This window comes from Micromonospora sp. ATLC16 (assembly GCF_057196645.1).
On the sequence record NZ_JBXUOW010000027.1, the window covers coordinates 1 to 57,671 of the forward strand.

The 57,671-nt window shown below is 70.8% G+C and carries 40 protein-coding genes and 2 pseudogenes; 18 read left to right on the plus strand and 24 right to left on the minus strand.

The window, feature by feature from the left end; genetic code table 11:
• The first annotated feature begins 289 nt into the window (after positions 1–289).
• Together AC2CHE_RS13770 and AC2CHE_RS13775 are read left to right on the plus strand one after the other, a co-directional pair.
• A complete protein-coding gene (locus AC2CHE_RS13770) occupies positions 290–1,306 on the plus strand; it encodes an ATP-binding cassette domain-containing protein (RefSeq protein WP_484505286.1) in 1,017 nt (338 codons plus the stop codon).
• Entirely contained in the window at positions 1,303–2,160 is an 858-nt protein-coding gene (locus AC2CHE_RS13775; RefSeq protein WP_484505287.1) for an ABC transporter permease, read from the plus strand. The genes AC2CHE_RS13770 and AC2CHE_RS13775 overlap by 4 nt, the downstream gene beginning before the upstream one ends.
• Before the next feature lie 126 nt (positions 2,161–2,286).
• On the opposite strand, the gene AC2CHE_RS13780 is transcribed toward AC2CHE_RS13775, so the two are convergent.
• The 3 genes from AC2CHE_RS13780 to AC2CHE_RS13790 all read right to left on the minus strand — a co-directional run bounded on the left by AC2CHE_RS13780 (position 2,287) and on the right by AC2CHE_RS13790 (position 9,108).
• Complete coding sequence (locus AC2CHE_RS13780) at positions 2,287–5,841, minus strand: ATP-binding protein (protein ID WP_484505288.1); 3,555 nt, start codon at positions 5,839–5,841, stop codon at positions 2,287–2,289.
• A gap of 114 nt (positions 5,842–5,955) precedes the next feature.
• Complete coding sequence (locus tag AC2CHE_RS13785) at positions 5,956–7,299, minus strand: AAA domain-containing protein (RefSeq protein ID WP_484505289.1); 1,344 nt, start codon at positions 7,297–7,299, stop codon at positions 5,956–5,958.
• A gap of 198 nt (positions 7,300–7,497) precedes the next feature.
• Positions 7,498–9,108: a DHA2 family efflux MFS transporter permease subunit gene (locus AC2CHE_RS13790; protein ID WP_484505290.1), complete on the minus strand. Its 1,611-nt coding sequence runs from the start codon at positions 9,106–9,108 to the stop codon at positions 7,498–7,500.
• A 306-nt stretch (positions 9,109–9,414) separates the two neighbouring features.
• Here AC2CHE_RS13790 and AC2CHE_RS13795 point away from each other — a divergent pair, with 306 nt between their 5' ends.
• Both AC2CHE_RS13795 and AC2CHE_RS13800 read left to right on the plus strand, forming a co-directional pair.
• Positions 9,415–9,693 carry a GYD domain-containing protein gene (locus tag AC2CHE_RS13795; RefSeq protein ID WP_484505339.1) on the plus strand — a complete coding sequence of 93 codons (279 nt, stop codon included), beginning with the start codon at positions 9,415–9,417 and terminating at the stop codon, positions 9,691–9,693.
• Between the two features lie 59 nt (positions 9,694–9,752).
• Positions 9,753–10,676 carry a cellulose binding domain-containing protein gene (locus AC2CHE_RS13800; protein WP_484505291.1) on the plus strand — a complete coding sequence of 308 codons (924 nt, stop codon included), beginning with the start codon at positions 9,753–9,755 and terminating at the stop codon, positions 10,674–10,676.
• Positions 10,677–10,682: 6 nt separating this feature from the next.
• On the opposite strand, the gene AC2CHE_RS13805 is transcribed toward AC2CHE_RS13800, so the two are convergent.
• From AC2CHE_RS13805 to AC2CHE_RS13815, 3 genes and pseudogenes are all read right to left on the minus strand, one after another.
• The gene (locus AC2CHE_RS13805; RefSeq protein ID WP_484505292.1) at positions 10,683–10,949 is read right to left on the minus strand and encodes a Wadjet anti-phage system protein JetD domain-containing protein; all 267 of its coding nucleotides are present in this window, start codon (positions 10,947–10,949) and stop codon (positions 10,683–10,685) included.
• 146 nt (positions 10,950–11,095) lie between these two features.
• A pseudogene (locus AC2CHE_RS13810) lies at positions 11,096–11,233 on the minus strand (hypothetical protein); the annotation flags it as partial.
• A 300-nt stretch (positions 11,234–11,533) separates the two neighbouring features.
• Positions 11,534–11,980: a nitroreductase family deazaflavin-dependent oxidoreductase gene (locus AC2CHE_RS13815; RefSeq protein ID WP_484505293.1), complete on the minus strand. Its 447-nt coding sequence runs from the start codon at positions 11,978–11,980 to the stop codon at positions 11,534–11,536.
• Positions 11,981–12,362: 382 nt separating this feature from the next.
• On the opposite strand from AC2CHE_RS13815, the gene AC2CHE_RS13820 reads away from it, so the two are divergent.
• Both AC2CHE_RS13820 and AC2CHE_RS13825 read left to right on the plus strand, forming a co-directional pair.
• Positions 12,363–15,020, plus strand: coding sequence for an ATP-binding protein (locus AC2CHE_RS13820; protein WP_484505294.1), 2,658 nt, complete (start codon positions 12,363–12,365; stop codon positions 15,018–15,020).
• Positions 15,021–15,584: 564 nt separating this feature from the next.
• Positions 15,585–17,801, plus strand: coding sequence for a choice-of-anchor J domain-containing protein (locus tag AC2CHE_RS13825; protein WP_484505295.1), 2,217 nt, complete (start codon positions 15,585–15,587; stop codon positions 17,799–17,801).
• A 335-nt stretch (positions 17,802–18,136) separates the two neighbouring features.
• Here AC2CHE_RS13825 and AC2CHE_RS13830 read toward each other — a convergent pair whose 3' ends face one another.
• Positions 18,137–19,369, minus strand: a complete 1,233-nt coding sequence (locus tag AC2CHE_RS13830) for a multidrug effflux MFS transporter (RefSeq protein ID WP_484505296.1) — start codon at positions 19,367–19,369, stop codon at positions 18,137–18,139.
• A gap of 106 nt (positions 19,370–19,475) precedes the next feature.
• Between AC2CHE_RS13830 and AC2CHE_RS13835 the strand changes: the two genes are divergently transcribed.
• On the plus strand, positions 19,476–19,919 hold the full coding sequence (locus AC2CHE_RS13835; protein ID WP_484505297.1) for a MarR family winged helix-turn-helix transcriptional regulator: 444 nt from the start codon (positions 19,476–19,478) through the stop codon (positions 19,917–19,919).
• A gap of 46 nt (positions 19,920–19,965) precedes the next feature.
• On the opposite strand, the gene AC2CHE_RS13840 is transcribed toward AC2CHE_RS13835, so the two are convergent.
• Positions 19,966–20,304 carry an imine reductase family protein gene (locus AC2CHE_RS13840; protein ID WP_484505298.1) on the minus strand — a complete coding sequence of 113 codons (339 nt, stop codon included), beginning with the start codon at positions 20,302–20,304 and terminating at the stop codon, positions 19,966–19,968.
• A 150-nt stretch (positions 20,305–20,454) separates the two neighbouring features.
• The gene (locus tag AC2CHE_RS13845) at positions 20,455–21,582 is read right to left on the minus strand and encodes a hypothetical protein (protein ID WP_484505299.1); all 1,128 of its coding nucleotides are present in this window, start codon (positions 21,580–21,582) and stop codon (positions 20,455–20,457) included.
• Positions 21,583–21,910: 328 nt separating this feature from the next.
• On the opposite strand from AC2CHE_RS13845, the gene AC2CHE_RS13850 reads away from it, so the two are divergent.
• Both AC2CHE_RS13850 and AC2CHE_RS13855 read left to right on the plus strand, forming a co-directional pair.
• The gene (locus AC2CHE_RS13850; protein ID WP_484505300.1) at positions 21,911–22,561 is read left to right on the plus strand and encodes an RNA polymerase sigma factor; all 651 of its coding nucleotides are present in this window, start codon (positions 21,911–21,913) and stop codon (positions 22,559–22,561) included.
• Positions 22,562–22,620: 59 nt separating this feature from the next.
• Positions 22,621–23,391 (plus strand): hypothetical protein, encoded by a 771-nt coding sequence (locus AC2CHE_RS13855; RefSeq protein ID WP_484505301.1) that lies wholly within the window; start codon positions 22,621–22,623, stop codon positions 23,389–23,391.
• A gap of 60 nt (positions 23,392–23,451) precedes the next feature.
• Here the strand turns inward: AC2CHE_RS13855 and AC2CHE_RS13860 are convergent, their stop codons facing one another.
• The 8 genes from AC2CHE_RS13860 to AC2CHE_RS13895 form a co-directional block, all read right to left on the minus strand.
• On the minus strand, positions 23,452–23,736 hold the full coding sequence (locus AC2CHE_RS13860; protein ID WP_484505303.1) for a putative quinol monooxygenase: 285 nt from the start codon (positions 23,734–23,736) through the stop codon (positions 23,452–23,454).
• Positions 23,737–23,807: 71 nt separating this feature from the next.
• Complete coding sequence (locus AC2CHE_RS13865; RefSeq protein ID WP_484505304.1) at positions 23,808–24,566, minus strand: MerR family transcriptional regulator; 759 nt, start codon at positions 24,564–24,566, stop codon at positions 23,808–23,810.
• A 36-nt stretch (positions 24,567–24,602) separates the two neighbouring features.
• Positions 24,603–26,930: a putative bifunctional diguanylate cyclase/phosphodiesterase gene (locus AC2CHE_RS13870; protein ID WP_484505305.1), complete on the minus strand. Its 2,328-nt coding sequence runs from the start codon at positions 26,928–26,930 to the stop codon at positions 24,603–24,605.
• 143 nt (positions 26,931–27,073) lie between these two features.
• The gene (locus AC2CHE_RS13875; RefSeq protein ID WP_484505306.1) at positions 27,074–28,561 is read right to left on the minus strand and encodes a hypothetical protein; all 1,488 of its coding nucleotides are present in this window, start codon (positions 28,559–28,561) and stop codon (positions 27,074–27,076) included.
• 64 nt (positions 28,562–28,625) lie between these two features.
• Positions 28,626–29,768 carry a hypothetical protein gene (locus AC2CHE_RS13880; RefSeq protein ID WP_484505307.1) on the minus strand — a complete coding sequence of 381 codons (1,143 nt, stop codon included), beginning with the start codon at positions 29,766–29,768 and terminating at the stop codon, positions 28,626–28,628.
• A 38-nt stretch (positions 29,769–29,806) separates the two neighbouring features.
• Positions 29,807–30,112 carry a zinc-ribbon domain-containing protein gene (locus AC2CHE_RS13885; RefSeq protein ID WP_484505308.1) on the minus strand — a complete coding sequence of 102 codons (306 nt, stop codon included), beginning with the start codon at positions 30,110–30,112 and terminating at the stop codon, positions 29,807–29,809.
• Positions 30,113–30,251: 139 nt separating this feature from the next.
• Entirely contained in the window at positions 30,252–31,592 is a 1,341-nt protein-coding gene (locus AC2CHE_RS13890) for a class I SAM-dependent methyltransferase (protein WP_484505309.1), read from the minus strand.
• Positions 31,593–31,614: 22 nt separating this feature from the next.
• A complete protein-coding gene (locus AC2CHE_RS13895) occupies positions 31,615–32,994 on the minus strand; it encodes an FAD-binding oxidoreductase (protein ID WP_484505310.1) in 1,380 nt (459 codons plus the stop codon).
• 124 nt (positions 32,995–33,118) lie between these two features.
• Here AC2CHE_RS13895 and AC2CHE_RS13900 point away from each other — a divergent pair, with 124 nt between their 5' ends.
• Positions 33,119–33,817 carry an RICIN domain-containing protein gene (locus AC2CHE_RS13900; RefSeq protein ID WP_484505311.1) on the plus strand — a complete coding sequence of 233 codons (699 nt, stop codon included), beginning with the start codon at positions 33,119–33,121 and terminating at the stop codon, positions 33,815–33,817.
• Positions 33,818–33,959: 142 nt separating this feature from the next.
• Here AC2CHE_RS13900 and AC2CHE_RS13905 read toward each other — a convergent pair whose 3' ends face one another.
• Positions 33,960–35,912: a vWA domain-containing protein gene (locus AC2CHE_RS13905; protein WP_484505312.1), complete on the minus strand. Its 1,953-nt coding sequence runs from the start codon at positions 35,910–35,912 to the stop codon at positions 33,960–33,962.
• 1 nt (position 35,913) lies between these two features.
• The gene (locus AC2CHE_RS13910; protein WP_484505313.1) at positions 35,914–37,359 is read right to left on the minus strand and encodes a magnesium chelatase; all 1,446 of its coding nucleotides are present in this window, start codon (positions 37,357–37,359) and stop codon (positions 35,914–35,916) included.
• 56 nt (positions 37,360–37,415) lie between these two features.
• Between AC2CHE_RS13910 and AC2CHE_RS13915 the strand changes: the two genes are divergently transcribed.
• From AC2CHE_RS13915 to fxsT, 3 genes are all read left to right on the plus strand, one after another.
• Entirely contained in the window at positions 37,416–37,904 is a 489-nt protein-coding gene (locus AC2CHE_RS13915) for a GNAT family N-acetyltransferase (protein ID WP_484505314.1), read from the plus strand.
• A 461-nt stretch (positions 37,905–38,365) separates the two neighbouring features.
• Positions 38,366–39,655, plus strand: coding sequence for a TIR-like protein FxsC (locus AC2CHE_RS13920; RefSeq protein WP_484505315.1), 1,290 nt, complete (start codon positions 38,366–38,368; stop codon positions 39,653–39,655).
• Positions 39,642–43,694: an FxSxx-COOH system tetratricopeptide repeat protein gene (gene fxsT, locus AC2CHE_RS13925; protein WP_484505316.1), complete on the plus strand. Its 4,053-nt coding sequence runs from the start codon at positions 39,642–39,644 to the stop codon at positions 43,692–43,694. The genes AC2CHE_RS13920 and fxsT overlap by 14 nt, the downstream gene beginning before the upstream one ends.
• On the opposite strand, the gene AC2CHE_RS13930 is transcribed toward fxsT, so the two are convergent.
• The 4 genes from AC2CHE_RS13930 to AC2CHE_RS13945 form a co-directional block, all read right to left on the minus strand.
• Entirely contained in the window at positions 43,663–45,579 is a 1,917-nt protein-coding gene (locus AC2CHE_RS13930) for an HEXXH motif domain-containing protein (RefSeq protein WP_484505317.1), read from the minus strand. The two genes, fxsT and AC2CHE_RS13930, sit on opposite strands and share 32 nt — an antisense overlap.
• Positions 45,576–46,772, minus strand: coding sequence for an FxsB family cyclophane-forming radical SAM/SPASM peptide maturase (locus AC2CHE_RS13935; protein ID WP_484505318.1), 1,197 nt, complete (start codon positions 46,770–46,772; stop codon positions 45,576–45,578). The genes AC2CHE_RS13930 and AC2CHE_RS13935 overlap by 4 nt, the downstream gene beginning before the upstream one ends.
• The gene (gene fxsA / locus AC2CHE_RS13940) at positions 46,754–46,924 is read right to left on the minus strand and encodes an FxSxx-COOH cyclophane-containing RiPP peptide (protein ID WP_484505319.1); all 171 of its coding nucleotides are present in this window, start codon (positions 46,922–46,924) and stop codon (positions 46,754–46,756) included. The genes AC2CHE_RS13935 and fxsA overlap by 19 nt, the downstream gene beginning before the upstream one ends.
• 197 nt (positions 46,925–47,121) lie before the next feature.
• On the minus strand, positions 47,122–48,090 hold the full coding sequence (locus AC2CHE_RS13945; RefSeq protein WP_484505320.1) for an aldo/keto reductase: 969 nt from the start codon (positions 48,088–48,090) through the stop codon (positions 47,122–47,124).
• 208 nt (positions 48,091–48,298) lie between these two features.
• Here AC2CHE_RS13945 and AC2CHE_RS13950 point away from each other — a divergent pair, with 208 nt between their 5' ends.
• The 4 genes from AC2CHE_RS13950 (at position 48,299) to AC2CHE_RS13965 (ending at position 55,498) form a co-directional block, all read left to right on the plus strand.
• The gene (locus AC2CHE_RS13950; RefSeq protein ID WP_484505321.1) at positions 48,299–49,300 is read left to right on the plus strand and encodes a 2-hydroxyacid dehydrogenase; all 1,002 of its coding nucleotides are present in this window, start codon (positions 48,299–48,301) and stop codon (positions 49,298–49,300) included.
• Between the two features lie 184 nt (positions 49,301–49,484).
• Positions 49,485–50,525 (plus strand): trypsin-like serine peptidase, encoded by a 1,041-nt coding sequence (locus AC2CHE_RS13955; protein ID WP_484505322.1) that lies wholly within the window; start codon positions 49,485–49,487, stop codon positions 50,523–50,525.
• Positions 50,526–50,636: 111 nt separating this feature from the next.
• Entirely contained in the window at positions 50,637–51,035 is a 399-nt protein-coding gene (locus AC2CHE_RS13960) for a carboxypeptidase-like regulatory domain-containing protein (protein ID WP_484505323.1), read from the plus strand.
• Between the two features lie 530 nt (positions 51,036–51,565).
• Complete coding sequence (locus AC2CHE_RS13965; protein ID WP_484505324.1) at positions 51,566–55,498, plus strand: ThuA domain-containing protein; 3,933 nt, start codon at positions 51,566–51,568, stop codon at positions 55,496–55,498.
• Positions 55,499–55,770: 272 nt separating this feature from the next.
• Here the strand turns inward: AC2CHE_RS13965 and AC2CHE_RS13970 are convergent, their stop codons facing one another.
• Positions 55,771–56,229 carry a hypothetical protein gene (locus AC2CHE_RS13970; RefSeq protein ID WP_484505325.1) on the minus strand — a complete coding sequence of 153 codons (459 nt, stop codon included), beginning with the start codon at positions 56,227–56,229 and terminating at the stop codon, positions 55,771–55,773.
• Between the two features lie 536 nt (positions 56,230–56,765).
• On the opposite strand from AC2CHE_RS13970, the pseudogene AC2CHE_RS13975 reads away from it, so the two are divergent.
• Positions 56,766–57,194 (plus strand): annotated as a pseudogene (locus AC2CHE_RS13975) (LuxR C-terminal-related transcriptional regulator); the annotation flags it as partial.
• Between the last annotated feature and the right edge of the window lie 477 nt (positions 57,195–57,671).

Sequence of the window (57,671 nt, forward strand, 5' to 3'; positions counted from 1 at the left end):
AGAGCCCAAAAACAACACCCACACCGAGAGCCCGGCGCCCGCCCCCCGCCCCCCCCCCCCCGCTTCCGACAGGTGGTGTCGGGACGGCCGCCGCTAGATCTGATCTAGCGGCGGCCGTCCGCCGTCTCGCGCCTGTGAGGTGAGCCGACCACTCCCGGCGGCCAGCGTCGTTGTAGCTGGCGGGCGGCCACGGAACGGAGCGTGCTGTCGTACCCGTGGGGTGTGGTGGGTCGTCGGGCCGCGGTGGCCCGGCTCACACGCGTGACGAACGGAAGGAAACGTCGCAATCATGAGTAGACGCAGCACCGGCCTCGCCATCGAGGCCGAGGGGCTGACCCGATCCTTCGGTGAGACCCGCGCGCTCGCGGGCATCGACCTCCAGGTTCCGGCCGGTGCCGTGTACGGACTGCTCGGTCCGAACGGGGCCGGCAAGACGACAGCGGTACGCGTGCTGGCCACCCTGTTGCGCCCGGACGGCGGGCAGGCCCGGGTGTTCGGTCACGACGTGGTCGCCGAGGCCGACGCGGTACGCGCCCGGGTCAGCCTGACCGGCCAGTACGCCTCGGTGGACGAGGACCTGACCGGCACGGAGAATCTCATCCTGCTGGGCCGGCTGCTCGGCCTGTCCAAGTCCGCCGCCCGGCAACGGGCGGAGCAGCTACTGACCGCGTTCGGGTTGACCGAGGCGGCCGGACGGCAGGTGAAGAAGTACTCGGGCGGCATGCGGCGACGCATCGACATCGCGGCGAGCATCCTCAACACCCCCGACCTGCTGTTCCTCGACGAGCCGACGACCGGGTTGGATCCGCGCAGCCGCAACCAGGTGTGGGAGATCATCCGGGCGGTCGTCGCGCACGGCACCACCGTGCTGCTGACCACGCAGTACCTGGACGAGGCCGACAAGCTGGCCAGCCGGATCGCGGTGGTCGACCACGGCCGGGTGATCGCGGAGGGCACCCCGGGCGAGTTGAAGTCGTCGGTCGGCTCCGGCACGGTCCACCTGCGGCTGCGTAAGGCCGACCAGCGACCCGAGGCCGAACGGCTGTTGCAGGCGACGCTGAGCGTGCCGGTCCAGTTGGAGGCCGACCCGGTGGCGATCACCGCCCGGGTGGGTGGCGACGGCAGCGAACTGGACGCCAGCGCGCAGGCCGCCCGGGCACTGGGCGAGCTGTCCCGGGCCGGGATCGTGGTCGACGACTTCTCTCTCGGCCAGCCCAGCCTGGACGAGGTTTTCCTGGCCCTGACCGACCACCCCGCCGGGGCAGCCACCGACGAACGGGACGACGAACTGGAGGCAGCCCGATGAGCAGCGACACCGCCACCTCGACCGGCCGCGCGCCGACGGTCTTCGTACCCTCCTCCGAGGCGCTCGCGACGGTCCTCGCACCGGGCGCGCGACCGCCCCGGCCGAGCCCGCTGTCGGCGTCGCTCACCTTCAGCTGGCGCGCCCTGCTGAAGATCAAGCACGTGCCGGAGCAGCTCTTCGACGTGACCGCTTTCCCGATCATCATGGTGCTGATGTTCACGTACCTGTTCGGTGGCGCGCTCGCCGACAGTCCTCGTGACTACCTGCAGTTCTTCCTGCCGGGCATCATGGTGACGAGCGTCGTGATGATCACCATGTACACCGGCGTCGGGTTGAACACCGACATCGAGAAGGGCGTCTTCGACCGGTTCCGGACGCTGCCGGTCTGGCGGCCCGCCGCGCTGGTCGGCATGATCGTCGGCGACGTGCTGCGCTACGTCCTCGCCGCGTTGGTGATCCTCACCGTCGGGTTGGTGCTCGGCTTCCGCCCCGGCGGTGGCGTGCTCGGCGTCCTCGCCGGGATCGGCCTGCTGGTGGTCTTCTCCTTCGCGTTCTCCTGGGTGTGGACGTTCTTCGGCCTGATCCTGCGCAGCGAGAAGTCGGTGATGGGGGTCAGCATGATGGTGCTGTTCCCGCTGACCTTCCTGAGCAACGTCTTCGTCGACCCGTCCACCATGCCCGGCTGGCTCCAGGCGTTCGTCAAGGCCAACCCGATCACGCACCTGGTCTCGTCGGTACGCGCGGCCATGGCCGGCTCGACGGACGCCTCGGCCATGATGTGGATCGTGCTCTGGAGCGCCGCCTTCATCGTCGTCTTCGGCACCCTAACCATGTACCGCTACAACCGCCGCTAGCCCACCCACCCCACCCACCCCACCCCCCGCATGACCCCGTTGATCATGAGGTTAGCGGCACTCATAGAGATCGAATACGCCGCTAACCTCATGATCAACTTGTCGGACAGGTGGGGTGGGGTGGGGTTAGAGGTGCCAGGGGAGGGGGGTGGGTGGGAGGTAGCGGCAGGCGGCGCCGGTGGAGATCGTGGCTCGCAGGTGGGTGGCGAGGGGTGGGTGCCGTTCGTCGAGACGCCGCAGGGTGTCGCGGATGCGGGCGGTGACCGTCTTGCGGGCCCGTTCCGCTTCGTCACCGAGCCGACGAGTACGACCGGCCAACCCGGCGGCAGCCTTCAACTGGTCGATCAACGCCTGCCGCTCATTGCCCAACGCCGCAACCCTGCGCTCGTCACCGCGCCCGGCCGCCAGGTCGATCTCGTCGTCGAGCCGTGCCAGGTGGCGCCGGTAGCGGTTCTTCGCCTCGTCGTCGAGCACCTGATCGCCGCCCATCCGGCGGGCAGCGACAAGTTCCAGCCCGGCAGCCGGGTCGAGCAGTTCGACCGCGGGCACGTCGCCCCCCGGGCGGCCGAGCAAGAGTCGCAGGTCGTGCAGCCCCTTGGCATCGGGTAGATGAACCGTGCCGCCGTCGAAGGTGAGCCGCCAGACGGCTCCGTCGGGCCGGAACTCGTACGCCGGCCCCAGCGCACCACCGTTGCCGGCCGTCCCGACCGGCACCGACCCCATTGCCGACTCGCCCGACCGCCCCCCGGCTGCGGCCGTCCACGCCGGGCCAGCCGCCAACCCCGCCGCGGTGACTGCCACCGCCCCGTCGGCCACCACTGAGCCAGCCGACGCTGTGCCCGCCGACGCTGTGCCCGCCGACGCCCCGCCGACCGTGGCCCAGCCGGCCGTCGCGGAGCCAGCCGACGCTGTGCCCGCCGTCGCGGAGCCGGCCGACGCGGAGCCGGCCGTCGCGGAGCCGGATGCTGGAAGCGTCTCGGCGTACCGTTCGGGTTGCTCGACGGCTGGCAAGGCCGAGGCGGCGGCGAGTCGGGCCGGGATCTGCGGCATGTCGAGTTCGCGGGCCTCGCGCTCGGTCTCGACGCGCAGCGCGGCGGCGCTCGTGGCGTCTCCCGGGCCACCACGGGCGTGCAAGGCGTCGGCGAGTGCGGCCCGGGCGATCAGCGACCAGGGGCGGGCACCCATCCGGTCAGCGGCGGCGCGGGCGGCGGAGAAACCGGCGACGGCGTCGTCCCAGCGCTGCTCGACGACGTCGACCACGGCGAGCCAGTGATCGACCGGGCCGCTGACGTCGCAGCCGTACAGCGAGACGAGCCACTGGCCCCGGTACGGCAGCAGCGCCGCACGGATCTCGGCGCAGCGACTCGGGTCGCCGACCGTGGCCTGCGCGCGCAACCGCAACCACAGCGGCGAGATCGACCCGGTGATCCGGGTACCCGCGGCTTCGAATTCCGCGCTGAGGTCGGCCGCCGTGCGGTGGTCACCGCGTTCGGCGGCGGTGATCGCCCGCAGCAGGCCGAGCTGCGGATGATCAGCCTTGGCTAGCCGGTCGAGCAACGCGTCGGCTTCGTCGAGTCGGCCCCGCAACAGCAGCAATGCCCAGCGCAGGTGGTGTCCGAGAAAGGCATGGTCGGCGTGCTCCCAGTCGTCCAGCTCACCGAGTTCGGCGTAGCACGTCTCCGCACCGGCGAAGTCGCCGCGGAAGGCGCCGATGATGCCGCCGTCGATCGCTGCCGCCATCTGGTGCCGGGGCTTGCCGGTCTGTCGTCCGCCGGTGACGAAGGCGGTGAGTTCGTCGAGATAGCGCGGATCGCCGAGTTCCAGCAACGCCACCCAGCGCAGGGAGGTGGACCACAGCTCGGTTTCCCGGTCGCCGCTGCGACGCGCGACCTCGCGGATCTCACCGGTGAGGGCGGCCCGGTCGGCGGCGGTGCCCAACCCCCAGGTGGAGTCGTGTCGCGCCCAGAGGCTGAAGGTGAGCGCCTCGTCGTCGCGCGTCGACCGGGCGAGCGTCTCGGTGGCGGTGATCAGGTCTGCTTCGAGGACGGCCGGCCCGGCGCTGTCGTCGGGTTCGCCGATCAGCCGCCGGTACGCCTCCCGCAGCAGCGCCTCGCCGTCGATGCCGGGTATCGGCTCGAGCTGCCAGTGGCGGCGTACGTTGAGCGCGAAGCGGGCCAGCGTCGCCTGGTCGTCAACCGTCAGGGCCAGCGCCGTGGCGTCGCTGAGCAGTTGGCGAGCCTCCTCGCGGGCACCGCAGTGGAAGAGCTGGTCGGTCAACGCCGTCATGATCTTTACCCGCTGGAGGTCGTCCCGGGCGACCTCCAGCGCCCGCCGGAGGTGCACGGTGGACTCCTCCAGCGCCAGCCGGCACCGGGCGTCCCGCGCCGCCTCGAGCAGCAGCTCGGTGACGCGGAACGCCTCCAGATGCGGTCCGGCCAGCCATGCGTGGCGGGCCACGTCGGCCGGGATCAGCAGCTGGTTCAGCGTGTCGTGCGCCTCGACGGCCCGCACCACGGCGGCGTGCCGTGCGGCACGGTCGTCCTCGGTCAGCGCCTCGTAGAGCGTCTCGCGGACCAGGTCGTGCACGAAGGCGTAGCGGCCGTCGCCCAGCCCGAACAGCAGGCGCGCGGTGACCGCGACCTCCAGCAGCTCACCGACCCGGCCCGGCGGCAGGCCGACACCGGCCGCGAGGACCTCGCCGTGGAACTCCCGCCCCAGCACGGCGGCGACGGTGAGCGCGTCGGCCACCATGGCGGGCAGGTGGTCCAGCCGCCGCACCACCACCTCCCGTACGCCGGGAGGAATAGCCGGCAGCCCGCCGTCGGCGTGCCAGAGCCGGGCGGTCTGTTCCACGAAGAAGGGGTTTCCGCCGGTGCGTCGGTGCACGTCGTCGACGCAGTTCGCATCGGGCACCCGGCCGGCGGTGCGGGTCATCAGCTCGCCGACCTCGTCCCGGGCCAGGCCGGTGAGGCTGATCGTGGTGGCCTTGGCCACAAGTGACATCAGCAGCGGCCGAAGTGGATGGTCGGCGGCCTCCACCTCGGCGTCACGGTACGTGCCGACGAGCAGCAGCCGCTCGAACCAGGTGTGCTGAGCGGCGAACCGCAGCAGCCGCACCGACGCCGCGTCGGCCCAGTGCAGGTCGTCGAGGATCACCATGACCGGCCGGCGCTGCGAGACGGCGACCAGCGCGGTGGTGACCGCGTCGTAGAGGGCGAAGGCCTCCTGCTCCGCCGCATCGCCCCCGTCGACGACGCTTGCCGGTATCAGGGGGGCCGCCTCGGCGTGCGCGATGTCCGGCACCGGGGAACTCGTCGCGGCGCGAGCGGTGCCCGGAGCGAGGGAACTCGCCTCACCAAGCAGCAGGGCGAGCGCCGGCTCGGCGGATTCCCTGGCGAGCGCCCAGTCCTCCGGCGACCGGCGCAGCCGGCGCAACACCTGCGCCCAGGGCCAGTATCCCGGGGCGCTCGCCGAATCCCAGCAGGCGCCACCAAGCACCAGTGCGCCCCGTCGACGGGCCTCGTCGGCGGCGGCGGTCACCAGGGTCGTCTTGCCGATGCCGGGCTCCCCGGCGACCAGCACCAACCCACCGTGGCTGGCGGCGGCCCGGTCGACCTCGGCCCGCAACAGACCGGCCGGATGATCCCGCCCGATCAGAAATCCGCCCGCCTGCACACCCATGGCAACCGACGGTAGCCGACCGGACCGACACGCCGGGGGCGTCGCGGCTCAGCGGGCGTCGGCAACAAAGGTGGACTGCGTGAATCCGTTCATCCTGCAGGTCGTCGCCGCTGGTCAATCCGGTGGCTGGGGCACCGCGGCGAGGTGGGCGAGGATGGCCTGGTTGGCCTCCCAGCCGTCGGGGAACCGGACCGGCACGTCCAGTTGCGGCGCCTCCGTCGAGGGATGGGCGTCCAGCAGTTCGCCGATGCCGGCCCGGGCCACCACCAGGCATGCCTGCCGGTGCCGTGAGGTGAGCACGCAGAGACGCCCCGATTCCAGGTGGAAGGCGGTCGCGTCGCGCCGGCCGGAGAGCGGATGCAGCACGATCGTCACGTCGTACTCCCGGCCCTGGAGGCGGTTGGCGGTGTCGACGGTGACGTCCGCACCGGCCTCGCCGAGCCGCGCACGGATGGCGGCGACCTGGTCACGGTGGGCGGCGCCGACGGCGATCCGGTCCGCGGTGACCGGCGCGCCACCGGGCACCTGCTCGCAGACCGCGACCGCCCCGCGCCGCAGCACCCGCAGCGCGAGCGCGGCGCACGCGGCGGCGGCCTCCCCGTCGGTACGCAGGGTGTGCCGGGCCGGCAGCTCGTACAGCGCCCAGCCGGTGGCGGCGGCCGACTCCACCATCCGGTCGACGGCGTCGCCCGACCCGGGCTCGGTGAGGTGCAGGGACCGATCGTCCGGGCCGGTGCCGGCGCGGAACCCGGTGAACGGGTAGAACGCGCGGGAGACGACCGGGGCCGCCGAGGCCGGCAGCCGCCAGGAGACCGGCAGCCGGTGCACCGGCAGGTGCGGGTTGTGCCGCAGCAGCACCGCCACCGCCGACTGCATCGGATCCCAGGTCAACCCCGCCCACCGGCCGCTTTCCACGGTGGAGAACGGGTCGAGCTGCCCCGGATCACCCACGAACAGGGCCCGCTCGAACCTGCCGGCGACGCGCAGCAGGGCGTCCGAGCGCATCTGGTACGCCTCATCCACGATCGCCCACGGCCAGCAGCCCTCGGTGACCGTCGCCCACTTGGCGGCCGTACCGATGACCACGGCCGAGGCGGCCAGGTCGCCAACCTTCGCGGCGACCCGGACCTGCGGGTGCGCCCGCACCCGGGGCGACGCCCGGTAGTCGCCCGCGGAGATTCGCCCGACGCGCACCTGCGGCGCCTTCGTGGCGAGCCGGTCGATCAGGTCATCGACCTGCTCATTCGTCTGCGCAATGATCATCAATGGCGCACCGGTACCCGCCAGCTCGATGGCAGCCCTCACCACCAGGGTCGACTTGCCGGCCCCTGGCGGCGAGTCGACCACCACGCCCCGATGCTCGCCCGACCGCAGGTCGGCCAGCACCTCGGTGATGACCCGCTCGGCCGCTACCGTCGGCGGCACCGCCAGCTCCGGCGTCGGCCCGATCTCCCCCACCGGCCGCACCCTACCGCCAGTTGCCCGATCCTGCGCTCGGCCCCACCCGCCCGGCACGGACACGGGCTGCGGCATGTCGGGGTCTCCGACAGCCCGGAAGCCCCGACATGCCGCAAGCTGCGGACCAAGCTGCGGGCCGGGAACGCCGAAGCGGAGCCGACCCCGGGCGGGCCGGCTCCGCCGAGACGGGTGGAGCGGTCAGTGGACGATGACCGGGACCTTCGGCTGGTCGCCCGGCTGATCTCCGGGCTGGTCGTCGAGCAGGTGGGACCGTTCCCGCCGCCTGGGCAGGAACGCGGCCGGGATGAACGTCGCCGCCACCAGGGCGAACGCCACCCAGAAGGTGGTGGCGAAGGAGTTGGCGGCGAAGTCCAGCCCGCGCTCGATGAGTGACGGGTCGGGCAGCTGCTGCGCCAGCTCCGGCCGCTGCTGGGCGGCGATGGCCAGGCCGGCCTCGGTGATCGGGTTGCCGTTCTCGTCGGTGAGGCCGGGGACCTGCCGGGAGCCGTTCAACTCGTTGGTGAGGATCACCGACATCACCGCGGCGCCGACGGAGCCGCCGATCTGCTGGAGGATGTTCACCAGCGTGGTACCTCGGGCCACCTCGTGGCCGGTAAGCGTCTTCAGCGCCGACGTCATCACCGGCATCATCGTGCCGCCCATGCCCAGGCCCATCACGAACAGCGAGCCGCAGAGCAGCACGTAGGAGGTGTCCGCGTCGAGCTGGGTGAAGGTGAAGAACCCGGCGAGGATGAGCAGCAGCGCGAACGGCACCGTCCGGCCGACCGGCACCTTGTCGGCGAGCATGCCGGCGATCGGCATGGTGACCATGGCACCGATGCCCTGCGGAGCCATCAGCAGGCCGGCGTGCAGCGTCGACTCACCGCGTACCTGGAGGAAGTAGCTCGGGAACAGCAGGCCGGCACCCATGAAGGCGATGATGAAGACGAACATGGTCAGTGCCGCGATGGTCAGCCTGCGATTGCGGAACAGCCGCAGGTCTAGCAGCGGGTGCTGAGGCTTGAACGAATAGAGGACGAACGCCACCACCAGTGCGGCACCGATCAGCATCGGACCCCACACCTCGGCGTCGGCGAAGGTGCCGGCCTCGGGCAGCGTGGAGACGCCGTACAGGAAGAGCGCCAGGCCCGGCGAGAGCATCAGCATGCCGACGAAGTCGAACGACTCGGAGGGCTGCGGGCTGTCCTTCGGGAGAGCCAGCTGGGCGTACACCAGCGCGACGATGCCGATCGGCAGGTTGATCAGGAAGATCCAGTGCCAGCTCGCCACGTCGATCAGCCAGCCGCCCAGGATCGGGCCGCCGATCGGCCCGAGCAGCATCGGGATGCCGAGCACCGCCATCAGCCGGCCGATCCGGTTCGGCCCGGCCGCCCGCGTCATGATCGCCATGCCGATCGGCATGAGCATGCCGCCGCCGAGACCCTGCAGGACCCGGTACGTGATCAACTCGCCGATCGTGTCGGCGGTGGCGCACAGGCCCGACCCGATGGTGAACAGCGCCAGGGCCATCATGTAGAGACGTTTGGTGCCGAACCGGTCCGCGGCCCACCCGCTGAGCGGAATGACCGTGGCCAGCGCGAGCGTGTAGCCGGTCATAGTCCAGGCGACCCGGGCGTACGAGGTGTCGAACTCACTCTGGAACGTCGGCAGGGCGACGCTCACCACCGTCACGTCGAGGATCGACATGAGCGCACCGAGCACGACGACGCCGGCCACCTTGAGTACCGCGGCGTCGAGCTTGTCCGAAGTTGGGACAGGCTGCGGTGCCGCGACGGATTGCTGTGTCACGAGGTCTCCTGTTGTCGGAACTGACCGGGAGGACGAGCGGTGGTGGCCGACGTGGCGCCCACAGGCCGGCGCGACGGCGGTGGTGAAGCCCGCACGGCACAGTAGCCCCCGTCGACGACACTTCGCCGCCCGTTTAGCGACCAGCAGAGCTTTCTGTGAGCACGGCCACGGTGGCTCTGCGCCGCCAGGCGTGACCGGACGGGAAACGGGTAGCCGCGGCACAGCGGTCAGGGCCGGGCAAAGGGTGGGAGAGGTGGTGCCAGCGTGGCGAAGTACCTGGTCACAGCGATCTACACGGTTCCGGGAATGGCCGGGCTGACCAAGGAGGGCGGCACGGCACGGGCCGAGGTGATCAAGGCGCTGATCGAGAACGCCGGCGGGCAGGTGGAGGCGGTGTACTACGCGTTCGGCCAGTTCGACCTGTATCTGTTCTGCGAGCTGCCGGACAACATGACCGCCGCGGCACTCGGCATCGCCGTACGGGCGGCAGGCGGCGTCGACGCCCGAATCGTGCCGCTGCTCACCACGGCGGAGATCGACGCCGCCGTCCGGCTGCCCATCACCTACCAACCGCCGGCCGCGTGACCCGGAGCAGCATCCCTAACCATTGATAAGGATGCATGCCCCTCTCTAGCATTGGCACTATGCGTGCTCGTCGGGTCACTCTCGTCGCCCTCCTCGGCATTCTGCTCGGGCTCTCCGGTACCGCTGTCGCCCACGCGGCGGACGATCCGGTGCTGACCACTCCCGGCGCACCGGTCGTGGTGGCCAACGAGCCACACCTGCTCACCCTGACCTGGGCACCGTCGACCTGGATCGGCGAGCCGGGCGGGACGCCGATCCGGCACGAGGTCCGGGCCTGGCTCGGTCCCAACGTGTACCGCAGCCTCGGCACCACCACCGGCACCGACCTCACCCTCACCGATCTCGCGCCGGGCACCCCGTATCGGCTCACCGTCTGGGCGTACGCCGACACCGGATACTCCCTCGACTCCCCCGTGACCCCGGTGCGCACCGCCTACGGGAAGGCGCGGGTCAGCTACCGCAACCTGAGCTGGTCACCGACGGACAGCCAGATCCGGCACGTCCTCCAGATCGTCAACACGGGCACCGCCCCGCTCGACCTGGTGGACGTGCGGATCCGTTACCACGTGACGTTCGAGGGCGGGAACGCCTCGCTGACCACCAACTGCGACTGGGCGGCGATCGGCTGCGCCAACGTGCAACGCCACATCCAGTTCTTCCCACCACCCCTGCCGCCGGGCCCGCCGGCCGCGCCAGCCTCGCCGCCGCCTCCTCCGCCGCCGACACCGACGCCCACCCCGACGGTCGTCCCGCCGCCCGGCACCCCGTTCCCCGGCTGGATCGAACTGACCTTCACCGGCGGGCAACTGGCCCCCGGTGCGTCGACCGGCCCCATCTACCTCCGCCACCACCGGCCGAACTGGTCCGCGATCGACGAACGCGACGACCCCAGCTGGCAGCAGGCCACCGGCGAGTGGGCCGACAACAGCCGGATCACCCTCGACGTCAACGACATCCGCGAGTACGGCGACACGTACGCCTGAGCCTGGCTACCTTGTCAGCGCTTGCTCCACGAGGCTGAACCGGATCCGCTCCTGCTCCAACCGCAGGGCGGGTGCGTGACGGTCGGCGATCAGACCGCGGTACACCTGCGACTCGTCGGGCGTCAGGTGGGCCGGCTCCACCGCGACCGGAGTGGCCTCCCGGCCGTGCAGCCAGGCCAGCGGTGCCAGGGCACGCACCGCGTAGCCGCCGCCGAAGACCGCGACCGTGTCGGGGACCGGCGGAAGCGCGAGGTATGTGGTCTCGTTCTCCACGACGAGCACCCGTGCGACGTCGAGCGGGCAGGCGGGGTGGTCTCCAGTTCGGCGGCGTACTCGGCCAGCCGGGCGTCGAAGTCCGCCAGCCACTGCGCGTCGACGAACGCCTTGATGATGCGCCGCACCTCGTACGTGGCCTCGGTGTCGTCGATGCGGCGCAGGAAGCCCAGCTCCACGGCCTTGTTGAGGTGGCTGTCGATCTGGTCGATCAGCCGCGCCTCGCTGGTCGAGGTTGGCAGGAACACCGCGCACAGGTCCACCATCTGCTGCCGGGTCAGCACCAGCCGGGTGTCGGCGTCGCTGGCGTCGAATTCGGCGAGCTTCTTGCATCAGCAACGCCAGCAGCAGACGGCGACGTGGTCGCGGACCTGCGCCTGCAACTGCGTCAGGTGATGCCACGGCACCGGATGCGTGTCGCGGTAGCCGGCACCCTTCCCACCCCGCCCCGTCACCCTTCACCGAAGTGAATCTTGGACCCGGAACGCCCTTCCGGGGGCAGAAGCTGCCCAAGATTGCTGCTGGATCGGGGTGGGTACGGCCTCAGCACTCGCGATCATCCATGCTCCGCTGACAGCGCCAGCTCAGCGGTTGGCAACAATCGGTTCGAGGACGAAGACGGGGATCTGGCGGTCGGTCTTGCGCTGGTAGTCGGCATAGTCCGGGTACGCCTCGACCGCCCGACGCCACCAGAGGGCCTTCTCGTCGCCAAACACCTCACGGGTCCGGTACTCGCCGGTCTCCGTCCCGTCCTGAAGCTCGATGACCGGCTCGGCGACCAGGGCGTCGTACCATTGCGGGTTCTTGGGCGCGCCTCCCATCGAGGCGACGGCCGCATAGTGCCCATCGTGCTCGACCCGCATCACCGGCGTCTTGCGTAGCTTGCCGGTCTTGGCACCCCGGTAGGTCATCAGCACGACTGGCCGGCCGGCGATCGTGACGCCGCCGGTCGTGCCGGTACGCACGATCCGCTCGACCTGCTCGCGGACCCACTCCAAGGCGCTCGGCTCGTAATCACCTGTCAGTCCCATGCCCCCAACGTACGCGACCTCTACGGACGCCGCGCGGGGCGCAATCGCCGACCGTCAAGGCTAATCGCTCCGCGTTGACCTTGCAGTCCCCTGCCCCGACAAGAAGCCCAACTCGGAAGCGGAAAGTCGTGCTCGGCACCAAGAATTTGACGACGCGTAGAGCAGGTCATGGCCGACCGCGCCCGATCGGTCAGTCACTAGCGTGAATGCCCGGGTGTCGCCGCGTTCGCCCAGTTTGACAAGGTTCAGATTGGCATCCACAGACGGAGTGTTGCGTAGTCCTTGACGCTGGGCCCGGCGTCGTCGTCAACTGGCAGCAGCCGATCACGGCCGAACCACGAGGAAAGCTGTTCCCACGGGTGGATTCGGGGGTTCCATGCCGATGGATACCTTTGTCGATCGAGAGCACGAGTTCGAGATCGCGATGGGCGAGGTTCGATCAGCGTGCGCGGGACGTGGACGCTTCCTAGTCATCGACGGGCCGCCAGGCATCGGCAAGAGCGCACTGCTCGCGAAGCTCGCAGAATCCGGGGGGACGCCAACCTTCTTGTCCGTGCGCTGCCACGCGCAGGTCGGCCAGCTCGCCGCCTACGGACCTCTTGTCGATCTGGCCTGGCTAATCGAAGAGACAACTCCCCGACACCGGCGCCTCCTTCGCCGCTCAGGCGAGGGAATCAGGTCCCGCTGGCCCGAGTTGCTGACCATGGTCCCTGGCGTTGGTGAGGCTCTGAAGATGGTCGCCGAGACCCTGTCCGGGCCGGTACCGGGAGCACCGTTGGTGGACCACCACACGGCGGCACGTTCAATGGCGGAAGCAACGCTGGCCTTGCTGCGAGTGAAGCATCCGGCGGTTGTGATGATCGACGACGTCCATCGCATCGACGGAAGCTCGTGCGCGGCACTCTCATACCTCGCACACGCCGTGCGGGACAAGCCAGTCCTATTCATTCTCGCTCTACGTCACGGCGAAACAACTGACAATTCCGCTGCACAACAATTGATCGACGATCTACAGTTGCAAGATACCACCCGTCAGATTCGGCTCGGCGGCCTACCGACCAACGCCATCGGGCATCTCGGTCGCCTGCTCGTAGGCTCGACTTCAGCACAGGATATCCAGCGGCTCAGTGATCAGACTGGCGGACACCCTCTCCTCTTGCACTACTATCTCGCAAGGGGCAAACCGCTGACCGCGTTACCCGATGTCGGCAGGGTCGGCGAGGAGGTTGATTCTCCGAAAAGAAACGATAATTTAGCCCTCCTCACTCGCGTTCGACTGGTGATTCAGGCCCGGCTACGAAGACTTTCTGAGGAAGACCTACGTTTGATGTCCATCGCGGCGGTACAAGGCCGATCGTTTCACAGCAGTGTTGTAGCACACATCGCGGGACAGGACCATGACGCTGTGGCGCATCGATTACATCGACTCGCAGCCGAGACAGGCATGCTCTACCCTCTACCCGCCGACGGCTGGGACGACGCATTAGACGCCGATCGTTACGCTTTTGAACACGATCTGCTTCAGGAAACCCTCTACCGAGATCAAACCGAACGACAGCGCCGAGAGCGACACCGCAAAATTGGGCGCATCCTGCTACAGCATTCGGCCAATTTTGCTAACCTTACCCTGGAGCACGCCCTGGACCTCATCCGGCATCATCGATTAGGCCGCGACTGGTTATCGGCAGCGAAGGTGGCGCACGATACCGCCTGCCGACTCGCCGCGACTGGCGCGTCCGCCCGTGAGGTCACTGCAATAGCTGACCAAGGCCTGCGGGATGTGAGGCGGGCAGCACAGAATCCCGACGCCGATCGATTGCGCGCACAGTTGATCGAGCTGCTGTTGACTGCGAGTGAGTTGAGCTGGCGCACCCACCCGGAAGCGGACGGCACCGTTCGTCTAGAGGCTTTGTCAACCGAGGCGCTCGATGCAGCCCGCACCGCCAACGACAAGGCTCTAGCGGTTCGGGTCAGATATTTGCATGGCAAAGTCCTTCTTTATACCCGTGGGGTTCCTGCGGCAATCGGCCCCTTGAAGGATGCGTGGGATTCTGCACTGGACAGCGGCGACAAGGAGAGCATTCTTCTAGCAGGATGCGAGTACGGACGGCAATTGCCGAAGGTAGACGTCGAGGCTGGCCTCGACGTCCTCCACCGGACCGAGGAGGCTGCCGGCAAGCTATCGGAAAGTCTCGACGACCCAGTACTTGAACGCGCTCGGCACATGGCCGCTCTGCAGCTGGGAGTAAGCCTTTTCGATGCGGGACAATTAGGGCCAGCCCTTGCCCGACTCCGTTCTGCTGTGCCTGCCGTACGCCGAATGCCTGCGCTCGGGATTCTACCGATCGGTCTGAATTACCTGGCGCAGGTGGAGAGCGCGGTCGGCAATTTTTCGCCAGCAAGCGATCTCCTTGAAGAGGCGATTGCAATTCATGATGGCGAACCGGACGGCTGGCACGCCGTGAACCTCGCCTATCTCGGGAGCCGACGAGTCTTGGATCTGCACGACGCCGCCGGGTTGACACTCCTGAAGGAAGCGCGGGACGAGGCCGAGGCAACCTGGCAAGCGAACCTCGCTCCGCTTGTCGCAAACCTCTATGCGGCAAGCCTTATCGCTCTCGCGAGCACTGGCACCTCAAGGATGGACGAGGCGCTGAGCGTGCTCAATCAGACGCTGTCCGAGACTCGGCGGACTGGCATGCGGCGCAGTGAGATAGCGGCGTTGTCGCTGCTCGGCCAATGGCACCTCATGGAGGGCCTGCTACCACAGGCGATGGCATTCAGCGAGTTAGCCGTTGATCACGTGCGGGATGCTGGCTGGAAAATCCCTGCACTTTGCGTCGAGGAGGTATTATTCAGGCACAGCAGAATTCTCTCAGCACTGGGCGACGCACGGGCGGCCAGGGAGATCATGAGGCGTGCCGCCATTGAGGTGCACCGCAAGGCAGACAGTTTCGAAGGCGCGGCACGCGCCCGCTTTCTTGCCAAGGTCCCGTTAAATAGAGCCATCCTGTCCTCCATCGACAACGAAAAGGGATAGAGAAACAGTTGAGAAATCTCCACAACGCATGAGATTAATCGGGGCGACACGGGCAAAGGCGGCTAGTCGGGCGGCAGACGACAGGAGCGGAAGCGCTACGAGCGAGGCGGCCGTCGACTGGCAGCAGCGTCATATCTGGTGCACCTTGAAGTTTGCGAGCAGCGCCACGGCGCTGTAGTGCCGGACGAACTACATGCCCGCTCCGGCAGAGCGGATCGGGCCGAGGCGGGCGGTCCGGCGGATCTTGACGATCCGGGTGGTCGGACCCCTTCCACGCAGGAGGTGTGCCGGCGTCCTCTGTGCTCAGCAGGGCGAACGCCCCTGACCGACCATGCTCTGCCGTAGCTCCAGCCAACGGCCGTGTACGCCTTCAGCGCCTCTTATAGCTGGTTGGATTTCACAAGAGGTGGTCAATCGACTGATTCTTGCTGATCGGTGTCGGTAGAGGGTTGCCTGATCGGGGGCGACGTGCACAGGATACGGGGACGCTCGATCAGCGTGCGTAGATCCACCGGTGCCTGGGCGATCCTGGGCCGGGTGGTCTTCCACCTATGAGGAGGTTTCGTGGCACGACGCCGCTTCGCGGGGATAGCAGCCAGCGCCATCGTCCTACCGTTACTCGTCATCGCTCAGCCGGCTCCGGCCTCGGCCACTCCGGAGACCGCGACCGTGAAGCCGGTGCCGGCGCCCGTCACCGGGCTCGCCAGCGATGTCCGGGAGCTGACCCGCAAGGACTTCACCTTCAACGGGCAGCGTCTGGAAGCGCCGAACCAGTATCAGCCGCGTACCGAGGCCCGGTCGAAGGCTGCGGCAGCCGACACGCCGGCGGTCGGCACGGTGCGGCAGTGGCTCGCGCTGGACGACTACCAGGGCGTCATCTACCTGAAGGACTACACGCTGCGCGGCGTGGGCGACAACATCGAGGTGTGGGTCGCCAACGACACGGAGTTCCCGGAGGGTGACTGCCGCCGGCAGATTCCGAACTCCACGGTGGTCACCGACGAGCAGGTCGCGGGCCTGGTCAACGAGTTCGACACCAACATGTACCCGAAGTCGACGGCCGCGTTCAGCACCCCGCCGGACCGCGACGGCAGCAACGCGCAGATCGACGGGGACTTCACCGGTGCCGGCAACCGGACGGTCACCCTCGTCGACAACGTACGCGACGACAACTTCTACGACTTCCCGGCCGCCCCCAGCTACATCGCCGGGTTCCACTTCTCGCTCTTCAACGAGTTGCTCGACCGCAACATCATGACTGTCGACGCGTTCGACTGGGCGCACCGCACCGGCGCGAACCCGCCGAACGAGCCGACCGACGACCTGTGCACCAGCCGGCCGGCCCGCCCACAGCTGTACGAGGGCACGTTCATCCACGAATGGCAGCACCTGGCGCACTACTACACCGACCCGTTCGAGACGACCTGGCTGAACGAGGGTCTCTCCGACTTCGCGCAGACCCTCGCCGGGTATGTCGACGCCACGGCCCGGGTCGACGAGCCCGGCACGGACAGCCACATCTACTGCTTCCAGGGATTCGGCACCGTCCAGACGGACTACAACACGAATCCACGCGACTGCGGTGGCCCGGAGAACTCGATAAACCTGTGGAACGAGGGCAGCACGTCGAGTGGCGTGCTGGCCGACTACGGCAACGTCTACTCGTTCGTGCTGTTCCTCTACGACCGCTACGGCCTGGACTTCATCTCGCGGCTGCACCGCGACGGTGAGCGCCAGGGCTTCGCCAGCCTTGAGGCGGCGCTGAAGGCCGAGGGCGTCAAGGACATTTACAAGGTGATCCACGACTACCAGACGATGAACCTGGTGGACCGGATCGTCGGGAACTCCAAGCGGGGCATCATGCTCGGGGTGGACAAGCGCCGGGTCACCACGGCCAGCCTCGATGCCACCGTGAACCTGGCCAACCCCGCCTCGTACGCGGCTGATGGCGCAGCACCCAACGGCGCCGACTACGTCACCCTGCAGAAGGCCAACGGTAAGCCGCTGGGTCGGGGCGACCTGCGTTCGATCAAGTTCCAGGGCGCGAAGACGCTGCCGTCGGTCCCGCTGGCCTGGCAGATCGTCAGCGACGACCCGGATCGCAGCGGCAACCCGGTACTGTGGTCCGGCAACGGCAACAGCCTGGACGTCGCCGCGGTCACCCCGGTGACCGTGCCGGCCGCCGATCCGACGCTGACCTTCCTGGCGAAGTACGGCGCCGAGGCCGGCTACGACTACGGCTACGTCAGCGTCTCCACCGACGGCGGCGAGAGCTACACCGTCATCCCCGGTGAGGAGACCGTCGCCGGTCCGCTCGGCCCGGCGCTGAACGGCACCACCGACGGCTTCCAGCCGCACTCGTTCGACCTGTCCGCGTACGCCGGTCAGGACGTGCTGGTCAGCTTCCGGTACGTCAGCGACGGCGGTGTCAACGAGGGCGGTCTGCTGATCGACGACATCGCGGTCGGCGGCACGCTGGTCAGCGACGGTTCGAGCCTGGAGCCGTTCGACTCGCCGTCGGAGATCAACCCGACGCCGGTGGCGAACTGGAACGTCCGCTTCGTCGGCATCAACGAGAAGCTGAAGCTGGCCTACCAGGTGGAGGCCGACGGCAAGTCCACCTTCACCCTAGGTCTGATCCAGACGGCGCTGCTGTCCGCCTTCCCGAAGGTGGTCGCCATCGTCGCCTACGACGAGCCGACCGAGCAGGTCACGCGGTACGCCCCGTACACCCTCACGGTGAACAACGTGGCGCAGCCCGGCGGCGCTCCGCTGAGCTGACCTGAGCAGGGACTCCCGGTGCCGCCCGGCGCGGCACCGGGAGTTCTCTGTCTCATCCGGCGAGGCGGCCGGATCCGGCGACGCGGCCCGGCGGCGGTCGATGGTCCAGTTGGCCGTCATCGGCACCGCGTCGAGTTCGAGCGCCACGGCGATCACCGAGGCCGACCGGGTCGATCACGTGGTGGCGATGTTCCGCGGCAGGGCTGGCAGGGCCGGAAGGTCGATCAGCTGATGACCGCCGCCGCCCGAGCCGGCGCCAAGGTCACCCAACCGGCACGCGAAACGTCCTACGGGAAGACGCCGAGCCGGCGCAGCCGCGAACGGTGCAGCCGCAGCTACCGCACGCGGGCGGGGCGGGCGAGGGTCAGCAGCATCAGCAGCGAGGCGGCGGCTGCGGCGCTGAGCACCACCGCCATCGGGAGCGCGCTGCCCTCTCCGCCGAGCCCGACAAGTGGGGCGGCGCTGGCGGCGACCACGGCCTGGATGCCGCCGAGCAGCGCTGCGGCGGTGCCGGCGTGGGCGGCGTGCCGGTCCAGGGCGAGGGCGGTCCCGTTGGGCATCACCAGGCCGAGCGAGCCGAGGAAGACGAAGAGTGCGGCGACGACCAGGGGAAGGTTGTCCAGCAGCGCCCCGGTGAGCACGGCGAGGGCGGCGAGCAGACCGAGGCCGAGGCCACTGACCAGCAGTGGGCGTGGCTCGTGGCGGTCGAGCAGGCGGGCGTTGAGCTGGCCGACGGCGACGAAGGCTAGCGCGTTGCCGCCGAAGACCAGGCTGAACGTGCCGGCGGAGAGACCGAAGACGTCCTGGAGGACGAACGACGACCCGGACAGGTAGGCGAAGAGTCCGGCGAAGGCGAGGCCCTGGGTCAGCGCGTACCCGAGATAGACGCGGTCGGTGAGCAGCGTGCGCCCGGCGGCGGCGGTCGCGGCCAGGCCACCGGTGCTGCGTCGCGTGGCGGGCAGGGTCTCCGGCAGCCGCAGCGCGACGGCGGTGGCGAGAAGGGCACCGACCAGGGCCAGGGCGACGAAGATGGTACGCCAGTCGCCGACGTTGAGCACCAGGCTGCCGAGGGTGGGAGCGACCATCGGCGCGATGCCGAAGATCAGGACGAGTCGGGAGAAGTACTTCGCGGCGGCCCGGCCGGAGTACAGGTCACGCACGACGGCACGGGCGACGACCGTGCCCATGCCACCGGCGAAGCCCTGCGCGAAGCGGGCCCCCGCGAGCGTCTCCGCCGACGGCGCGAGGGCGCAGACCAGCGACAACAGGGCGTACGCGGCGACGCCGACAAGTACCGGGCGGCGCCGGCCCCAGCGGTCGCTGAGCGGACCGGTGACGAGTTGACCCAGCGCCATGCCGATCAGGCAGGTGGTCAGGGAGAGCTGGATCTGCGCCTGACTGGCCGCCAGGTCGCGGGTCATCCCGGGAAACGCCGGCAGGTAGGTGTCCAGCGACAGCGGACCGATCGCGGTGAGCGAGCCGAGCAGCACCAGTAGTGCGAGCGCGGCGCGGCCGGTGGGTGGGGTGATCCGCTCCGGCGGGCGTACGGGCACGTCGGTCTGCGGCATCGGTTCCCCTCGGCGGTCGGCGCCACCAGGGCATGGCCGACTGCCGGGGGCGTTCGACTACGGTAGCTCTGCCTACAGAGGTGTTGCAGCGTGAAGGGGCGGCACTGTGACCGACGAGACCCTCGACCAACTCGGCGACGCGCTCAGTGACCTGCACCGGGTACTCCGCCGTCGGGCCATCCAGCGGACGGGACGTGCCGCCCTGCCGGACGCGCAGGTCGAGGTGCTGCGGCTGGTGCAGCGTCAGCCCGGAATCAGCGTCCGGGAGGCCGCCGAGCGACTGGGCACCGCCGCGAACACGGTGAGCACCCTGGTCGGCGAGCTGACCACCGCCGGTCTGCTGCGCCGGGACCGGGATCCGACCGACCGGCGTACCGTCCGGTTGACGTTGACCGACGTGGCGTACCAGCGCATCGCCGCCTACGGGCGGTACCGCCGCGAGTTGCTCGCCGCCGCCCTGACCGACCTCGACGCGACCGACCGGGAACGGCTACGCGCCGCCGCGCCCGCCCTGTCCCGCCTGGCCGACCGCGCCGCGGAGCTGCCCTGACCGCCGTTCCCCGGGCGGTGAGGGGCGACGCAGCTGCAAAGCCCGATCAGCGCCTCGCTCTGATCACCTCGTACAGGGCGGTCCAGTCCTGGTCGCCGTGTCCAGCGGCGACCGCCCGCTGGTAGTGCGAGCTGACCGCCTTCGGCAGCTCGGCGTCGACGCCGACCGCTTCGCTGGTCCGCAGGATGTGTTCGGCCGTGGCACCCATCATCCGTGCCGTGCCCAGGTCGCCCGGGTGCTCGCCGGCCTCCAGTGCGCGCGCCAGCCCCAGCCCGTCGCCGATCATCGCCGGGATGCCGGTCAGGGAGGTCAGCGCGCCTACCGGGAGGTCCCGCCCAAAGTGCCCCCCGTCGCCCGACGGCCAGATCCGCACACCACCCAGCAACTTCGGGGAAACTGCGCCCTCACCCCGCCACCACCCAGCAACTTCGGGGATCGTGCGGCCTCGCCCCGCCACCACCCAGGCAACTTCGGGGATAGTGCGGCCTCGCCTGGCGCTTTTCGACGTTACGGCGGGTGGGCGCGCGGGCGGGTGTCAGGTCGTGACGGTGCGGCGGACGCCGCCGTGCAGACCGCAGGCCCGGGGGCTGCCGCCGGCCAGGCTGACCTTGCCGTTCTCGCACTGCACCAGGTAGCCGCGCCCCTCCCAGAACCCGGGTACGCAGTCGAAGTGGTCGCACACCTCGCGGGCCGGTTCACGGACCCGCTTCCCGCCGCAGAAGTCGTACCCCATCGGGTTCTTGGGGGCGCCGCAGCGCCGCTCGGGCTTCGGGCTGGCCTTGGCTGAGCCGGTGTCGCGCGGTGCCGGCGCTGAGCCGGTGGCGCGCGATGCGGTCGAGGAACCGGTCGGTGCCGGCACCCCGGGGGCGGCCACCGCGGTTTCGGTGCTGGTCGGATCGGACGGGCCGGAGTTGGCCAGGGCCACCGGCACCATCACGGCCAGCGCGGCGGCGACCACGGCGGTCCGCCGACCGCCGGGGATCAGAGTCAACAGCCGGGCCTGCCCAGGGGTGGCGATGCCCGGGCGGGACGGGCGCAGCCGGGCGTGCTCGTCGAGCAACTCGTCGAGCTGGTCGATGACCGCCTGACGCTGCTCGATGGCGTCAGCGAAGGCCAGGGTCAGCACGAACCGGAACTCGGCCGCCACGTCCGGGCGCAGCAGCACGCCGGAGGTCCGCCGCCGGTCCAGCACCTGGATCAGGGTGACCGACGCGTGCGGGTCGTGCGACAGACCAGTCATCCGGCCGTACGCCCAGTCGCGTCGGCCCCGTCCACCGAGCAGCACCAGCCGGCGGTTGGTGATCACTGCCATGCCGGCGTCGGTGACCCGGACCCCGTCGGGCAGGCGCCGACGCAGCCGGCCGGCCTGCGCGCCAACGGTCAGGTCAGGGGCGGGCAGTACGGCGTTGTGCCGCATCTCCACCAGTTGGGCGGCCGGCACCACCCGGAATACCACCTCGTCGGGGGCCAGTTCCAGCGGGAGGCCGTCGCCGGCCGTGGCCGAGCCCTGGCACTGCTCCGCGAGCGCACGCAGCCGACGCAGGTCGTCGTCGCGTCGCCGCCAGGTCCCCTCGGCGCTGCGGAACAGCCGCAGCCGGCGCTCGTTCTGCCGGCGCGCCCACCGGTACCGCCATGTCGAACCCGTCGAATCAGTCCTCGCCACGCCGAACTCCTTCGCCGCGCATGCCACCAACCGCAGGCCACCAGATGGGGTGTCACAGTGTTAACGGTTGCGAGCACCGGCATGGACACGGCCAGAAGTGGTCGAATTACCCGATCGGTGGAGCAATACGGACGATATGGCGGTTTACCCGTCGCCATACGCCTTCCCCTCCGGCAGACTGTGACGATACCGGCCACCGGTACGCCAATCAGTCGTACGGGTGACGAGAGGGCTGCCGCCCGCTGGCGGCAGCACGTGATGGCGAATCTGGTGGCGAGGTGCTGGCGATACCGGAACTGGCGGTCGTGCCGGTGGATTCCTGCCGGCGGTGGCGGTGACGAGCGGCATCGGCGGCGGCAACGAATCCGATCTCACCGCGCTGGTGCGGGCCGCGCAGGACGGCGACGAGGATGCGTTCCGCCTGCTGTATCGGCAGGTGCAGCCCGGCCTGTTGCGCTATCTGCGGGGCCTGGTGGGTGGCGATGCCGAGGACGTGGCCTCGGAGGCGTGGTTGCAGATCACCCGCGACCTGCGGCGATTCCGCGAGGAAGGGACTGGGTTCCGGGCCTGGACCGCCGGGATAGCCCGACACCGGGCGCTGGATCACCTACGCCGCCAGGGACGGCGACCGTCGCCGACCTTGCCTGCCGACGCACTGGTCGACCTGCCCGCCGACCAGGACACCGCCGACCCGGCCGTTCAGGCCGCCGCGACCCGCGCAGCCATTGACTTGATCGCCACGCTGCCAAGTGACCAGGCCGAGGCGATCCTGCTACGGGTGGTGGTCGGACTCGACGCCCGGGCCGCCGCCCAGGTGCTGGGCAAGCGTCCTGGCGCGGTGCGTACCGCCGCCTGGCGGGGAGTACGCCGGCTGGCCGCGCGTCTCGACCCGCCGACCGCCCGGGACGGCGCTATCGCATCTGAACAGGGACTACGCCCACCCAAACCCCACGAGCGTCGACTCGCGGCGGGTGAGTGACGCAAATGATCCGGGACGACGCCAGGGAAGACGAAATGAGCAAACCGTCACCTCGACGAATGGACAGGGAGACCGCAGAGCGGCTGTTGGACGCCGACCCGGTCGCCCTGAGCCAGGCCGGTCCACTCGCCGCGTCACTACGTGCGGCGAGAGGACCGGCACGACACGACGAGATGGCTGGAGAGCATCTGGCGGTGGCCGCTTTCCGGGCTGCCGCCGATCTCGCCCCCGAACCTCGATCACGGAGAGAGTCAATGCTCCAGATCACGCTGGGGAAACTGCTCACCGTCAAAGCCGCAGCCGTCGTCGTCGCCACCGGGCTCGGCGGCGTGGCGCTGGCCGCCGGTACCGGTACGCTGCCCAACCCACTACTCGGCCCGACCACGCCCCCGGCTACCCACGCCCCGGTGGCCCCGAGCGCCACCCCGTCGCACCCGGTCGGGCCAGCTGACCGAGCCGGTGCGATCGACAATCCCTCCCCCCCGCTGGTCGGCCTGTGCCGGGCCTATGCGGCCGGCGCAGCCAAGAACCCGGGCAAGGCGCCGGAGAACCCAGCCTTCGCCGAACTGGTCGAGGCGGCCGGCGGTGCCGGACAGGTCGACGAATACTGCGCGGACGCCGTATCGGAGGATCCCGCCCACCCCACGGGCGCGCCGAGCGGTGCCGGCCAGCCGACCACCCGGCCCACCCCCGCCAAGCGCGGACACACACCGACGAGCCGGCCCGACACGCCTTCCACCAAGCGGCCCGGTGGCGCCCCGACCGTGACCGTCCCCGGTGCGCCTACCGGGAACGTTCCGGCCGCGACGCCCCGCACCCCCGGCCGCTGACCGCGGGGCCGGGCGGGTTCTCCCCGATCCGCCCGGCCCCGCGCCCGCTTCGACAGACGATCAGGGTGACTCGATCGTGTTGATCAGGAACTTCTGGACTTCGGCCTCGACGATTGCCACCTGCTGCTCCGGTTCGGGGCCGGCGCCGCGGAAGTCGAGCATCTGCTCCTCGGACTCCCACCGCTCGTAGACGTTGATCCGCCCCGGCTCGATCAGGTCCGGACTCATGGCGAAGTCGAGGCAACCGGGCGCCTCGCGGGCCTGACGGACGATCTCGGCGCAGGTGGCCAGGTAGGCGTCCTGCCCAGCCGGGTCGACTTGTAGCGTGCCGGCGACGATCAGCAAGGCAACCTCCGAAGATCGGGAGAGCGGACGCCAGTCATACTCTCCCGATCCGCCATCGTCCGCACGCCCGATCAGGCTCGGGTGATCGCGTTGGCGTGGATCGCCTCGGCCAGGTACTCCGTCAGCCCGGGAGCCTTCGCCTCGTAGTGCGCGGTGAAGCGTTCGTCGGCCAGATACAGATCGGCCAGCCCGGTGTGGATCTCGTACGAGCACTCGTAGAACCACCGACTGATCTGCTGCCGGTGTTCCTCGGCCAACTCCATGGCCGCCGGCCCGTCGGCCGGTGCGCCCGAGGCCATCAACGCGACGATCCGCCGCCCCCAGTCCTCGGTCTCGGCCTTGAACCGTTGCCAGTCCTCCTTGCGGTAGCTCGACGTCCGGCGGTTCGACTCCCGGTACGCCTCGGTGCCGCCCCACCGCCGCTCCGCCTCCTCGGCGTGCGCGTCCGGGTCGAAGTCCCCGAAGACCTCGAACCGCTCCTGCGGGGTCAGTGGGATGTTCATCTTGCTCGCCTCCATCGCGAATTCGATCGCCACGACCATCTCCCGAAGGCGCTTGATCCGCACCGTCAACAGCTCGTGCTGGCGGCGCAGGTGCGCTCCCGGTCCGCTCGCCGGGTCGTCGAGGATCACGGCGATCTCGTCCAACGGGAACCCCAGCTCGCGGTAGTACCGGATCAGCTGCAACCGCTCCAGGTCCGCCTCGGAGTAGCGGCGGTAGCCCGAGCCGCTGCGCCCACTCGGCGTCAGCAGACCGATCTCGTCGTAGTGGTGCAGCGTCCGGACAGTCACGCCGGCGAGCTTCGCCACCTGACCAACCGTGTGCGCCATGGTTCCCCCTTTCCGGAACCACGGTCCCGCCTGCCGCTACGTGAGGGTCAAGTCCGATTCTGCGCCGCCGGGCACACCCGGCGGGTCGGCCTTCACCAGGACGGTACGCAGCTCGGCCAGGCTGGCCGGGCGACCGTAGCGGTAACCCTGCCCCTGCACGCAGCCGATCGCGGCCACGGCCTCGTGCTGCCGCTCGGTCTCCACCCCCTCGGCCACCACAGTCAGGTCGAACGCGTCGGCCAGCCGGGTCACCATCTCGACCGTCGCGTACGCCCGGGTGTCCTCGGGAATCCGGGCCACGAACGACCGGTCGATCTTCAACTCGGTCGCCGGGATCCGGTGCAGGTAGCTCAGCGACGAGTATCCGGTGCCGAAGTCGTCGATGGCGATCCGGATGCCCAACTCACGCAGCTGCCTCAGCCGGTCCAGCACCGCGTCGCTGCCCTCGATCAGCGCCGACTCGGTCAGCTCCAGGGTCAGTGCCCGAGGCGCCAGCCCGGCGCCCGCGGTGGCCTCGGTGACGGTGGCGATCAGGTCGGGGCGGCGCAGGTGCGACGCGGCGATGTTCACCGCGACCGTCGCCGACGGCACCTGGTCCTGCCAGGTGGCCGCTGCCCGGCACGCCTCGTGGATGACCCACCTGTCGATCGGCAGGATCAGTCCGGTCTCCTCGGCCAGCGGCAGGAACCGGGCCGGGCTGAGCACGCCGAGCCGGGGATGCCGCCACCGCACCAACGCCTCCGCGCTGCGCACCGCCCCGGTGGCCAGGTCCACGATCGGTTGGAACTCCAGGTGCAGTTGCTCCTCGTCGACGGCCCGCCGCAGGTCGGCGATCAACTCGGCCCGACTCACGGCGGACTCCCGCAGCCCCTGCGAGCACCGCCGGTAGGCGGACTTGCCGGCCGCCTTCGCCGCGTACATGGCGATGTCCGCGTCGCGCAGCAGGTCGGTGTGGGAGATGTGCTGCGGCCCGTACTCGGCGATGCCGATGCTGGCCGACGGGTGCACCCCGACCAGTTCCTCCCCGGGCGACGGTTGCAGCGCCGCCAACAGCCGCTCGGCGAGTCGTTCCGGTGCCAACGGCCGCCCGTCGGTGACCAGCACCGCGAACTCGTCACCACCGATCCGGGCGATCATGCCGTCGTCACCGACCGCCCGACGCATCCGCCGGGACAGACCGGACAGCAGCGTGTCGCCGGTGGTGTGCCCGAACCGATCGTTCACCTGTTTGAACCCGTCCAGGTCAAGCAGCAGCACGGCGACCCGGTCGGTGCCGCGCAACGCACCACGCAGCCGGCGGGTGAACGCCAGTCGGTTGGGCAGCCCGGTGAGCTGGTCGACGTAGGCGAGCTTGCGTAGCTGCACCACCAGACGCAGGTTCTCGTTGGCCGCCAACCCTTGCCGCAGCGCCAGCATGGCCAGCAACGCCATCATCGCCAGGAAGATCGGCATCGGGGTGTGACCGCTGGCGTCGCGGGCCAGCATGGTCGCCACGATCGCCCCACCCACCGGCAGGTAGGGCAGCACCACCCGCCACCACGGCGGCAACGGCGCCTCGCCGTCCTCCTCGGCGGCACCGTGGTACCGAGGTGGGGGCATCCGGGTGGCCACCACGATCAGCAGGTAGCTGAGCGGCCAGAGCACGTCGACCGGGGTGCCGGGCTGGTAGATACCGGCGGCCACCAGCGACACGTAGACCGTGTCGGCCACCGCCCGTACGGTCAGGCCCACGCCGAGCAGCGCCATCGGCCGCCACACCGGCCGGCCCGGGCCGACCACCGCGACCAGGATGGTCAGCTGCATCAGGTCGAACATCGGGTACAGCAGGCCGGCGGTGCGCAGCGGCTCGTCCAGGTCGGCCTGACTGACGTTGCGGAAGATCAGCAACCAGCCGATCGGGATCAGCGCCAGCCCGACGATCAGCCCGTCGAGCAGGGTCCGGACCCGACCCACAGTGGTACGTGGCGCGGTGACCGAGCAGAACAACGCGGCGGTGCCGGTCAGCAGGCTGGCCACGAAGATCAACCCGATGGGCAGGGTGTGTGGCAGGCTCTCCCCGAGCAGCCGCTCGGACGTCCACAGTGCCCGTCCGACCAGCGACATCGCCATGGTGGCAGCCAACAGCAGCCAGAAGCGGCGCAGCTTCGCCGGGTGGCGGCGGGCCGCCGCGCCGCAGGCCACCGCGGCCCAGCCCGCCACGGTGAGCGCACCCAGATCGCTGACCAGTTCGCCAGCGGGCAGCCCCAGCACCAGCCAGAGCGCCTCGACCGCGACGACGACACCGGCACCGACCAGCCCCACACGGCCGACCCAGTCCGTTGCGGGCGAGCGCGCGGCAGCCCGCTCGACGTCCTTCCGCGACACAGCGATCGCTCCGGCTCTCTCTCGTGCGTACACCCTCGGCGGCGTGGTCCTGCCCTGGCAAACCCCGAAAGCCTAGCCACGCCCGCAGCCACCCCGCCAGATCCACCGGGCACGCAGGTCCACAACCTGACGACTCCCGGTGCTCAGGACCATTCTTCGTCGGGTGCCGCCGCTGCGGTCGCGGGTGGGCCGCCGTGGGTCCACGGGGTCTCCTCGACGGCCGGAAACGCCGCGCCCGGCACGTAGGCATCGCTGAGCGTGGTGTAGCAGAGGCGCTCCCCCACCTCCGGCACGCTGCCCGGGTTGGCCGTCAGGCCGCGCCCCATCCCGCCGGACAACTCCAACACCACCTCGGTCTTACCGTCGGCCGTCGGGGTGACGAACATCGTCCGCGCCTTCTGCCCGGGACGGGACGGGCTGGACAGGGTGGCGCCTACCGATACCAGCACCGGGTCGGTGGTCATCAACTGGATGCGCGGGCGCAGCACCGGCCGTCGGCCACTGTCGTCTACCCGGGTCGGGTCGGCCAGCAGGACCTCGCCGACGAACGCCTCGCCGGTCAGCCGGTACTCGGCCATCACCAGCGGGTCGTCGTAGGCGCGCTGTACCGCGTAGGTCGCGGCAGCCCGCTCCAGGCGGTGCAGCCGGGCCGCAGCGGCCACCGCACCGTCCCGGCGCGGCTGCGGCGCACCATCGGAGTCGAGATGGTCGGCGTGGGCGGTGAAGGCGTCCCGGTCGCCGTCCCAACGCCCGGCCACCCGGGCGCCGGGCGGCAGGGCCCGCAGCAACCCCAGGCCGCGCCACATCAGCTCCCAGGTGGGCGTCAGCTGGTCCCGCAGCAGCCGCTCCAGCTCCGCGTACGCCTCGACGCGGGTCGCCTCGTCGGCGTCGGCGTACGCCTCGATGGCCGGCGCCAGCAGCCGGTTGTCGAACTCGGGATCGGTGGCCGGGCCGGCCGGCGGGCAGATCGACGGGTCCTCGGCCCGGGCGGCGGCCTCGGCTCCGGACAGCCCGGTCGGTGGGGCGATCCAGCTCAGCAGCGCCGGCAGGTGCAGATCCTCCACCGCGCTCTGCCCGGTCGCCCAGTGCAGCGTCAACGCCTGCGTCATCGCCACCAGCGCCGACGAGCCGGGATGTTCGGCCCGTTCGGCGAGGAAGGTCAGCCAGCGGCCCAGCAGTGGCACCTGCGGCGGCACCGGATACTCGCCGTCGACCCGGCGGAACCGGGTGGACCGGCCGAGCAGCCGCAGGAACGTCACCCCCGCCGGGTTCGGCACCAGCAGCTGCGGGGCGTCGAGGTACCGGTACCGGACGTCCCGGCCCCGGTCCACGGCGACCGCCTCGTTCGCGGTGCGGTGTGCGTCCACATAGGGCAACACGATCGCGGCCAGCTCGGCGGCGAACGCGAACCGTTGGTCCCGGTTTCGCGGCTGCGGCACGATCAGCAGCCGCCCCTCGCCGGGGGCGGAGCCGACCATCGCGGCGAGCGGCGCGTTGGCCTCCCCTGCCATCGCCAGCGGCACCAGCACCAGCGGTCGCCTCGACAGGTGCAGGTGACGGACGGTGGCCACCGGCTGGGCCACGCCCGTGGCCACCGCCTGCGCCGCCGCCAACGCCCGCAACGTGCTCATGTCGGCGCTCCGCTGCGCCGCGCGCCGACCTGAGACACCACGACGCCGTGCCCGATGCGCTCGCTCATGCGGTGGCGAGGGCGTCGGCGCGCAGGCGGGCCGCGGTCCGCAGCAGCGCGGCGGCCTCCGCCTGCTCGGGGCCGGTGGTGGTTTCCCCACCGGCGAGCGCCAGCACCTCACCGACGTCAGCGATCCCGCCGAGCGCCTCGCGGGCCGGACGGCCGAGCGCCCCGGTCTGCCCGCGCGCCTCGTGCCGGCAGAGGTACGCCAGCTCGCAGCTGGCCAGACAGTCGGGGGCGTACCGGGCCGGCACCCGGGCCAGCGAAGTGGCCAGGACCGCCGGATCGGCGGCGGGATCGGCGGTGAAGTCGGCCGGAACGTCGGCCAGCAGCGCGTCGAGCCGGTCCATCCGATCCAGTTGCCGGCGCACCACCAGCAGTTGCCGGCGTACGTCGAGCAGATGCGCCACCGGCTCGTTGCTGAAGTCCCGGGGACAGACCAGCACCACCTCGTGCGACACCAGGTGCGGATCGTGGCCTCGGGCGGTGAACAGCTCCCGCAGCGCCAGTACGTACACGGCCGACTGCACCGCCGCGGCAGCCAATTTCGCCGGGTCGGCCTGGCCGTCGATCACCGGAAACGACTTGATCTCGACCACGTGGAACCGGCCGCCCAGCCGGGCGGCCACCAGGTCCGGTTCCAGATGTACCCGCTGCCCGGCGACCGTCAGGCCGAGCATCGGATGGTCGAACAGCGCCGCCGGGCCGTCGGCACGCGGCGGCTCCCCGGCACCGGACAGATCGGCGGTGTCGGATCGGACAGGCGTCAGCGCCTCGGTGAGCAGGGTCGCCGACCGTCTGGCTCGGGCGGCCGGGTCGTCGCCGTCACCGAGGTCCGTCCAGCTGGCCGCCGCCGGCACCGGCACGCCGAGCCGCTCCGCGACCAGCCGCAGCAGTTCGGCACCGCCGTCGGCCTTCACCTGCGCCTCGAACGTGTTGCCCCGGGCGATGGCGAAGCGGGACTGCCCGAACCGCGCGGGAAAGCCGACCCGCTCAGCCAGTGCCGGCTTGTCCACTCCGGCGCCGTCGAGGACCGCCCGCCGGGTGCAGCCAGGGTTGCCGGTCAACGCGGCGATCGTACGGGCGTTGTGTCGTTTCGGTGGTGCGTCGCCCCGGATCGCGGCCAGGCGCTGCTCGGTGTCGGTCACGACAGGCCACGATAGCCGCGGTGGCGAGTTCCGGCCCGTCACGGCCACGCCCCGAGGTGGCCGTCAGCCGGCCAGCAGGCGCTCGGCCTCGCCCCGGCGTACTCGGCAGCGCAGAAGGTGCACTGCTGGATGTGACGGGTACGCACCGGGACCAGTGGGATGAAGAAGAGACTGAACTTCGTCGAGCGACGGGTGAGCACCTGGGCGGCGTGCTGCCCGCAGTGACGGCAGACCTGCTGCACCACCGCCGACCGGGTGACCTTGGTCCGGAGTCCGAAGATGAGGAACACCGCCGGCCAATACCCCGTCGCGGGGCGGATGATGCCGACCGCGCGGACGGCCACCAGCCTGTCACCGGTGACCGTCCGTGCCGCTGCGGGTCAGCCGGCCGTGGCGGTGGTCTCCTCGGGCACCTCGTGGAAGCGGCGCAGCTCGGCCAGCCCGGAGACCGACCCGGCCCAGCTCAGTCCTGCGGTTACCCGGTCAGGGCAGCCAGTCCGGGCGCAGCGGATAGCCGTTCACCGCGTCCGGGCCGTTGCGCGTCGCCACCACCTGATGCAGTTGGATGCCGTTGCGCTCGAACGCCAGCCGTGAACCGGCCATGTAGAGCCCCCACACCCGGGCCGTACCCGCACCCACCTCGGCGACGCAGAGGTCCCAGTGCTCCACCAGGTTGCGGCACCAGGCGGCGAGGGTCAGCGCGTAGTGCTGGCGCAGGTTCTCCTCGTGGTGCACCTCCAGCCCCGCATCGTGGACCTCACCGATCACCCGCCCCGGGCCGGACAGCTCACCGTCAGGAAAGACGTACCGGTCGATGAACGCCCCGGAACGGTGCGGCGCCCGGTTGTCCGCGCGGGTGATGCAGTGGTTGAGCAGCCGGGCCCCCGGGCGCAGCCGGTCACGCAGGAACCCGAAGTAGGCCGGATAGTTGCGGACTCCGATGTGCTCGGTCAGGCCGATCGAGGAGACCGCGTCGAACTGCTCGGGCGGAGCGTCGCGGTAGTCCAGGTGCCGCACCTGCGCCAACCCGGCCAGCCCTTCCCGCTCGATCGCCGCCTGCGCCCACTGTGCCTGCGCCCGCGACAGCGTCACCCCGAGCGCCTTGACGCCGTACTCCCGGGCCGCATGCCGGACCATGCCACCCCAGCCGCAGCCCACATCCAGCAGCCGCATTCCCGGCCGCAATCCGAGCTTGCCGGCGACCAGGTCGTACTTGTTCGCCTGGGCCTGCTCCAGGGTGTCGTCCGGGCTGCGGTACACCGCGCAGGTGTACGTCATCGACGGGCCGAGCACCCGCTCGTAGAAGGCGTTCGACACGTCGTAGTGGTGCGAGATGGCGCTGCTGTCGCGGGTCCGCGAGTGCCGCAGGCCAGCCACGATCCGCCTCCAGCGGGGCCGGGCCTCCTGCGGCGGGGCCGGCGGTGGCAGCAGCCGCTCCCAGCCCAACTCGCGCACCAGAGCCAACCCGTCGGCCAGCGCCGGTGCCCGCATCCGCACCCCGGCGAGCACCCGCAACGCGTCGTACGGGTCGCCCGGGTGCACTCCCTCCAGGATCAGGTCACCGCTGACGTAGGCACGCGCCAAACCCAGATCCCCCGGCGCGGTGAGGAGGTACGACAGTCCGCGCTCGGAGCGGATCGACAGGGTGATCCCGGCGTCGGCCGGGCCGATGGAGCTGCCGTCGTACGCGGTGACGCGTACCGGCAGGGGGCCCGAGGTCACCGTCCGGACGATGTCCGCCACGGTCGATCCACGCCGCCGGCCCCCCGGGGGCGGCGTGGCGGGAGCGCCTGCCGCTCCCTGGCTTCGGTCGGTGAGACTCATGCCGGCACTCCGCTTCGTTCGCTCATGCTCGTGCTACCGCCTTTTCGTACAGTCCGGTTAGCCGATGCTCCGGGTCGTACCGCTCCCGCACGGCACGCCATGTCCCGCCGCCGTAGAGCCGGTCGAACGAATCCCGGTCGTAGTACGCGTCGGAGTAGAGCGACTTGTGCCCGCCCGTCTCCGACACCGCGCGCTCGATCTCCCGGTTGACGTCGCCGTCGGCGGCGCCCTCGGCGATCGGCACGCTGCCCCAGAACCCGATGTTGACGTAGTCCTGCCCCGGGCGTAACGGATACAGCGGCCAGGACCGGGCCGATCCCGGGCCGCCCGGCTCGCGCAGCCGCAGCGGACACAACCACACCGGCGTCATTGCGACGTTGGCGGCGAACCAGTGCAGGAACTCGGCGGTGCGGTCCAGTGGGATCTCCACGTCCTGCACGACCCGCTCCCGGGCCGGCTGCCCGCGCCACCTGTCGACCCGGGCGGCGACCTGGTGCCGGTGCTCCAGGCGCACGATGCGGTGGTAGACGTCGCTGCGTCGCCACCGCGCCGGCCACAGCCGTCGCACCACCGGATGCTGGGCGCCGAACGCCGCGGAGCACCAGAACCAGTCGGTGTCCCAGCGCCACAGGTAGTCGTGGGCGGTCAGCGAATCGTGCGGGCGCTGGCGCAGCGACCGGTAGTAGATTTCCTGGCCGGTGTAGTCGGAGACCGCCGGCGCGTCGTCGGTGAAGCTACCCAGCACGAGGTACGCCTCATCGGGGCTGAACATCACCCCGTCCATCGCATCGACGCTCGCACCGGCCCACCGGCGGGTAGCGGTGATCTCGCCGATCGCCTCGGTCAACGCGGTCAGGTTGGTGAACCGCAGGTTGCGCAGGCCCACGTACCGGCGGACCGGTTGCAGCTCGATCCGCAGCCGGGTGGCGTACCCGAGACTGCCCAGCGAGTTGGGGAAGGCCGCGTACAGGTCGGCGTGTGGGCCGTCGGGCCGGGCGGTGACCACCTCACCGGCGCCGGTGAGCACGTCCAGCTCGGTCACCGACTCGTGCGGCAGCCCGTTGCGGAACGAGGTCGACTCGATGCCCAGCCCGGTCACCGCCCCACCGAGGGTGATGGTGCGCAACTGCGGCACCACCAGTGGCATCAGGCCGTGCGGCAGGGTCGCGGCGACCAGCCGTTCGTAGGTGCACATGCCCTGCACGTCGGCGGTGCGGGCGCTCGGATCGACGCCCAGCACCCCGCCGAGACCGCTGACGTCCAGGCCGGAGGCGGGGACGCTGCGCGGACGGAACAGGTTGGAGGTGCGCTTGGCCAGCCGCACCGGCCGGCCGGGTGGCACCGCCGCATACGACCGTCGCAGCTGGGCCACCGCCAGGTCATGATCACGCACGGCGTGCATGGGATCACTCTACGCGGACCGTGACCGCCCGGCGGGATGTCCACCAGAGGTGTTTCGCACCCAGATCAGGTTGGACGCTGGGGGCGACTGGTCGCCGCCGCGCACCGTGGGACAGGATGCCGGAATGTCGGAAACCGATGGATCGGGCAGCGTCTACGGCACCCGCCGAGCCGGACCGTCCCGCGATCCACTGCTCGTGGCGGCGCTGGCGGTCGGGCTGGTCGGCGTACTGCTGGGGGTGCTGTTCGCCACCGGCGTGCTCGGCGGCGAGAAGCCGGAGCCGACGCCGACGGTGGCCGCCCCCGCCCCGCGTACGGTGCAGGCCAGCCCGACCGAGAGCGCACCGGAACCCAGCCCCACCCGGTCCGAGCCGTCCCCCACACCGAGCCCCAGCGAGGATCCGGACGCGGTCACCGGGCCGAAGGTGTTCCGTGGGGTCGGTTCCGGTCTCTGCCTCGGCCTCGACGGCGACGGTGAGAGAGCCGTCGCCAAGCTGGCCGACTGCAGCGGCGGGCCGGAGCAGCAGTGGGTGGTGAACGCCTTCGGCCCGGACACGGTGACGCTTACCAACGCCGCCCACAACCAGTGCCTCGACGTCGAGGGCGGCAGCGGTGACGACGGTGCCCGGTTGCAGCAGTTCGGCTGCCACGGCGAGGGCAACCAACAGTGGCGGCTACGACCGGTCGACGGCGGCGCGACCGTGCTGGTGGCTGTGCACAGCGGCAAGTGCGCCCAGGCCCGCGACGGCGGCGCCGGGGCCGGCACCGACATCGTCCAGGCGCCCTGCGACGGCAACCCTGCCCAGCGCTGGACGCTTCAGTAGCCGAGCGCTCAGGCGCCCGCGTCCCCGGCGAGGCAAGGAAGCCCTGAGCCGCCCATGTCACTGCGACACAATCATGTCAGGCTGACATGCCGGCCAAGAGGAAAGCTGCTCTCCGACCGGTCACCCGCCGCCCAGGCCGAGCCTAGCGGCGGCCCCGGCGGGCCCGCAGGTAGTCGCTTACCACGTACTCGCCGAGGTCGCCGGCGTCCGGGGTGAACACCCGCCCACCGCTGCGGCGGGCCACCGCGTCGACGAACCGGCGCAGGCCGGGATCGTCGCCGAGCATGAAGAGGTTCAGGGTGGCCCCGTAGCGGCCGAGCCGATCCACCTCCCGGACCGTCGCCTCGATCGTCTCCGGCGACGGCGGCCAGGCGAACAGCGCCTCACCGTCGTCCGGATCCAGGTGGGCGGTCGGTTCCCCGTCGGTGACCACGAGCACCACCGGCTCCGCGTCCGGATGACGCCGCAGATGCCGGCCGGCCAGCCGCAACGCGTGTTGCAGGTTGGTCCCCTGCATCATGTCCGGCTCGACGGCGGCCAGTTCCTGCTGGGTCAGCGACTCGGCCCGCCGGCCGAACCCGATGATCTGCAACGCGTCCTGCGGAAACCGGGTGGCCATCAGATGCGCCAGGGCCAGCCCGGTCTGCTTCATCGGCCCCCACCGCCCCTGCGAGATCATCGAGTACGACAGGTCGACGCAGAGCGCCACCGCCGCCGACGCCCGCCGTTCGGTCTCGACGACCTCGAAGTCCTCGACGGCCAGTTGCACCGGCACGCCGGGACCGGCCCGGCGGACCGCCCGGGTCAGGGTTCGCACCACGTCCAGCGGCTGCTCGTCGCCGTACTCCCAGGGCCGCGACGCCCCGGTCACCTCGCCGGCCGCTCCGGCCGAGCGCAGGTCGTGTTGGCCCCTCGGGCCCGCGGTCAGCTCGGCGAAGACCTGCCGCAGCGCGGTGCCGCCGAGGCGACGCAGCGCCTTCGGGCTCAGGGTCAGACCGTCGGCGTCGCGGTTCACCCAACCCTGTCGGCGCAGCTCCCGCTCCAACTCCCGCAGCCGGCGTACGTCGTCGGCCGCGTCGCGGCCCAACGTCCGGGCCACCGCGTCGACGTCGATGTCGTCCAGGGTCGCCCCGGGGTGCGCCTGGCCCAACTGGTCGAGCAGGTCATCCAGTTCGGCGATCTCGTCGAGCGCCCCGGTCGCCTCGCCGTAGCCCAGCGGCTGGCCACCCTGCGTCCGCTCACCCCGCCCCCAGCGCAGGTCGGGCCGGAGCGCCCGCAGGTTCCCCTCCAACGCGGCCAGCTCACCGGCGAGCCGGTCGCCGAGGGACTCGCGCATCAGCCCGGCGAGTTCCTCCCGCTGCCGCTGCGACAGCGAGTTCAACAACCGCTGCCCGGCCGCTGATCGTCGAGCCAGGATGTCGATCAGCTCGTCCACGTCACGGGGGCGTTCCGGGAAGAACTCGCCGTGCCGGCGCATGAACTCGGCGAACGTGTCGGTGGTGTCCTCGGCGCGGGCGTGCCGGGCCAGCAGGGCGTTGAGGTCCCGCATCATCTCGGCGACCTGCTCCTGCACCGCCGGGTCACCGGCCAGCCGCGCCGAGTCGCGCAGCCCGGCGAAGCGCTGGCCGAGCACGTCGTCGCGCAGCCCGTCGAGGATCCGCTGGTAGGTCTGCCGGGCTTCGTCGCTCACCCACCGGTAGTCGGACAGGTCCCGCACCGCCTGCGCGGTCGAGCGGGGCAGATCGTCCAGCACCGTCTCGGCGAACCGGGCCGCCTCGTCGTCGCGGCGGGCCAACTCGTCCCGCTCGGCGGCCAGCGCCTGGTCGAGCAGCGCCCGCGCCCGGGTCACCGCACCGTCCAGCTCACCCCGGCGCAACGCCTCGCGCCGCAGCCGGCGGGCGCGGGCGGTCAGCCCGTCCAGCCCACCACGCCCCTGCGGGCCCCGGCGCAGCAGATCCCGCAGCGCGTCCCGGAGGCTGCCACCGGTCAGCACCTCCGCGCCGACCTGATCCACCGCGCCCTGCACGTCGTACGGCGGCGCAAGCGGATCGGGGCCGCCGCGCCACTGCCCGTACCGGAACTTGTTGCCGGCCATCTCAGTCCCGGCCGCCGTAGCGGGTCCGCCCGGCGTCCGTGACGTCCTTGCCCAGCCGGCGGCTCAGATACAGCCCTTCGAGCACGAACTCGACGGCTGCCGCGGCCTGCCCGGTGCTCGGCGCGTCGCCGATGCCGAGCCGGTCGAGCACCTTGGCCAACCCCGGCACCGTGCCCACCTGGCGCAGCAGTTCAGCCGCCGACACCAGCTCGCCGGTCTCGACCGCCTGCCCCTCCCCGACGAGTGCGGTGAAGCCGGACAGGTCCAGCCCGGCCAGTCGGGCCCGGAACGTCTCGGCGGTGGCGGTACGCAGCAGGTGACCGAGAAGCTCGATCTCCCGGCCCTCCTCGCCGCTCTCGAACTCCACCTTGCCGCGCAGCGTGGACGTCACCGACACCGCGTCACCCACCCGCGCCACCGCCTCGGCCGACGGCAGTTCCGAATCGCTGCCCAACAGGCACGCCCGGCGCAGCGCGGCGGCGGCCACGGTCTCTGCGGCGGCGATGGCGAACCGGGCGGAGACACCGGAACGCGGGTCCACCGACGGCGACTCGCGTACCCCCCGGGCGAACCGGGCCAGCACCTCCAGCACATGTTCCGGCACCTCGGCGACCAGGTCGGCCTCCTGCCGGATCAGCGCCAGCTCCAGCTCCAGGCCGGTCGGGTAGTGGGTGCGGATCTCCGCGCCGAAGCGGTCCTTGAGCGGCGTGATGATCCGCCCCCGGTTGGTGTAGTCCTCCGGGTTGGCGCTGGCCACCAGCAGCAGGTCCAGCGGCAGCCGCAACTGGTAGCCGCGTACCTGGATGTCCCGCTCCTCCAGCACGTTGAGCAGCGCCACCTGGATCCGCTCGGCCAGGTCGGGCAGCTCGTTGACCGCGAAGATGCCCCGGTTGGTACGCGGCACCAGCCCGAAGTGGATCGTGTCGGGATCGCCGAGCGTTCGGCCCTGGGCCAGCCGGACCGGGTCCACGTCGCCGATCAGGTCGCCCACGCTGGTGTCCGGGGTGGCCAGCTTCTCCCCGTAGCGCATCGAACGGTGCAGCCAGCCCACCGGCAGGTCGTCGCCGGCCTCGGCGACCAGCGCCCGCGACGCCGGGGTGACCGGGTGCAGCGGGTGCTCGTTGAGCACCGAGCCGACGATCACCGGCGTCCACTCGTCCAGCAGCGTCACCAGGGACCGGATCAGCCGGGTCTTGCCCTGGCCCCGCTCGCCGAGCAGCACCATGTCGTGCCCGGCGAGCAACGCCCGCTCCACCTCCGGCAGCACGGTGTCGTCGTACCCGACGATGCCGGCGAACCGTGGCGCGCCGTCGCGCATCCGGGCCCGCAGGTTGTCGCGCAGCTCCTGCTTGACGGTGCGGTAGCGGTGTCCGGCGGCGCGCACCCCACCGAGCGTGGCGGGCAGGTCGGCCGGTGGGGGCGGCGGAACGAACAAGGACTCACTCACCCCGCCCACGCTAGCGCGCTCCTGCCCCCGTCGACCTCCGTCGACCTGGCACGATCATGCATCTACCCGATGAAGAGGAGGCGGTGGTGGTGCTCTCCATCGATCGCGAACCCTGGGAGTCGGCCGACGCCACCCGGCTCCGCGCCGCCCAACGGGCCGAACTCGACGCCCGCTACGGCTGCGACGACCACGAGCCGGGCGAGGAGCCCACGGCCGAGACGGTGAGCGTCTTCCTGGTCGCCCGAGACCCCGGCGGCACCGCCGTGGGCTGCGGCGGCCTGCGCCTGCTCACCGCCGGTTCCGCCGAGATCAAACGAATGTACGTCAGTCCGCCGGCCCGGGGCACCGGCGTCGCGACCGCCATCCTGCACGCATTGGAACAGGCCGCCCGCGACGCCGGCATACACACCCTGCTGCTGGAGACCGGCACCGCCCAGCCCGACGCGATGCGCTTCTACGAGCGGGAGGGCTACCGGCGCATCGACAACTTCGGGCCGTACCGGGGTGAGCCACTCTCCGTCTGCTACTCCCGCGACCTGCCGTGACAGCCCGGTCCGCCGCCCATCCCCGTGCCGGACGGCGGACCGGGCCCACCGGTCACCCCTGTCGGCAGCGACCGCAGACGCCCCGGCGGCCGACACCGGTCCCAGCAGCGCCGGCGCCATCGATGCGGCCAGCGCACCGAGCCCGGCCACGACGTAGCCGAGCGCGACCAGTACGAGCACCGCGACAGGGGAGGTGAACATCTGCGCGAAAGCCGCGCCGCCAGGTGGAGCCGGCGACCAACGGGCGCAGCGGCGCAGGAGTTTGCATCACCACATGATGCCGATGCCCCGCCGGCCGGTCACCGCCACCTGGGATACGACAGTTCCGCGGGCTGCCACGCTTCGTTTCCGCACCTATACTCGCGGTGAAGCTCCCGCCGCCACGGCCGCTGGCACCTGGCCCACCGGCGACAGCCACGACCCAGCCACCCCATGGCCAGAGTCCCAGGCGCGGAGGTGCGGTGCTGTACTTCTTCCTCAGCTACGCCAGAGGCGACGAGGACGCACTCGTCCAGCGGTTCTACGAGGATCTCAGTGCCGAGGTTCGGCTGGTCGCCGGTCTGTCCCGGGACGAACGGGTCGGTTTCGTCGACCGGATGATCATGGTCGGTGAACGGTGGCCGCAGCGTCTGGTCGAGGCGCTCGGCAGTTGCGGCTCCTTTCTCGCCCTGATGACCCCTCGGTACTTCCAGAGCAAGCCGTGCGGCCAGGAGTGGCAGTTCTTCGCCGAGCGCACCGCACGCTTCGAGAGCCAGCGAAGGGTGGACACCTCGCTGCTCAAACCACTGATGTGGATTCCGGCACAACCCGGACGCATCCATCCGGTTGCCCAGCCGTTGCAGTACTCCTCCGACAGCCTGGGCGATCTGTACCAACGCCTCGGCGTACGGCAACTGATGCGCCTCCAGCGGCACAGCGACGACTACCGCACCTTTCTGTTCGAGCTGGCCAGTCAGATCGTGACCAGTGTGGAGACTCACCCGTTGCCGGAGCATCGCCGCCCGGTCGAGCTGCACGCCGTCGAGAGCGCCTTCCACGCCAGGCCGACCGCCGACGCCGCCACCCGCCCCAGCGGGGACGACGGCACCAGGCCGATGCTGGTCCATTTCGTGGTGGCCGCCTCCGGTCGGGACGAGATGCGCGGGGTGCGTCAACACCTTGCCGCGTACGGCGACGACGCGTTGCAATGGGCGCCGTACCGCCCGCCGATGCCGGAGCCGCTCATCGAGTACGCCCGGGAGATCGCCGCCGACCACAGCTACCAGTGCACCGTGGTGGAGGTGGACAAGCTGCCCCGCAGCGCCGAGCAGGCCGCCCGCTACAACCAGCTGCTGGTGCTGATCGTCGACGCCTGGCTGACCCGCCTGCCGCAGCGGCGGCAGGCGCTGATCGAGCACGCCTCCCTGGCGCTGGGCGGCGACCAGCGTGCCGCCACCGCGGTCCTCATCCCCGGCAGTCGTGACGACCCGGAGACCCGCGAACAGTGGCAGGAGCTGTCCCGCGCGTGCCGGGAGATATTCGACGGCTTCACCTCGGACGACGAGCTCTACCGGTCGAACATCATCACCCACCGCGCCTTCGAGGAACTGCTTCCGCAGGTGCTGGAGGTCGCCCGCAACCGCGTGTTCAGTCGAGGTGCGGTGCACCGGCCACCCGACCCGTCGACGGACACCTCGCCACCGCGACTCGACGGCCCGTGGGCGCGCGACGACGATCAGCGTGAACGGGAGGACCAGCGTGACGACCAGTGACACGATCGCGACGGCCGGCGGCAGGGAGGGCCGGATCATCACGTTCTACTCGTACAAGGGCGGCACCGGACGCACCATGGCGCTGGCGAACGTGGCCTGGATCCTCGCCGCGAACGGACACCGGGTGCTGGCCGTGGACTGGGACCTGGAATCGCCGGGCCTGCACCGCTACTTCCACCCGTTCCTGCTCGACAAGGACCTGCGCACCTCGCGCGGCGTGATCGACATGGCGCGCGACTACGCCGACGCCGCCGTACGGCCCATGGACGAGACGGAGGATCCGGACTGGGTCGAGACGGCCGCCGACGTGCTGCGGCACGCGGTGTCGTTGGAGTGGCGCTTCCCGCCGCCACCCCGCGAGGTGTCCGGCTCGACCCACCCCCTCCGCCCCGGCTTCCTGGACCTGCTGCCCGCCGGGCGTCAGGACCCGTCGTACACGAAGGCGGTCAGCACCTTCGACTGGCAGACGTTCTTCGAGAAACTCGGCGGCAACGCCTTCCTGGACGCGCTGGCCGCGAGCATGCGGGCGAACTACGACTACGTGCTGATCGACAGTCGGACGGGAGTCAGTGACGGCGCCGGCATCTGCACGGTGCGGCTGCCCGACACGGTCGTCACCTCGTTCACGCTGAACGAGCAGAGCATCGACGGTGCCGCCGCGGTGGCCCGGTCGATCGTCCGGCAGCGTGGCGACCGTCCGGTGCGGATCCTGCCGGTGCCGATGCGGGTCGACAACGCCGAGCAGCTCAAGCTGGAGGCCGGCCGGGATCAGGCCCGCCGGCGGTTCACCCCGCTGCTGCCGAGGTTCACGCCCGAGGAGAGTGACCGGTACTGGGGCGAGGTCGAGATCCCCTACCAGCCGTACTACGCCTACGAGGAGATCCTGGCGACCTTCGGGGATCGCGCGCACCACGAGGCGAGCCTCCTGGCCGCGTACGAGCGGCTGACCCGTGCGATCACCGAGGGCGACGTCGAGGATCTGCCTCCGATGGAGGACCGGCTCCGACGCACGTGGTTGGCCAAGTTCGAGCGGCAGCGGCTCGGCGGCGCCGCTCCCGACGTCTTCGTCAGCTACGCGGCCCTGGACCGGGCCTGGGCGGAGTGGATCTGCGACGAGCTTCGCGCCGCCGGCCTGCGCGCGGCCATGCGCGAGGTGGACTTTCCCGCCAACCCGTCCGGCGGCGATCCAGCAACCGTCGGCCTGGACGACGCCGCCCGGCTCGTCGTGCTGCTGTCCCAGGAGTACATGCAGTCGCCGAACGCGGCCCAGCTGTGGAGCCGGGCCACCAACCACGATCCCACCACCGGCACCAGCTACCTGGTGCCGGTCCGGCTGGACAACTCGCGCGCCCCCGGGCTGTTCCTGGAACGGATCCCGGTCGACCTGGTGGGTGTCGGCGCGCAGGAGGCCACGGCCAAGCTGCTGGAGGCGCTGGATCACCCCGCCCGGCCCGCGCCCGAGCCGGAGGACCCTCAGCAACGCCGCCGGTTCCCGGGAAACGAGCCTCCGGTCTGGCGGGTGCCGCTGCCGCGCAACGTCCAGTTCGTCGGGCGCGGCCCGCTGTTGGAGGAGATGCGCGACTGGCTCTCCAGCTCCGACGCGGGGCACGTGCCGCTGGCACTGCACGGGCTCGGCGGCGTCGGCAAGAGCCAGATCGCGCTGGAGTACGCCTACCGGTTCCGCGCCGAGTACGACATCGTCTGGTGGATCTCGGCGCAGCAGCCGAGCGTCCTGCGTCTCGCCCTGGACGCGCTCGCCGACCGGCTGGCCGCCGAACTGGACGCCCCGTTGAGCGGCAGCGTGAGTGAACGGGTCAGCTGGGTCCTCGATGTGCTGCGCCGCGGGGTGCCGTTCCGGCGCTGGCTGCTCATCCTGGACAACGCCGACGATCCCACCGAGCTGCTCGACCTGATCCCGCAGGGCTCCGGGCACATCCTGGTCACCACCCGCAACCATGCCTGGGCCCGGCCAGCCCGGATGTTGGAGGTGGGTGCGTTCGACCGGGAGGAGAGCGTGGACCTGCTGGTCCGGCGGGCCGGCCATCTGGCCCGCGGTGAGGCCGAGCTGATCGCCGCCCGGCTCGGTGACCTGCCGCTGGCCATCGAGCAGGCGGGCGCGTGGCTGGCCACCACCGGCGAATCACCAACCGTGTACCTCACCCGGGTCCGGCGCTACCTGCCGGACATGCTCGCCGAGGAACTGCCGGCCGACTACCAGCAGACCGGCGCCCAGCCGTGGCTGATCTCCCTGGACAGTCTACGGGAACGCAATCCGGCGGCGGCGAAGCTGCTGGAGGTCTGCGCCTTCTTCGCCAGCGAGCCGATCCCGATGTCGCTGATCACCGGGGACCGCTTCATAAACGTGCTGCTGCCCTACGACCCGTCGTTGCGCGACCCGCTGCTGATGGGTCGGACGCTGCGCGACATCGGGCGGTACGCGCTGGCCCGCATCGACAGCGTGCGCGGCGGCGGGCGGGGCCGTGGCCCGGACCGGGCCGACGAGGCCGGCCAGGCCAGCCTGAGCATGCACCCACTGGTGCAGGAGTTGATCCGGGAATCGCTGTCGGCGGCGGAGAAGAACGAGAACCGCCAGCAGGTGCACGCCATCCTGGCCGCCGCCAACCCCAAGGACCCGGACCATCCGGGCAACTGGCCGATGTACGCGGAGCTGTGGCCGCACCTGCTGCCGTCGCGGACCCTCACCTCGGACCAGCCCGAGGTGCGGCAGCTGTTGCTCGACGTCGCCCGCTACATGTGGATCCGGGTGGACTCCGCCACCTGCGCGGAGTTTGCCGAGCAGGCGATCGAGCTGTGGCAACGGCGGTACGGCTCGGACGACCCGCAGACGCTGATGATGCGGTTCCAACTGGCCAACGCCCTCCGTCTGGACGCTCGTTACCAGGACGCCTACGACATCGACCGGGACGTGCACGACCGGCTCCGCCGTACGCTCGGCGAGGACCACGAGTACACGGTGATCGCGGCCGGAAGTCTCGCCGCCGACCTGCGGGCACTCGGCTTCTTCGAGCGGGCCAGGGAACTGGACACGCGCACCGAGGAACTGGCTCGGGAGGTGTTCGGTGAGGATCATCCCCGCGCGCTCATCGCGGCGCACAACCTGGCCATCTCGCTGCGCCTGGTCGGTGACCTGCGTGGCGCGCTGAGCCGCAACGAGCGCACGCTGGCCCGGCGTCGGGAGACGCTCGGCCCGAGGCACCCGTTCACCCTCTTCTCGGCCGCCCAGTACGGCCGCGACCTGCGCGACGCCGGGGATCTCATCGAGTCCCGACGGGTCCTGGAGGCTGCGGTGGAGGCGCACCGGCTGGTGCTGGGTGAGGAGGACCCGGAGACGCTGCGGGCGTTGAAGAACTACGCGGTGACGCTACGCAAGATCGGTGAGTTGGAACGGGCGCACGCGCTGAGCATCGACGTGCTGATGCGGTCCCGCCGACGGCACGGCCCGGACCACCCGGACGTGCAGGCCAGCGCGATGAATCTGGCCTGCGACGAGTCGGCCATCGGCGACGACGTGGGTGCCCTGCGCCGGGCCCGCCCGGTGCACCGCTGGTACCGCGACAACCTGGGCGGGGACCACCTGTTCACCCTCGCGTACGCCAACAATCTGGCGATCTTCCTGCGCAAGGCGGGCGACGCGGAGACCGCCTTCGAGGTCTCCGAGGAGGTGGTCGCCCGGCTCGGCGAGCAGATCGGGGCGGATCATCCGTACACCCTGGCGGCCAACATCAACCTGGCGAACTGCCGGTTCGGGCGGCGGCAGTTCACCGAGGCCCTGGCCAGCGACCGAGAGGCGTACGAGCGCAGCCGGCGGATCCTCGGGCCGGGGCACCCGGACACCCTGGCGGTGGCGAACAATCTCGCCACCAGCCTGAGCGTCACCGGTGACCACGGCGGTGCCCGGTCGCTACGGGAGCAGGTCATGCCGCTGTTCCGTCGGGTGCTCGGCGAGGAGCACCCGAACACCATCGCCCTCGTCGAGGCGAACCGGCTCAACTGCGATCTTGAGCCGCCACCGACCTGACCGGCACCGCTCCGATCGGCTGCGGATCGTCCGCAGCGGGCACACACGCCACCGGGGTGAGCCAGCGGGCCAGCTCAAGCGGGTCCGGTGCCGCCGTACTCTCCGCGACCGCGCACAGGACGGCCCGACACAGTTCCGGGTCGGCGCGCACCGCCGCCTCGCCGGCCGGTAGCCGACCGTCGGCCAGGGTCAGGCCGACCCACGCCGCCACCTGATCGGGCTGCCGGCGCAGTTGCCGCTGGTACCAGGCACGGGCGGTGAGGTGATCACCCGCCGCCAACGCCAGGTCGCCGGCCGACGCTTCCGGGAGCGCCTCGGCGAGGCGTTCGGTGCCGTTGCGCAGCCGCTCGAAACGAGCCGGGTCGGCCAACCGCAGCCGGACCAGATCCAGTCGCGGGCTGCGGCTCAGCCACCGGCCGTCCGCGGGGCGCACGGCAACCGGAACGGTGATCGCGGGGCAGGCCGCGCCCGTGCGCCACGCATCGGCGAGCCGCCGCACCAGCCGTGCCTCCGGTCGCCGGTTGCGCAGCCGCCACACCGTCCAGTGATCGTCGGCCGCCTCCCGGGCCAGCGTGGCGGCTGCCGCCGGCACCGCCTCGTCCCGCCAGCCGTCGATCACCTCGCCCAGCCCGGCCACGAACCGGCGGCCGGCCGCCGTCAGCCCCCCGTACGCCCGGATGTCGGCGCAGGTTCGGGCGACCCGGTCCCGCCAACGGGCGAACTCCACCTCGGCCAGTCGGCTCCGGCCGGGCGGGAGCTCCGTCCGTTGGGTACGCCAGAACTCGGTCACCGCCACGAAGGCGTAGACGCCGTGCAGCGCGGCACCGAGCGGACGGGGATCGTCCCGCCAGGGCGCGTAGTAGTACCGCCGGTCCTCGGCGTCGTGCAGCGGCTCGATGTCGATGGCGGCACCGAGTTTCGCGTGCTGGAACTCGTGCAGCAGGCCGAGGGCCAGCGCCGTACCGTCGGCGGGCGGGGTCATCGAGACCGCGCCGAAGGCGTCCATGCTGGTGACGTTCACTCCGGCGCTGGCCGAGTCCGCCTGCAACGGCACCACGGTCCGCAGCCCCTCGGAGATCGCCTCCGCATGCCCACGATGATGCCGGACCAGGATCAGCCAGGCGTCGTCGAGCATCCGCTGCCACCGCCCGACCACGGCCGCGTCCAGCCGCCCGGTCGCGCAGAGCCGGTGACAGTCGCGGTACGGGTCGAGGTCGTCGAGCCAGAGTGCGACGCTGAGACCGTCGGCGCTGCTGGTCAGCCGGTGCAGACCCGACCAGCCGTCGCGGTCCACACCGGCACCTGCCGGCAGGTCACCGTCGGGGGTGGGTACCTCCACCGACCCCACCCGCACCCGGCCTCCCGACCGGGAAACGGTCACCGGGCCGACGCCACCGCAGCGTGCCCGGCCCAGGAATGGCAGGAAAACCTCACCCTCCGGTGCCGGGAGGGCCAGTTCGAAGTCCAGGCCGGCCCGGATCGCCGCCGTCGCGGCCAGCGCGCCGAGATGTCCCAGGTCGACCTCGGCCGGGTGGTCCGCCTCGGCCGGCGGCTCCAGGCCGGCGGTGGTGCGGCCGGACGCCGCCGGCACCGGAGGGCGCTCCGGCCGCTGCCGCAGTCGTCGCAGGGTGACCGCCAGCCACGCGCCGGTGTGCGGCAGGGCGAGCAGGTCCGGGCCGATCGCCGGATCGCGCCGTACCGCGGCGGTGAGCAACGCGAAGTACGCCGAGGTCCGTGCCGGATCGGCCAGGTCGAGCACCGCGCGCAGGTGCAGCATCCGTTTGCTGACCTGCCCGGCGCGCAGCGTACGCACCAGGTCGGCGCTGCCCGGGCCGACGGCGAGCGCGTCGAGATCGACCGGCCGTAGCCGGTGGTAGCCGCTCACCGGCCCCGGCTCCCCAGGCGGGCCAGGTCGGCCCGCAGCCGGCTCGACACGTGTTCGATGAGCAGCCGCAGATCCCGGCAGTAGACGGAGGGGTTGCGGAAACTGCCGGCCCGGTACCGGTGCGGGTAGTTGCCGCCGCCGCAGACCAGGTGGACAGGACAGGCCCGGCACTCGGCGGCCAGCGCCGACAGACCCGCCTGGCGTACGGCCACGGCAGGGTGCCGCAGCACCTCGTCGAAGGAGTGGTCGAAGACCGTCAGATCGGTGTCGACCGCGCCGGGATACGTGGACCGCAACGTGTCGACCTGTTCGTACCCGCCGTCGGTGTTGACCACGACGGCGGCGACCGGGCTCAACCCCACCGACTCGGTCCGGCTGCTCCCACCGAGCATCAGGTTGATCAGTTCTTCGAAGAGCCGGACCCGGGTGAGCCGCACCGGCACGTCGTACCACGCGTCGAAGGCGTCGCAGAGCCAGCTGCCGTACGCGGCCTGCCCCCGACCGGGTGGCGGGGTGTCCCAGTTGGCGTGCGGCAGCAGGAAGTCCACCATCGGCGGCCGGTACGCCAGCAGGGCCTCGTAGGTCCGCCGGGGGTCGGCGTCGAGGTCGACGACGCAGAGAATGCCGGCGTACGCCCCGGGACGGTCGGCCAGCAGCCGCAACGCCCGGTCCACCTCGTCGAAGCTGCCACGTCCCGAGGCGTACCGTCGGCGCCGGTCGTTGGCGGCCCGGTCACCGTCCAGGCTGACCCCGATCAGCACGCCCGCGTCGGCCAGCACGGACAGCGCCCGTTCGTCGAGCAGGGTGCCGTTGGTCTGCACACTGATCCGGGCGGAGCTGGGTCGCAGGGCCGCCCGCAGCCGCTCGGCCATCCGCGCCAACGTCGCGGCGCCGGCCAGCAACGGCTCACCACCGTGCAGCACGATGCGCGCCGTGCTCAGTTCGTGCGCGCGGACGTGCTCGGTCACTCGCCGGCAGGTGAGATCGAAAATGTCGGCGGACATCAGCGGTGGGTCGGTGCGGGCGCGCTGATCCGCCAGCTCGTACATGTAGCAGTAGTCGCAGGCCAGGTTGCATCTGCTGTGGACCTTGAGGATGAACTCGGAGAAGGGCACCGGCCGCACCGCTGCCGGAGGGCCCACCACCGCCTGACCACGCCCCTCGGCCGGCATGGTCACATCGCCGAGTTCCACCCGGCGACCGCGTCCTGCGGGCGGTCGATCTCAGCCAGGATCCGGCGTAGTGAGCAGGCGAACGGCGATCCGTCCAGCTCCGGCAGATCGGCGAGGCTCACGTCGCTGAGGTCCACCAGGACTCCCAGGGAGCCGTCTTCGGTCGTATCCATAGTGATCCGTCCACCCGCGAAGGAAACTCGCGCCCGAATGAGCGATGACTTGTGCGGGAGCCGCCGGACCAGAGCCCGCCCCTACCGCCGAACCCGCCGACGAACCGGGCCATCGTAGCGGCATCGCGCAACGCGGCGACTCGGGTGGGTCAACTGCTTCAACGCTTCCGGTGGTGCGGCGGACATCGGCCGCACGGTCAGCCGCGGGCCCGGGACCTGACGAACTTCGGTATCGCGGCCAGCCCGGTGACCGGTCGGAACGCTCGGGCCGCGTTGACCAGTGCGGCGTACTCGTCCTCGGTCAGATCGATCTCCGCGGCGGCGGCGTTCCGCTCCAGCTGCTCCACGCTGGACGCACCGGGAATCGCCACCACGTTCGGATGATGCAGCACGTACGCCAGGGCGATCTGGCTCGCCGTGGCGTCGTGCGCGGCGGCCACCTGGCGCAGCGTCTCGATCAGCGCGCTGCCGCGTTCCAGGTTCTCCGGCAGGAAGTACGGGTTGGCCCGCCGGATCGCGCCGACGGGCTGATGGTTCGCGTCGTACCGCCCGGAGAGAAAACCCTGTGCCAGCGGGCTGTACGCGATGACCAATCGACCGGCCTGCTCGGCGTACCGGAGAAGTTCCTCCTCCGGTTTGCGATCCAGCATGCTGTAGCGGACCTGGTTGCTGAGCACCCGCCGGCCCAGCGCCGTTTCCGCCACCTGCCAGCGGCGCAGGCTGTAGTTGCTCACCCCGACCTCGGCGACGAGGCCGACGTCCTGCAACGCGCGCATCCCGCGCATGGTCCGGTGGTCACTGACCAGCGGGTTGGGTTGGTGCACCTGGTAGAGGTCGATGCTGGTGACGCCGAGCCGCACCGCCGAGGCGACCGCCCGCTGCTGCACCACCGATGCGACCGGCAGCACCGGCAGGATCTTGGTGGCGACAGCGACCTTGTCCCGATCCGTGGCCAGCGCCGCGCCGAGGAGCCGTTCGCTGCGACCGAAGCCGTAGACCTCGGCGGTGTCGAAGAGAGTCACGCCCAGCTCGACGGCGCGTTTGACGATGCTCGCCGCCAGCCGCTCGTAGTCCGGGCCGTACCCCCACTCCCGCGAACCGAACTGCCACGTACCGAGACCGATCCTGGACAGGGGCTTGGGAGTGTCGAGCCGCACGTAACGCATGGGGTCGACGCTACCCGTCGCGGCGCACCACGGCCGCAACTCGACTCGACGACCGGACCTCGGGCTATCGTCATGATCGTGACCTACCGGTGGACCGAGCAGGACGGGCTGCTCGACACGAGCCGGGTCGCCCGACACGGATCGGCAGGTCGTCGGACCCTGCCCCTGGGCCGGTGCCCAGCCTTAGCGTGAACGGTGGAGGTGGCCCATGCGAGTGGCGGTGTTCAGCACCAAGCCGTACGACCGGACGTTCCTCAGCGAGGCGAACGCCGCGGCCGGTCACGACCTGGATTTCCTCGAGCCGAGACTCACCGCACAGACCGCACGGCTGGCCGAGGGGTCGAGCGCGGTCTGCGCCTTCGTCAACGACGACCTCTGTGCCGAGGTGCTCGACCAACTCGGCGAGATCGGTGTCCGGGTGGTGGCGCTGCGCTCGGCCGGTTTCAACAATGTCGACGTGGTCGCCGCCCGAAAGCTGGGCCTGACCGTGGTGCGGGTGCCGGAGTACTCGCCGCACGCGGTGGCCGAGCACACCGCCGGCCTGATCCTCGCCCTGAACCGCAAGATCCACCGGGCCTACAACCGGGTACGCGAACACAACTTCGCCCTCGCCGGCCTGCTCGGCTTCGACCTGTACGGCCGTACGGTGGGCATCGTTGGCACCGGGCGGATCGGTGTCTGCGTCGCCCAGATCATGGCGGGTTTCGGTTGCCGGGTGCTGGCCACCGACCCGTACCCGAACGACGCGGCCCGCGCCGCCGGCGTGGAGTACGTGCCGCTGGAGCAGTTGCTCACCGAGTCGCACATCGTCACCCTGCACTGCCCGCTCACCTCGGACACCCGGCACCTGATCGACGCCGAACGCATCGCCCTGCTCCGCGAGGGCGTCATGCTGATCAACACCGGCCGGGGCGCGCTGGTGGACACCCGGGCCGTGATCAACGGCCTCAAGAGCGGCCGGATCGGCTACCTCGGCCTCGACGTGTACGAGGAGGAGAGCGACCTGTTCTTCGAGGACCGCTCCGAACGGGTGCTCGGTGACGACGACTTCGCCCGACTCACCACCTTCCCCAACGTGTTGATCACCGGGCACCAGGCGTTCTTCACCGAGGACGGCCTGCACAACATCGCCAACACCACCCTGACCAATCTCTGCATCGTCGAACGAGACGGCCCCGACGCCGTCCCCACCGCAGCTCGGGTCTGCTGAGTGCGACCCGCTTGCCGGTCCCGGTCGATCTGACTCGCCCGGCGGTGCACCACGCCGACACGGTGCGCGATGTGTCGGAAACCGAACGTAGCGTTGTCGGCGGACAGACACACACGAGTGTGGATCAACCCGACCGATATAGCTTGCCCATCGGAAGCGTTCAGCTTCGATGAGGAGGGCTCTCGTGACGTCCACACCACTCAGCAGAACCCGACCGGGGATCATTCTCGCGATCGGGATCACCGCCGTCCTGGCCTCGGCGCTCGCCGCCGCACCGGCCACCGCCGCGTCGACCACCCAGGCCACGACCACCGCCGCCCGCACCGACGTGCACGGCGCGGTCGCCGACTCGGGCGCCGTGCCCGCCGCCGCGCGGCACGGCCTCGATGGCGTACGGGGTTCCGGCACCTCCGGATCGGTCGGCACCGGCAAGGCCGGACCGGGCGGCAGCCGGTTCGACGCCGGCACTCGTCCCGCCGCCGCCGACGGCGACTCGATCGGCATCCAGAGCGTCATCGGCACCGACAACCGGGTCCGGGTCAACCCGACCACCGTCTTCCCGTCCAGCGCCATCGTGCAGATCGTCCGCACCACCAACGGCAGCACCTGGGGTTGCACCGGCTGGCTCTACGGCCCGAGCATCATCGCCACCGCCGGGCACTGCGTGCACCCGGGCGGCGGCCAGAACGGCGGCGGCGGCAACAACTTCTACCCGCGCGGGGACTTCCAGATCATCCCGGGCCGCAACGGGACGTCGACGCCGTACGGCACCTGCACCGCCACCCAACTGCTGTCGGTCACCGGCTGGACCCAGAGCGGCGACGAGACGTACGACTACGGCGCCATCCGGCTGAGCTGCGCCGCCGGCAACAGCACCGGCTGGTTCGGCATGTGGTGGCAGAGCGCCTCGCTCACCGGCACCGCGACCACGGTCAGCGGTTACCCGTGCGACAAGACCTTCGGCCAGCAGTGGCGGCACGCCAGGCGGACCGTCGCGGCCACCCACGCCCGGCAGGTCTTCTACCAGAACGACACGTTCGGCTGCCAGAGCGGCAGCCCGGTCTACCAGACCCGGGCCGCCGGCAGTTCGTACTGTGTCGGGCAGTGCGTGATGGCGATCCACGCGTACGGCCTGCACGGCTCCTCGCCACACTCCACCAACAACCACGGCACCCGCATCACCGAGAGCGTCTTCAACAACCTGATCACCTGGCGTGACAGCTGACCCGAGTTGCCCGTGCGGGTGGGCCGGCGAACACCCGCCCACCCCCACGGAACCGTTCCCGCCTCGGGTACGTCCCAGCTACTGTCCGTCATCGCCAGTGAGGAAGCAGACATGAGCCGTAAGCGCGTCGGGGTGCTCGCACTCCTGATCGCCGCACCGTTGCTGATCGGGGCGAGCCTGCTGGCCTTCGGCGGAGACGATTCGGTCTCCGACGACGGGCCGCCGCCCCCGCCCGGTCGCACCAACCCGACCGGCACCGTGACCGGTACCGTCACCACCCCGGCGGGCGACCCGGTGCGTCAGGCGTCCGTGCAGGTCGCTCCCCTTGACGAGCCCGCGCCGGCAATTCCCGAGATCGGCGTCCTGACCGGAGACGCCGGCCGCTACGAGTGGCGGCTACCGCCGGGCCGGTACGAGATCATCGTGAGCACCGGCGAACGGAACAGCGCCCCGCAGACCGCGACGGTGACCGCCGACCAGGTCACCCGACTCGATTTCACCCTTTCCTGAGCGCGCCGCACCTGAGGTGATTCCGACCAGCGCCCCCAGCTCGACCGGGCCGAGCGGACGCTCGGCTGTCGCGAGGTGCTTCATCGCCTGGTACTCGCTCGGACAAGGCCGAGCCGGCGGCCCAGCGTGACGTCCAGGGCCGCCGCCAACCGCCAACGCCCGGCCCGGACCCGGGCGGCCGATGCCACGGCGGCCGCGCTCATCGCGGGCACGACAGCGATCCGGGCCTGGTCCGCCACGCGGCGTCGGCAAAAGGTCGAGTGAGCGCGGATCGAGAGCGGCCCAAGCCCGAGCGGGTGGGCGACCCGCCTCCTGACCTCGAACCTGCCGATGACGTCTGAGCTGCCGAGATAACGCTCTCACAAAGATGGCCGGAGTGCTTGACGCGCTCGTGACCCAGCCGTAACGATGTATACACATGCCTCACGCTCGCACCGGCGACGGCGCGTTGAGCGGGCCGCGAGCATGCTCGGCTCCACCACCACCCCACCAGGCGTGATCGGCGCACGCCGTCCTCGAAAGGACCCACCGTGCGCAGATCTCTGAGATCGTGGCTCGGCGCCGTACTGAGCGCGATCCTCGTGACGGGCGGCATCGTCGCCGTGCCACCCGCGGCCAGCGCCGCACCCTTCACCGTGCTGGTCTTCAGCAAGACCGCCGGATTCCGGCACGGATCCATCGTCCCCGGCATCGCCGCCATCCAGCAGCTCGGCGCGGCGAACGGGTTCACCGTCGAATCCACCGAGGACGCGGCCCAGTTCACCGACGCCAACCTGGACCGGTTCGCCGCGGTGATCTGGCTGTCCACCACCGGTGACGTGCTCAACGCCAGTCAGCAGGCCGCGTTCGAGCGGTACATCCAGGGCGGTGGCGGGTACGTGGGCGTGCACGCCGCCGCCGACACCGAGTACGAGTGGCCCTGGTACGGCGGGCTGGTCGGGGCGTACTTCGCCTCACATCCGGCCAACCAGACCGCGACCATCAAGGTCGCCGACCAGGTGCACCCGTCCACCGCCTCGCTGCCGCAGCGGTGGACCCGGTTGGACGAGTGGTACAACTACCGCACCAACCCCCGGGGCAGCGTGCACGTGCTCGCCACCCTGGACGAGAGCACCTACAGCGGCGGCGACAACGGGTACGACCACCCGATCTCCTGGTGCCAGAACTACTCCGGCGGCCGGGCCTGGTACACCGGCCTGGGGCACACCGACGAGTCGTACGCCGAGCCGAACTTCCGTGCCCACCTGCTCGGCGGCATCATGAGCGCGGCCGGCGCGGCCGAGGCCGACTGCGGCGGTACCGTGACCAGCAACTTCCAGCAGGTCGAGCTGGCGAAGGGCGCGGCCGAGACGGGCGAGCCGATGAGCCTCACCGTGCTGCCGGACCGGGGCGTGTTCCACACCTCCCGCAACGGAGTCATCCGGCACACCGACGCGGCCGGCAACACCAAGGTCGCCGCCACGCTGCCGGTCTACACCGGCGACGAGGAGGGTCTGCAGGGCATCAAGGTCGACCCGAACTTCGCCACCAACCGCTGGGTGTACGTGTTCTACGCGCCACCGCTGGACACCCCCGGCGGCGGGGCGCCAACCACCGGTACGCCGGCGGACTTCGCCCGGTGGGACGGCGTCAACCGGCTGTCCCGGTTCACCGCCAACGCGGACAACACCATCAACCTGGCCAGCGAGACGCTGATCCTGGACGTGCCGACCAGTCGGGGCATGTGCTGCCACGTCGGCGGCGACATGGACTTCGACGCGGCCGGCAACCTGTACCTGTCCACCGGCGACGACACCAACCCGTTCGAGTCGAGCGGCTTCACCCCGATCGACGAGCGAGCCGGCCGCAACCCGGCCTTCGACGCCCAGCGCACCGCGGGCAACACGAACGACCTGCGCGGCAAGGTGCTGCGGATCAGGCCGAGCGCGGCCGGCGGGTACACCATCCCGGCCGGGAACATGTTCGCGCCGGGCACCGCGCGGACCCGCCCGGAGATCTACGCGATGGGCTTCCGGAACCCGTTCCGGATGAGCGTGGACAAGGAGACCGGCGTCGTCTACCTGGGCGACTACGGTCCGGACGCGGGCACCGCCGACCCCAACCGGGGCCCGGCGGGCAACGTGGAGTTCGCCCGGATCGACAAGCCGGGCTTCTACGGATGGCCGTACTGCACCGCCCGCAACGACGCGTACAACGACTACACCTTCCCGTCCGGCCCGTCCGGCCCGAAGTTCGACTGCGCCAACGGGCCGGTGAACGACTCGCCCAACAACACGGGCCTCACCCAGCTGCCGCCGGCCATCCCGGCCTGGCTGCCGTACGGCGGTTCCGGCTCCCCGCCGGAGTTCACCGGTGGCGGTCTGTCCCCGATGGGCGGCCCGGTGTACCGCTTCGACCCGGACAGCACCTCCGACGTGGCGTTTCCCGAGTACTACGACGGGACGTACTTCGCCGGTGAGTTCGGGCGCCGCTGGATCAAGAACATCAAGCTCGACTCGGCCGGCCAGCCGCTGAAGATCAACCCGTTCCCCTGGACCGGCACCCAGGTCATGGACATGGAGTTCGGCCCGGACGGCGCGCTCTACGTGCTCGACTACGGCACCGGCTGGTTCAACGGCGACGCCAACTCGGCCCTCTACCGGATCGAGTACGCCCGCGAGGGCAGAGCCCCACGGGCGGTCGTCGCGGCCACCCCGACCAGCGGCGTCGCACCGCTGACCGTGCAATTCTCGTCGACCGGCACGCTCGACCCGGACGGCGACCCGTTCACCTACGCCTGGGACTTCGACCGCAACGGCACCACCGACTCGACCGCGGCGAACCCCACGTTCACCTACACCACAAACGGCACCTTCACGCCGACCCTGACCGTACGGGACAGCACCGGCAAGGTCGGTACCGCGAGCACCGTCATCACGGTCGGCAACAGCGCCCCGGTGGTCACCGTGAACACGCCGTTGAACGGGTCCACGTTCAACTTCGGGGACGCCGTACCGTTCAGCGTCACGGTCACCGACGCGCAGGACGGCCCGATCGACTGCGCCCGGGTGAAGGTGAACTACGTTCTCGGCCACGACTCACACGGCCACCAGCTCAGCAGCGTGCAGGGCTGCTCCGGGGTCATCCAGACCTCGGTCGACGGTGAGCACGACACCGCGGCGAACATCTTCGGCATCATCGACGCCGAATACACCGACCGCGGTGGCGCCGGTCAACCACCGCTCACCACGCACACCCAGGCCGTCCTTCAGCCGCGGGTACGCCAGGCGGAGCACTTCGGCGACTCGTCCGGCATCCAGGTCGTCACCCCGGGCAGCGCGCACGGCGGCGCGGCGATCGGTTACATCGACAACAACGACTGGATTTCGTTCCACCCGTACAACCTGACCGGCATCCAGTCGTTCAGCGCCCGGGTCGGCGCCCCGGCGGACGGCGGTGGCACCCTCGAACTGCGGGTCGACTCACCCACCGGACCGCTCGTCGGTCAGGCGACGGTGGTACCGACCGGCGGGTACGGCACGTTCGCCACGGTCACCGGCGGGATCACCGCCCCGACCGGTACCCGCACCCTGTTCCTGGTCTTCAAGGGCACCGGACCGTACTTCGACATCGACGAGTTCACCCTCTCGACCGGCGGCGGCCCCGGACCCGACCCGGAACCGGGCGCCAACCTGGCCCGGGGCAAGCCGGCCCGCGCCTCCAGCGTCCAGGACGCCTTCGTCGCCGCCAACGCGTTCGACGGCGCGGCCGGCACCCGGTGGGCCAGCGAGTTCAGCGACCCGCAGTGGATCGACGTGGACCTCGGTGCGACGTACGACATCGACCGGGTCAAGCTGACCTGGGAGGCGGCGTACGGCAGCGGGTACAAGATCCAGACCTCGCCGGACGGGGTCGACTTCAACACCATCCGCACCGTGACCGGCGGCGACGGTGGGGTGGACGACCTCACCGGGCTGACCGGCTCCGGCCGGTACGTCCGGCTCACCGGCACCACCCGGGGCACCGACTGGGGCTACTCCCTGTTCGAGTTCGAGGTGTACGGCGACCCCAGCGGGCCGGGCGGTCCGCTGCCGGGCACCAACCTGCTGCTGAACAAGCCGACGTTGACGTCCAGCAGCGAGGGAGCCGGCATGTCCGGCGCCCAGGCGGTGGACGGCAGCCTCACCACCCGCTGGTCGTCGGCGTTCTCCGACCCGCAGTGGATCCGGGTCGACCTCGGCAGCCCGACCGCGATCGGCCGGGTCAAGCTGAGCTGGGAGGCGGCGTACAGCAGCTCGTACCTCATCCAGACCTCGAACGACGGCACCACCTGGGTCGACGTGAAGACGGTGACCGGGGCCGACGGCGGGGTGGACGAGCACACCGCGCTCGGCGCCAATGGCCGCTACCTGCGGATCTACGGCACCGCCCGGGGTACCGCGTGGGGCTACTCGCTCTGGGAACTGGAGGCGTACGCGAGCTGAACGGAACCACCACCACCGACGTGGCCGGCGGGGGAGGTCCCGTGCCGGGCACGGCCAGGTCTGGGCCGGACGCCACAGTGGCTCCTGCCCTGAGTTGAACCGTTCGGCCCGCCGGACCGTCATGCCAGAAGTTCCCACGAAAGGGCTTCGATGAGCTATCCAAACCAGGGCGGGTCGGACTCGGCGTTCCACGAGTCACCGCCGCCTCCGCAGACGGCACGGCAACTGGTCGCGGACCTCGGCTTCGAGGCGACCCGGGAGGCCCTGCCCTCTCAGGAGCGACGATCCTTCGACCAGGCGAATCCCCCGCGCACCGCCGACGACAAGCGCGCCGCCCTGCACCTGTTTACCCAGCTCACAGCTGCGCGCACCCGGATTGGTGACCCGACCACGACGGCCGCCGCGTCTGCGGTGGGCAGCTGGCCCACCAGACCGTCGAGCACCTCGCTCAGGCTGAACTGGTCTCCACCGCCCGCTGCTCCCACGGCTGCCTGATGCCGGCCGGATAGCAGGCTCTCGACGCACCGGCCGGACGGCCCGGTCCAGGGCCGCAGCGTGTGGTCGTCGTCGAGCGAGACCGTGTCGGCGAGGACGTAGCCGGTGGGTGGCCGCCAGTCTCGTTTCTTCGGAGGCGGGCTCGGGGCGACGATGATGGCCGCTGCGGCGGCCAAGCCGACAGCCGAGAGCCCGATCAGGCTGCCGACGGTCGAGCGGAATCTGACGCTGTCCATGAACCCCCTCCCAGCAGTCGAGGTCAGTCAGAGCGTCGGATCTTACGCATAAGCATCGCCCAAACCCCGTATCCAGAACCGACGTTGCCTGTGATCGCGCCGGCAGCCGAGCCTATGAACAGGGCGTTGGCGCAGTCAGGGCAGACCTGCCGGCCTGTGATGGTTTCCTTGAAGGGCTCACTCACGCGCCGACCGCAGTCGGGGCAGTCCCTGCCGGACAAGCCCACTTCTGCCTCCTTCGAAGGTTACTCATGAGGATACGACCGTCGCGCTCGCCGAGGCGCGCACCTGCTACCGCTTGCCGGCCCGGCGAAGACATTTCCGGTGCAGGTAACCACACCAGCCCGGCGATGAGTGGAGTGCCGGATCTGATGTCGATGCCGCCGGCGCAGCAGCTTCAGGTGGCTGCAGTGCTGGCGGCTGCCGAGTAGCGGTGCTCTCTTCTTCAGCGCCGAGCACGAGCGGGTACGGCGGCGGATCCGATGAAACCCGCCGTGGTTTACTGGCAGCATCGCGTATTCGTTCGGAGCGAGTTCATCCTCACCACGTTCGACCTGGACCAGTACGTCTACGCCGCGCTCGCGGCAGGAGCCAGCGGCTTCCTGCTCAAGGACGTGACGCCGGAGCATCTCGTCGCGGCCGTACGCATGGTCCAGGACGGTGACGCGCTGCTCGCGCCCGCCATCACCCGCCGCCTGGTACGACGCTTCGCCCGCCGTGATCCGCAGACGGCGACGCTGCACCGCGACCTGGCCACGCTGACCCGACGCGAGACGGAGGTTCTTCGCCTATTGGCTGGCGGCCTGAGCAACGCCGAACTCGCGGCGGCGCTACACCTAGCCGAGGCGACCGTGAAGACTCATGTCGCCCGGATCCTCGCCAAGCTTAATTTGCGCGATCGAGTTCAGGCAGTGGTGGTCGCGTACGAGACGGGCCTCGTCAGTCCCGGTTCGTCGGAGGAATGACTGATCTCGGGTCCAGCCGGCTGGTCACCTGGTGCTTGTGACGTAGTGGCTCCAGGCGGCGCGGCAAACTCCAAGGAAGTGGGGCAACCGGAGGCCGGCCGAGCGAAGGGGTACGGCCGCGTCGGGGCCGAAGGGGACACCGGCCCCGATGCCCTTGGCCGCCACGCCCACGCCGGGCACGATGACCACCAACCCACCTGCCAGCAGTCGCCGACCGCTGGGAAGCACACCGCGACCACTGCGATCAGCAGCCCGAGCAGGGGCTCGTCGAGGTCGCCCGGCGTCGGATCGGAACTCATACCGACGAGTTCGAAATCCGCGGGGCTCACAAACTGCCACGTCATCTGCGTGCCTTTCGTCGTCCGGTTGCCCAATCTCGTGTGGTGGGGGGGGGGGGGCGGGGGGGGGGCCGGCGCCCCCCCCGGGGGGGGGGTGGGGGGGGGGGGCCCCTCCCCGGGAGCGGGGGCCGCCCCCCCC

Coding starts and splice junctions, on each gene's coding strand:
- AC2CHE_RS13780 (WP_484505288.1), bottom strand. CDS start 5,841: ATGGGTGTGCAGGCGGGCGGATTTCTGATCGGGCGGGATCATCCGGCC.
- AC2CHE_RS13900 (WP_484505311.1), top strand. CDS start 33,119: ATGTCGGAAACCGATGGATCGGGCAGCGTCTACGGCACCCGCCGAGCC.
- AC2CHE_RS13890 (WP_484505309.1), bottom strand. CDS start 31,592: ATGAGTCTCACCGACCGAAGCCAGGGAGCGGCAGGCGCTCCCGCCACG.
- AC2CHE_RS13970 (WP_484505325.1), bottom strand. CDS start 56,229: ATGGACAGCGTCAGATTCCGCTCGACCGTCGGCAGCCTGATCGGGCTC.
- AC2CHE_RS13775 (WP_484505287.1), top strand. CDS start 1,303: ATGAGCAGCGACACCGCCACCTCGACCGGCCGCGCGCCGACGGTCTTC.
- AC2CHE_RS13960 (WP_484505323.1), top strand. CDS start 50,637: ATGAGCCGTAAGCGCGTCGGGGTGCTCGCACTCCTGATCGCCGCACCG.
- AC2CHE_RS13830 (WP_484505296.1), bottom strand. CDS start 19,369: ATGCCGCAGACCGACGTGCCCGTACGCCCGCCGGAGCGGATCACCCCA.
- AC2CHE_RS13905 (WP_484505312.1), bottom strand. CDS start 35,912: ATGGCCGGCAACAAGTTCCGGTACGGGCAGTGGCGCGGCGGCCCCGAT.
- AC2CHE_RS13770 (WP_484505286.1), top strand. CDS start 290: ATGAGTAGACGCAGCACCGGCCTCGCCATCGAGGCCGAGGGGCTGACC.
- AC2CHE_RS13895 (WP_484505310.1), bottom strand. CDS start 32,994: ATGCACGCCGTGCGTGATCATGACCTGGCGGTGGCCCAGCTGCGACGG.
- AC2CHE_RS13865 (WP_484505304.1), bottom strand. CDS start 24,566: ATGGCGCACACGGTTGGTCAGGTGGCGAAGCTCGCCGGCGTGACTGTC.
- AC2CHE_RS13950 (WP_484505321.1), top strand. CDS start 48,299: ATGCGAGTGGCGGTGTTCAGCACCAAGCCGTACGACCGGACGTTCCTC.
- AC2CHE_RS13800 (WP_484505291.1), top strand. CDS start 9,753: ATGCGTGCTCGTCGGGTCACTCTCGTCGCCCTCCTCGGCATTCTGCTC.
- AC2CHE_RS13815 (WP_484505293.1), bottom strand. CDS start 11,980: ATGGGACTGACAGGTGATTACGAGCCGAGCGCCTTGGAGTGGGTCCGC.
- AC2CHE_RS13795 (WP_484505339.1), top strand. CDS start 9,415: ATGGCCGGGCTGACCAAGGAGGGCGGCACGGCACGGGCCGAGGTGATC.
- AC2CHE_RS13820 (WP_484505294.1), top strand. CDS start 12,363: ATGGATACCTTTGTCGATCGAGAGCACGAGTTCGAGATCGCGATGGGC.
- AC2CHE_RS13855 (WP_484505301.1), top strand. CDS start 22,621: ATGGACAGGGAGACCGCAGAGCGGCTGTTGGACGCCGACCCGGTCGCC.
- AC2CHE_RS13945 (WP_484505320.1), bottom strand. CDS start 48,090: ATGCGTTACGTGCGGCTCGACACTCCCAAGCCCCTGTCCAGGATCGGT.
- AC2CHE_RS13915 (WP_484505314.1), top strand. CDS start 37,416: ATGCATCTACCCGATGAAGAGGAGGCGGTGGTGGTGCTCTCCATCGAT.
- AC2CHE_RS13875 (WP_484505306.1), bottom strand. CDS start 28,561: ATGAGCACGTTGCGGGCGTTGGCGGCGGCGCAGGCGGTGGCCACGGGC.
- fxsA (WP_484505319.1), bottom strand. CDS start 46,924: ATGGATACGACCGAAGACGGCTCCCTGGGAGTCCTGGTGGACCTCAGC.